Origin of the sequence: Lacinutrix himadriensis, assembly GCF_001418105.1 — a bacterium.
GTDB lineage: Bacteria > Bacteroidota > Bacteroidia > Flavobacteriales > Flavobacteriaceae > Oceanihabitans > Oceanihabitans himadriense.
This window is the reverse complement of the sequence record NZ_LIQI01000022.1, coordinates 519043-576713: the sequence shown is the minus strand read 5'-3', so window position 1 is coordinate 576713 and position 57671 is coordinate 519043. Positions and strand designations below refer to the sequence as shown.

48 protein-coding genes and 1 tRNA gene (2 of these 49 only partly in view) are annotated in these 57671 nt (G+C 32.5%); 24 read left to right on the top strand and 25 right to left on the bottom strand.

All coding sequences use genetic code 11. The annotated features are described in order from the left end of the window. Positions 1 to 17, bottom strand: partial view of a BrxA/BrxB family bacilliredoxin gene (locus AMD28_RS10205; RefSeq protein ID WP_055444018.1) — the beginning only. It extends 394 nt beyond the left edge of the window; only the first 17 of its 411 coding nucleotides appear in the window; it begins with the start codon at positions 15 to 17; its stop codon lies beyond the left edge, outside the window. Positions 18 to 416: 399 nt separating this feature from the next. On the opposite strand from AMD28_RS10205, the gene AMD28_RS10200 reads away from it, so the two are divergent. Next, complete coding sequence (locus tag AMD28_RS10200; protein WP_055444017.1) at positions 417 to 1205, top strand: TerB family tellurite resistance protein; 789 nt, start codon at positions 417 to 419, stop codon at positions 1203 to 1205. 82 nt (positions 1206 to 1287) lie between these two features. Here AMD28_RS10200 and AMD28_RS18625 read toward each other — a convergent pair whose 3' ends face one another. The 6 genes from AMD28_RS18625 to AMD28_RS10175 all read right to left on the bottom strand — a co-directional run bounded on the left by AMD28_RS18625 (position 1288) and on the right by AMD28_RS10175 (position 8345). Further along, positions 1288 to 1434: a hypothetical protein gene (locus AMD28_RS18625; protein WP_161804633.1), complete on the bottom strand. Its 147-nt coding sequence runs from the start codon at positions 1432 to 1434 to the stop codon at positions 1288 to 1290. A gap of 91 nt (positions 1435 to 1525) precedes the next feature. Next, on the bottom strand, positions 1526 to 2686 hold the full coding sequence (locus AMD28_RS10195) for a metal ABC transporter permease (protein ID WP_055444016.1): 1161 nt from the start codon (positions 2684 to 2686) through the stop codon (positions 1526 to 1528). Then, positions 2679 to 3806, bottom strand: a complete 1128-nt coding sequence (locus AMD28_RS10190; RefSeq protein WP_055444015.1) for a metal ABC transporter permease — start codon at positions 3804 to 3806, stop codon at positions 2679 to 2681. Before AMD28_RS10190 ends, AMD28_RS10195 begins: the two co-directional genes overlap by 8 nt. Before the next feature lie 485 nt (positions 3807 to 4291). After that, on the bottom strand, positions 4292 to 5089 hold the full coding sequence (locus AMD28_RS10185; protein ID WP_275077405.1) for a metal ABC transporter ATP-binding protein: 798 nt from the start codon (positions 5087 to 5089) through the stop codon (positions 4292 to 4294). Between the two features lie 51 nt (positions 5090 to 5140). Further along, positions 5141 to 6052 (bottom strand): metal ABC transporter solute-binding protein, Zn/Mn family, encoded by a 912-nt coding sequence (locus AMD28_RS10180; protein ID WP_055444014.1) that lies wholly within the window; start codon positions 6050 to 6052, stop codon positions 5141 to 5143. A 40-nt stretch (positions 6053 to 6092) separates the two neighbouring features. After that, positions 6093 to 8345 carry a TonB-dependent receptor gene (locus AMD28_RS10175; protein ID WP_055444013.1) on the bottom strand — a complete coding sequence of 751 codons (2253 nt, stop codon included), beginning with the start codon at positions 8343 to 8345 and terminating at the stop codon, positions 6093 to 6095. Positions 8346 to 8444: 99 nt separating this feature from the next. Here AMD28_RS10175 and AMD28_RS10170 point away from each other — a divergent pair, with 99 nt between their 5' ends. After that, positions 8445 to 9101, top strand: a complete 657-nt coding sequence (locus AMD28_RS10170) for a metal-dependent transcriptional regulator (RefSeq protein ID WP_055444012.1) — start codon at positions 8445 to 8447, stop codon at positions 9099 to 9101. Positions 9102 to 9172: 71 nt separating this feature from the next. Next, positions 9173 to 9598 (top strand): hypothetical protein, encoded by a 426-nt coding sequence (locus AMD28_RS10165; protein WP_055444011.1) that lies wholly within the window; start codon positions 9173 to 9175, stop codon positions 9596 to 9598. Positions 9599 to 9815: 217 nt separating this feature from the next. Here AMD28_RS10165 and feoB read toward each other — a convergent pair whose 3' ends face one another. The 3 genes from feoB to AMD28_RS10150 form a co-directional block, all read right to left on the bottom strand. Beyond that, positions 9816 to 11915, bottom strand: coding sequence for a ferrous iron transport protein B (gene feoB, locus AMD28_RS10160; protein WP_055444010.1), 2100 nt, complete (start codon positions 11913 to 11915; stop codon positions 9816 to 9818). After that, entirely contained in the window at positions 11908 to 12144 is a 237-nt protein-coding gene (locus AMD28_RS10155) for a FeoA family protein (protein ID WP_055444009.1), read from the bottom strand. The genes feoB and AMD28_RS10155 overlap by 8 nt, the downstream gene beginning before the upstream one ends. 73 nt (positions 12145 to 12217) lie before the next feature. Further along, the gene (locus AMD28_RS10150) at positions 12218 to 12889 is read right to left on the bottom strand and encodes an SCO family protein (RefSeq protein ID WP_055444008.1); all 672 of its coding nucleotides are present in this window, start codon (positions 12887 to 12889) and stop codon (positions 12218 to 12220) included. A 111-nt stretch (positions 12890 to 13000) separates the two neighbouring features. Here AMD28_RS10150 and AMD28_RS10145 point away from each other — a divergent pair, with 111 nt between their 5' ends. The 3 genes from AMD28_RS10145 to AMD28_RS10135 all read left to right on the top strand — a co-directional run bounded on the left by AMD28_RS10145 (position 13001) and on the right by AMD28_RS10135 (position 16505). Further along, complete coding sequence (locus AMD28_RS10145) at positions 13001 to 14941, top strand: M1 family metallopeptidase (RefSeq protein ID WP_055444007.1); 1941 nt, start codon at positions 13001 to 13003, stop codon at positions 14939 to 14941. 73 nt (positions 14942 to 15014) lie between these two features. Then, the gene (gene rseP, locus AMD28_RS10140; protein WP_055444006.1) at positions 15015 to 16355 is read left to right on the top strand and encodes an RIP metalloprotease RseP; all 1341 of its coding nucleotides are present in this window, start codon (positions 15015 to 15017) and stop codon (positions 16353 to 16355) included. 76 nt (positions 16356 to 16431) lie between these two features. Continuing rightward, a tRNA-Asn gene (locus tag AMD28_RS10135) sits at positions 16432 to 16505 on the top strand. A 162-nt stretch (positions 16506 to 16667) separates the two neighbouring features. Here AMD28_RS10135 and AMD28_RS10130 read toward each other — a convergent pair. After that, complete coding sequence (locus tag AMD28_RS10130) at positions 16668 to 17069, bottom strand: response regulator (RefSeq protein ID WP_055444005.1); 402 nt, start codon at positions 17067 to 17069, stop codon at positions 16668 to 16670. After that, positions 17056 to 18570 (bottom strand): PAS domain-containing sensor histidine kinase, encoded by a 1515-nt coding sequence (locus AMD28_RS10125; RefSeq protein WP_055444004.1) that lies wholly within the window; start codon positions 18568 to 18570, stop codon positions 17056 to 17058. The genes AMD28_RS10130 and AMD28_RS10125 overlap by 14 nt, the downstream gene beginning before the upstream one ends. A gap of 500 nt (positions 18571 to 19070) precedes the next feature. Between AMD28_RS10125 and AMD28_RS10120 the strand changes: the two genes are divergently transcribed. The 12 genes from AMD28_RS10120 (at position 19071) to AMD28_RS10070 (ending at position 30396) form a co-directional block, all read left to right on the top strand. Beyond that, on the top strand, positions 19071 to 19388 hold the full coding sequence (locus AMD28_RS10120) for a hypothetical protein (protein WP_055444003.1): 318 nt from the start codon (positions 19071 to 19073) through the stop codon (positions 19386 to 19388). 132 nt (positions 19389 to 19520) lie between these two features. Further along, positions 19521 to 19934, top strand: coding sequence for a response regulator (locus AMD28_RS10115; RefSeq protein WP_055444002.1), 414 nt, complete (start codon positions 19521 to 19523; stop codon positions 19932 to 19934). Between the two features lies 1 nt (position 19935). Beyond that, entirely contained in the window at positions 19936 to 20475 is a 540-nt protein-coding gene (locus AMD28_RS10110; RefSeq protein WP_055444001.1) for a heme NO-binding domain-containing protein, read from the top strand. Then, positions 20475 to 22433, top strand: coding sequence for a PAS domain S-box protein (locus tag AMD28_RS10105; RefSeq protein ID WP_055444000.1), 1959 nt, complete (start codon positions 20475 to 20477; stop codon positions 22431 to 22433). The genes AMD28_RS10110 and AMD28_RS10105 overlap by 1 nt, the downstream gene beginning before the upstream one ends. Before the next feature lie 2 nt (positions 22434 to 22435). Continuing rightward, positions 22436 to 23569 (top strand): FIST signal transduction protein, encoded by a 1134-nt coding sequence (locus AMD28_RS10100; RefSeq protein WP_055443999.1) that lies wholly within the window; start codon positions 22436 to 22438, stop codon positions 23567 to 23569. Continuing rightward, positions 23569 to 24633, top strand: coding sequence for a sensor histidine kinase (locus AMD28_RS10095; protein WP_055443998.1), 1065 nt, complete (start codon positions 23569 to 23571; stop codon positions 24631 to 24633). Before AMD28_RS10100 ends, AMD28_RS10095 begins: the two co-directional genes overlap by 1 nt. Continuing rightward, positions 24620 to 24937 (top strand): Hpt domain-containing protein, encoded by a 318-nt coding sequence (locus AMD28_RS10090; RefSeq protein WP_055443997.1) that lies wholly within the window; start codon positions 24620 to 24622, stop codon positions 24935 to 24937. The genes AMD28_RS10095 and AMD28_RS10090 overlap by 14 nt, the downstream gene beginning before the upstream one ends. Before the next feature lie 9 nt (positions 24938 to 24946). Then, on the top strand, positions 24947 to 25660 hold the full coding sequence (locus AMD28_RS10085) for a LytR/AlgR family response regulator transcription factor (protein WP_055443996.1): 714 nt from the start codon (positions 24947 to 24949) through the stop codon (positions 25658 to 25660). Between the two features lie 308 nt (positions 25661 to 25968). Further along, on the top strand, positions 25969 to 26463 hold the full coding sequence (locus tag AMD28_RS10080; RefSeq protein ID WP_055443995.1) for a CAP domain-containing protein: 495 nt from the start codon (positions 25969 to 25971) through the stop codon (positions 26461 to 26463). A gap of 123 nt (positions 26464 to 26586) precedes the next feature. Continuing rightward, positions 26587 to 28530, top strand: coding sequence for a DUF6923 family protein (locus AMD28_RS10075; RefSeq protein ID WP_338035235.1), 1944 nt, complete (start codon positions 26587 to 26589; stop codon positions 28528 to 28530). Between the two features lie 278 nt (positions 28531 to 28808). Beyond that, positions 28809 to 29192, top strand: a complete 384-nt coding sequence (locus AMD28_RS19085; protein ID WP_338035234.1) for a T9SS type A sorting domain-containing protein — start codon at positions 28809 to 28811, stop codon at positions 29190 to 29192. Between the two features lie 544 nt (positions 29193 to 29736). Beyond that, positions 29737 to 30396, top strand: a complete 660-nt coding sequence (locus tag AMD28_RS10070) for a TIR domain-containing protein (RefSeq protein ID WP_055443994.1) — start codon at positions 29737 to 29739, stop codon at positions 30394 to 30396. On the opposite strand, the gene AMD28_RS10065 is transcribed toward AMD28_RS10070, so the two are convergent. Beyond that, entirely contained in the window at positions 30386 to 32446 is a 2061-nt protein-coding gene (locus tag AMD28_RS10065; protein ID WP_055443993.1) for a tetratricopeptide repeat protein, read from the bottom strand. The two genes, AMD28_RS10070 and AMD28_RS10065, sit on opposite strands and share 11 nt — an antisense overlap. A gap of 152 nt (positions 32447 to 32598) precedes the next feature. Here AMD28_RS10065 and AMD28_RS10060 point away from each other — a divergent pair, with 152 nt between their 5' ends. The 3 genes from AMD28_RS10060 (at position 32599) to AMD28_RS10050 (ending at position 35689) form a co-directional block, all read left to right on the top strand. Next, positions 32599 to 32877, top strand: a complete 279-nt coding sequence (locus AMD28_RS10060; protein ID WP_161804632.1) for an STAS domain-containing protein — start codon at positions 32599 to 32601, stop codon at positions 32875 to 32877. A 28-nt stretch (positions 32878 to 32905) separates the two neighbouring features. Continuing rightward, complete coding sequence (locus tag AMD28_RS10055) at positions 32906 to 34147, top strand: oligosaccharide flippase family protein (RefSeq protein ID WP_055443991.1); 1242 nt, start codon at positions 32906 to 32908, stop codon at positions 34145 to 34147. Positions 34148 to 34468: 321 nt separating this feature from the next. Further along, positions 34469 to 35689 (top strand): glycosyltransferase, encoded by a 1221-nt coding sequence (locus AMD28_RS10050; RefSeq protein WP_055443990.1) that lies wholly within the window; start codon positions 34469 to 34471, stop codon positions 35687 to 35689. A 148-nt stretch (positions 35690 to 35837) separates the two neighbouring features. Here AMD28_RS10050 and AMD28_RS10045 read toward each other — a convergent pair whose 3' ends face one another. Genes AMD28_RS10045 through AMD28_RS10035 form a run of 3 tightly spaced genes read right to left on the bottom strand, consistent with a single transcriptional unit; the run spans position 35838 to position 41652 of the window. Further along, on the bottom strand, positions 35838 to 37352 hold the full coding sequence (locus tag AMD28_RS10045; protein WP_055443989.1) for a cellulase family glycosylhydrolase: 1515 nt from the start codon (positions 37350 to 37352) through the stop codon (positions 35838 to 35840). After that, a complete protein-coding gene (locus AMD28_RS10040) occupies positions 37346 to 38563 on the bottom strand; it encodes a hypothetical protein (RefSeq protein ID WP_055443988.1) in 1218 nt (405 codons plus the stop codon). Before AMD28_RS10040 ends, AMD28_RS10045 begins: the two co-directional genes overlap by 7 nt. Then, a complete protein-coding gene (locus AMD28_RS10035) occupies positions 38563 to 41652 on the bottom strand; it encodes a hypothetical protein (RefSeq protein WP_055443987.1) in 3090 nt (1029 codons plus the stop codon). Before AMD28_RS10035 ends, AMD28_RS10040 begins: the two co-directional genes overlap by 1 nt. Positions 41653 to 41833: 181 nt before the next feature. On the opposite strand from AMD28_RS10035, the gene AMD28_RS10030 reads away from it, so the two are divergent. The 3 genes from AMD28_RS10030 to AMD28_RS10020 are packed head-to-tail and all read left to right on the top strand — an operon-like array spanning position 41834 to position 44545. Further along, positions 41834 to 43018 (top strand): glycosyltransferase, encoded by a 1185-nt coding sequence (locus tag AMD28_RS10030; protein ID WP_055443986.1) that lies wholly within the window; start codon positions 41834 to 41836, stop codon positions 43016 to 43018. A 27-nt stretch (positions 43019 to 43045) separates the two neighbouring features. Beyond that, a complete protein-coding gene (locus tag AMD28_RS10025; protein ID WP_055443985.1) occupies positions 43046 to 43531 on the top strand; it encodes a glycosyltransferase family protein in 486 nt (161 codons plus the stop codon). Between the two features lie 12 nt (positions 43532 to 43543). Beyond that, entirely contained in the window at positions 43544 to 44545 is a 1002-nt protein-coding gene (locus tag AMD28_RS10020) for a type I phosphomannose isomerase catalytic subunit (RefSeq protein WP_055443984.1), read from the top strand. Positions 44546 to 44557: 12 nt separating this feature from the next. Here the strand turns inward: AMD28_RS10020 and flxY are convergent, their stop codons facing one another. The 9 genes in view from flxY to AMD28_RS09975 are tightly spaced (at most 48 nt apart) and all read right to left on the bottom strand, a layout consistent with a single transcriptional unit that may run on beyond the window. Next, positions 44558 to 45847 carry a flexirubin biosynthesis putative acyl-CoA ligase FlxY gene (gene flxY / locus AMD28_RS10015; RefSeq protein WP_055443983.1) on the bottom strand — a complete coding sequence of 430 codons (1290 nt, stop codon included), beginning with the start codon at positions 45845 to 45847 and terminating at the stop codon, positions 44558 to 44560. Continuing rightward, positions 45844 to 47523 (bottom strand): C45 family peptidase, encoded by a 1680-nt coding sequence (locus tag AMD28_RS10010; protein WP_055443982.1) that lies wholly within the window; start codon positions 47521 to 47523, stop codon positions 45844 to 45846. Before AMD28_RS10010 ends, flxY begins: the two co-directional genes overlap by 4 nt. Beyond that, entirely contained in the window at positions 47513 to 49051 is a 1539-nt protein-coding gene (locus AMD28_RS10005) for a phytoene desaturase family protein (RefSeq protein ID WP_055443981.1), read from the bottom strand. Before AMD28_RS10005 ends, AMD28_RS10010 begins: the two co-directional genes overlap by 11 nt. Before the next feature lie 4 nt (positions 49052 to 49055). Next, a complete protein-coding gene (locus tag AMD28_RS10000) occupies positions 49056 to 52733 on the bottom strand; it encodes an MMPL family transporter (protein ID WP_055443980.1) in 3678 nt (1225 codons plus the stop codon). Continuing rightward, entirely contained in the window at positions 52726 to 53922 is a 1197-nt protein-coding gene (locus AMD28_RS09995; protein ID WP_055443979.1) for a DUF2062 domain-containing protein, read from the bottom strand. Before AMD28_RS09995 ends, AMD28_RS10000 begins: the two co-directional genes overlap by 8 nt. A 19-nt stretch (positions 53923 to 53941) precedes the next feature. Then, positions 53942 to 54439, bottom strand: coding sequence for a hypothetical protein (locus AMD28_RS09990; RefSeq protein WP_055443978.1), 498 nt, complete (start codon positions 54437 to 54439; stop codon positions 53942 to 53944). 43 nt (positions 54440 to 54482) lie between these two features. Beyond that, on the bottom strand, positions 54483 to 54848 hold the full coding sequence (locus tag AMD28_RS09985; RefSeq protein ID WP_055444360.1) for an ApeI family dehydratase: 366 nt from the start codon (positions 54846 to 54848) through the stop codon (positions 54483 to 54485). Positions 54849 to 54852: 4 nt separating this feature from the next. Further along, positions 54853 to 55479, bottom strand: a complete 627-nt coding sequence (locus tag AMD28_RS09980; RefSeq protein ID WP_055443977.1) for a porin family protein — start codon at positions 55477 to 55479, stop codon at positions 54853 to 54855. 48 nt (positions 55480 to 55527) lie between these two features. Next, positions 55528 to 57671, bottom strand: the 3' portion of a protein-coding gene (locus AMD28_RS09975) for a DUF3857 domain-containing protein (protein ID WP_055443976.1). It continues 31 nt past the right edge of the window; 2144 of the gene's 2175 nt are visible here — the last part of the coding sequence; its start codon lies off the right edge, out of view; its stop codon occupies positions 55528 to 55530.

Genomic DNA, 57671 nt, shown 5'->3' with positions numbered 1-57671 from the left:
AATTCTGCTGGATACATATCTTGTAATTTTATGTTTAATAATTTAATTATATGCAAAGATAATCAAAAACCGTGCAATTTATTGAGATAGCCATTTTTAAAGACAGAATGACGTAGAAAATGGCGTAATCGAATTAATTCCGTTGTAAAACGGAATCTTATTAAGTAAAAATTAATTAATATGGCGTTACACTTCTTCGCTTAAAGCTACAAAGTGTCAGGCTATACACTATATCTTTTTTACAAAAAAGTAAAAAAGGATGTCGTTTCTATCCTTAACGCGTGCAACTTGATTTGCAATACTAGTTTTTCTTTCTTTTAAAGAAATAGGTCACAAAGTAACAAAAGCCTTATGTAACAAAACCATACATATTATAACTAACAAGTAGTATCTTTGAACTTTAAAAAATAAAAAACATGAGTTTCGGAAAATGGATTGGAGCATCTTTAGGATGGTCTTTTGGAGGGCCAATTGGTGCTATTATAGGTTTGGCGCTTGGTAGTTTTGTAGATTCATTATCTTCAGGTAAAGGATTTACTATTGGTGAAGGAGGTTCTGAAAGAGGAAGCACGCAACAAAGACAAAGGCCAAATTATAGAAGCCAACAACAACGAAGAGCACAAACTACTTCTGGTGATTTTGAAGTCAGTTTACTTATTTTGGCTTCAGTAGTTATAAAAGCAGATGGTGTACAAGACCAACGCGAATTAGATTTTGTACGTAGTCAATTTGTGAGTATGTATGGAAAAGACAGAGCGAACAAAGCATTTAAATTATTTAAAGGTATAAGTAGTCAAACCGTGCCATTACGCCAAGTTTGTAAACAAATACAGCAAATGATGGATCATGCATCGCGTTTGCAATTGATGCATTTTCTATTTGGTATTGCAAAAGCAGATGGTATGGTTACCGAAGATGAAGAACAAACCATCTTTACTATTGCTGGATATTTAGGGATAAGCTCTCGGGATTATAATAGTATTAAAGCGATGTTTTATAACAGTAGCGATAACGCGTATCAGATTTTAGAAATCACAAAATCTGTAACTGTTGTCGAAATTAAAAAGGCATATCGTACCATGGCTAAAAAGTACCATCCAGATAAAGTAGCACATTTAGGTGAGGAGCATAGAAAAGGAGCAGAAGAAAAGTTTAAGCAAATACAAAAAGCTTACGAGCAGCTGCAAAAGGAGAGAGGTTTCTAATCGAAAAAAAAATATCAACGCTCTGCGTTAGGTTTCTGTTGAAATTGTCATTGCCATGAAAAGGGGAATCTAAAACAGAATTTTATTTTTCCTTTTTATTATTTACTCGTTTCTCAATACTCTTGAAATAGCGTTTTTCTTTCCATTTTCTAACAAAATAGATAACTATAACAACGAATCCAAGAATCAACATTCCTTCTTTTCCGGTGAGGTATTCTAATATTTTCATGATTATTATTTAAAGATGTAAAAGTCGTTATTAGATAAAGAAGCTTACCGTGTCTAACTAGTTTTTTTTGAATTCTGATTACATAGATCTATTAACCTCTAAACAAAAAGAAGTCGTCTTTCATATCTTCAATTTGTGCATCTTCATTAGTAATAATATAATCAATGGCTTTAGAGGTAAAAGTGTCTCCTTTTTTAGTTAGAGAAACAATGTTTTTATTTAAAACAATCATGTTGTTTTTAAGCGCTAAATCTAGAACCGTTTTAGCTCTTACTTTTTGCCAATTAATATGTTCTTGTAGGTGATTTACATGACGTTCACGTTCTTCGGTATGATTTTTTAAATGCAATAAAAAGGTTAGTAAAGAGACTTCGGTACGTTGTTGTTTTTCTCTGTACATTACGGCAATTATTCCTTTACTTGGCGCAAATAAGAATACCATTAAGAAAATGAAGCCCAACATGGTAGTGATAGATCCTGCGATGGATGCATCTAACCAATGCGCAAACCAATAACCAGAAATAGCACTTAAAACTCCGAAACCAATAGCTAACCAAAGCATTTTCTTTAAGTCTGTAGTTAATAAATAAGCAGTTGCAGCAGGAGCAATCATTAATGCAACCACTAAAATAGCGCCAACAGCATCAAAAGCACCAACCGTTGTTACCGATGCGACAGACATTAAACCGTAATGAATAATTGCTGGTGAAAAACCTAAGGAAGCTGCAAGGCCTTTATCGAAAGTACTTAATTTTAGCTCTTTAAAAAAAGCGAGTAGTAAACCAATAGTTATCACTAAAATAGAACCAATAATCCACAGGGATTTCGGACCAACATCGGTTCCTCCAATAAATAATCTATCAAAAGGAGCAAAGGCTAATTCACCAAGTAAAACAGCGTCGACATCCAAATGCACGTCATTCGCATTTTTAGCAATTAATATAACACCAATACTAAACAGCGCAGGAAAAACTAAACCAATTGCTGTGTCTTCTTTTACCAATCCTGTTTTTTGAATATACTCTACCAAAACCACGGTAATAATTCCGGTGAAAGCTGCTAGTAATATGAGTAACGGAGAGTTTAAATCTTGCGTTATAAAGAATCCAATTACAATTCCTGGTAAGATAGAATGGCTAATAGCATCACTAATCATCGCCATTTTTCTTAACACAAGAAAGGTTCCAGGAATCGCGCAAGCAATAGCTACTAAGCTTGCAATAAGTTGTATTTCTATTTGCGCACTATTCATCTTCTGTCGATTGTTTGGTGTATAAGTTGGCAGCGGTTTCAAAACCTAAATCGGTTAAGCTCCACATCGAACCATCAATAGTTGCATAATTTTTCTCTACTAGTTTCTGAAGCGTTTTTTTAGTGAAACCTTGAAAATTATTTAATAATTTAATCGTGTGCGGATGCGAAATGTTCTCATGCGTTTCTGCTATATGATACATAAAGGCTAGAGTTTTATGGAGCTCTAAATCGCGTCTGTTTTTTATAAAACGAATTTGTTTAAAAAGCAATCCTCTACTGGGAGAAAATATAAAAGAGAATGCTACAAATACAGCAGCAACTAATACAATTACTGGTCCTGTAGAAAGGTTGTTCTGACTAGCGCTTATTGCGGTTCCAAATACACCAGAAAAAGCACCAAAAATTGCAGCTAAAAAAACCATGGTTGCAAGACTGTTTGTCCATTGTCGTGCAGCAGCAGCAGGAGCGAGTAGCATAGCACTCATTAAAACTACACCAACGGTTTGTAAACCTAAAACAATAGCTAAAACAATAAAAGTAGTTATAAGAATATCTATGAACTTGGTGTTAAAACCAAGTGTTTTCGTGTAGTCGGCATCAAAAAGTAAGAGTTTAAATTCTTTCCAGAAAAGTAAAAGAACACACAAACAAATACCTGTTACAATTGCCATTAACCAAACATCACTTTCTACTAATGTTGCCGCTTGACCAAATAAATATTTATCTAAACCAGCTTGATTGGCATTGGGTTGTTTTTGAATAAATGTAAGTAGCAACATACCAAAACCAAAAAATAGAGAAAGGATTAAGCCTAAAGCAGTATCACTTTTTAAATGGGTTTTTGTGATTATTCCTCGAATCCAAAAGGTGCCAACAAGTCCGCTAACTAAAGCTCCCAAAAGAAGTGTGTTGCTGTCTTTTGCTCCAGTTATTAAAAAAGCGATTGCAATTCCGGGTAGTGCTGCATGCGAAATAGCATCTCCTAAAAGACTTTGTTTTCGTAGTACAGCAAAGCTACCAAGCATCCCTGTAACTGCTCCTAAAATAGCGGTTCCAAGGGTGATGGTTCTAAGTGTGTAGTCTGTAAAGACTAATGAAAAATATTCTGTTATGTCCATAATTTCTGCGAAGGCAGGAATCTCTTCCTACTACACAATCTGTTTTTTATTGTCATTGCGAGACTTTTTGAAGTCGTGGCAATCTATTGGTTTCTTGTTTTGTTTCTGTTCATTTTGTCTTGATACAAAACGAACCAAAAAATCACAATCAAAATTAGGAAATTGCTAAAGCATCTTTCGCTTTCGAGATTTCGTGCTTGAAGCTGCGCTTCGCATCTTCATCTCTTCGCTCAATATTTCTGAATTTTGATGTTTTCCGACTTTGTCGGAATTTCAAGTTTAATTTATATTTTGACTTTCATTATTTAAATCAAATAACTTTCCCCTTTTTTTTAAGGGAAGGAATTTTTCTAATTATATTTATTTTTTTGTCACTTCGATTTTTTCTTCGGAACCACTCGAAGTGACATCCTTTTATTTATTCGAGTAAGCACTGCATACTGCGACTGTTCACTGAGAACTATTTGTTAACTGCCTACTTTTTTCTACTCTTGAATACTTACTTTATAATTAATTCCGTAGGTTTTGGTTAAATTATCATCATTAAAAATATCTTTGACTGGTCCTGTTGCTATTTTCTTCACATTTAAAAAAGTTACCCAATCAAAATATTCCGGAACGGTTTGTAAATCGTGATGTACTACAATTACTGTTTTTCCTGCTTTTCGTAATTCTTTTAAAATATTAATGATTGCAATTTCTGTAGTAGCATCTACACCTTGAAAAGGTTCGTCCATAAAATAAATGGATGCGTTTTGCACTAAGGCTCTTGCTAAGAATATACGTTGTTGTTGTCCGCCAGAAAGCTGACTAATTTGTCTTCCTTTAAACGAAAGCATTCCTACTTTTTCTAAGGCTTCTAAAGCTGCTTTCTTTTCTTTTTGTCTCGGACGCTTAATCCAGCCTAAGCTACCATAGGTTCCCATCATCACAACATCTAAAGCTGTCGTTGGGAAATCCCAATCTACACTTCCTTTTTGCGGAACATAAGCTACCAGTTTTCGTTGTTTGTCATAAGGCTTTCCGTAAATAGTTACACTTCCTGCAATGGGTTTTAAGATGCCTAAAATAGATTTTATAAGTGTAGATTTTCCTGCGCCATTTGGACCAACAATAGCCATAAGTACGCCTTCTGGGATTTCTAAATCAATATCCCAAAGTACAGGTTTGTAGTTGTAGGCAACGGTTAAATCGTCTACTTTTACAGCTAACACTCCGGAATAGGTAGGAGTCTCTTTATTAGGTTTACTGTCGTTTATATTTTCTTCTGTTTTGTTTTTCATTTCATAATTATCTATAAGATCATGAGATTCCTGCTTTCGCAAGAATGTGACTTACTTCAAAGCATTCACAATAGTATTCACATTATATTCAAACATACCAATATAGGTTCCTTCTACGGTTCCTGCATTTCCTAATGCGTCGGAATATAGAGTGCCACCAATAGTTACGTCATGATTCTTTGAATTCACCGCAGCTTGTAAAGCTTCTATAGTACGTTTAGGTACAGAGCTTTCTACAAAAATAGCTTTTACTTTTTTATCTATTATAAATTTAGAAATATTTTGTACGTCTTGCACTCCAGCTTCTGTTGCTGTAGATAAACCTTGTAAGCCAACCACTTCAAATCCGTAATTTTTTCCAAAATAATTGAAGGCATCATGTGCAGTGACTAGAATTCTTTTTTCTATTGGAAGTGTTTCTATTATGGTTTTTACTTTACCTTCTAATGCGGTTAGTTTTTCTAGGTATCCTTTTTCGTTTTCTGTGTAAATTGCTGCGTTTGTCGGGTCTTTTTCAGATAAGACCTTAGTTATTTTTTTTGCAAACAGTTTAAAGTATGCAATATTAAACCAAACATGCGGATCGTAATTGGATGCAAAATAATCGGAACCAATTAGCGTCGTTTTGTCTATCTCTTCCGCTAAAGCAATTGGTGTTTTTGTTTTGCTTCCCATTTTCTCAAAAACCTCTACTAGTTTTCCTTCTAAATGTAAACCGTTATAAAAAATGATATCTGCATTTACCAACTTCGAAACATCGCCTTCACTTGCTTTGTATAAGTGTGGATCGACACCAGAACCCATTAACCCTTGAATATTTATGTGTTCTCCTCCAATGTTTGTTACCAAATCTGTAATCATCGATGTGGTGGTAACGATGTTTAGCTTTCCGTTGTCTTTAACCTCTTTTTTACAAGCTATTAAAGTTGAGGTAATTGCTAAAAGGAAAATTAATTTTTTCATATATCTAAATATTTATTACGAAGGTACTAAAAATGCCTGACTAATTTAATTTATATCTTACACCAAAGAATAAACGAATACCTTGATTTGGTCCATACACATACGAAGGGTCAAAGGTTAGCGCATACGGATTGTCTGTTGTTGCAATTACATCCCCGTTTCCATCGAACTGGACGTTTTCATCAAAAGGATCGTCTGATCTTGCAATTATAAAAGGATTTCCTTTGTTTGGAGTCCAATTTAATAGGTTTTTAACACCTCCATAAATTTCTAAATTATCTATTCCGTCATGGGTTATTTGAATATTTTGAATGCTCCATGTTGGAGAATATTCTTGCCTTGGGTCTAAGTCACCAAGTAGCGGTAATCGCATGGGGCCATAAATATTTCCAGTATAATCTAAGGTAAGATTTGTAGGGTGATTTTTGTAGCTAAAAGACCAAACTCCAGAGAATTTTTCAGTAAGTATTTGTTCTTTTTTTTCATCATTTTCAGTTTGTGAAACATCTTGATAAGTAGCGCCAAGAGATGCTTTTATACCACTACCTAAAACGGCATCCACATTAAAACTAAGTCCTTTTGTTGTAGAATAACCGTCTAGATTGTCATAAATAATCTGATTTGGGTTGGTGTCATAATCTGGAATAATAGCATTGGTAAAATAGGTGTACCAAGCGGAAGTATCAAAAGTGAAATACATCCCATTTTTTAAGTACATTTTTTTTAAATAATTAAGGGTTACGTTATATGATTTTTCAGGCTCTAAGGCTTCTTCAATAATAACTTCTCTTGCTCCAGTAAGCGCTGCATGTTCTTCGGTAAATAGATTTACAACTCTAAAACCAGTACCTGCGTTTATTCGAATAATATCCGCGTCTGTTGGCTTGTATTTGTGGGCAATTCGCGGTGTGAAAATATTGCCATGCCTGCTGTCATAATCATAGCGCGTTCCTAATAACAGACTTTGTTTTTTACTGAATATGATTTCATCTTGTACAAAAAAGGATGGAATAGTAACTTGATCTGCGGTTGCAGTTGCTGTCGTATTATCGTTATAATAGTTGTAGCGAAGAGAAGAGCCAAAAAGTAAATCGTGTTTGTTTATTTTTTTATCCCAAATAAACTGTCCAAAGCCAATGCGTTGTTTTGCTAAATAGGGTGTGTTTCCATATACGGAGTTTTGATCGTGATCGGAATAGGAGAATTGAAAATTTACTTTTTCTTTAATAGGCAGTTCGTAGTTTCCTAATATTTCAAAACGCGAAGTGTATATGCTTTCTCCGTAAACCTCATTTTCTCCTCTATCTGCTTTGGTCCATTGTAGTTCTCCTCCCCAACGATCTTCGTAGAAATAGCGCCCGGCAAGAGATAATTTTTTATTACTAGCTCTTTTAAAATCCCATTTCTGAAAAATAGAAATGCGGTCTTGTAGTGTTAAATCTGTAAAATTATCCTTGTTGTTGTCTATAATATTATCGTATTTAAAATAATTGGCACCAAATAAAACGGTTGTTTTTTTACCAACATTTGCTTTAAACCCGGCGTCTACGTTTACTTCTCCCCAGCCGGTAACAAATGCATCTGCAAAGAATCTTGGAGCATTTTCAGGAAGTTTGGTGATGATATTAATTAAACCTCCAACTGCTTCACTACCATATGAGGAGGAAGCAGGTCCTTTTACTATTTCAATTTGTTCTATTAAAGAATTAGGTATTCCTGACAAACCATAAACGGTAGACAAACCGCTAACAATTGGCATACCATCAATTAGAACAAGTGTGTAAGGCCCTTCTAAACCGTTAATATGAATGTCGCCAGTATTGCATACATTACAGTTTAATTGCGGACGAACGCCATTCACATTTTGGAGCGCTTCAAAAATATTAGGCGTTGGGTTTCTCTTTAAAAAAGTGGGTGAGTATACTTCTACAGGAATAGGGCTTTCTAACCTAGAAACCGCTTTTAAGGTTCCTGTAATGATCACTTCCTCTAAATCTTCATTTTCATTTAAATTAAAGGTTGTAAAAACCGTTTTGTCTTTTATTGTAATTATTTTTTTCTGAAGGATATACCCTGTAAAAGAAGCTATTATACTCTGTTTTCCAGGTTCTATGTTCTTAATAATAAAAACACCATTCTCATTTGTTGTCGTTCCTTTTGTTGTGTTCTCCAAGTAAACATTAGCGTAAGCAAGTGGTTCTCCATTAGATAATACTTTTCCTTCTATATTAAAGGTTGTTTGCGCTGTAGCGGAAGAAAATGTTAATACTATTAAGAATTTAATTAGTTTCATCTTATTTTATTTTTAATCAAATATAAAAATATTTTTAGGTTAGTCTAAAAATATTTTAAGAAATATATCTTTTCTATATTTGTAAGACATAATTATACTATGATCACATTAACGGAAGAAAATTACATAAAGGCTATTTATCATCTTGGGAACAATGGTGAAGAAACGGTAAATACAAACGCAATAGCAGAGGTTATGCAAACCAAAGCATCTTCGGTTACAGATATGATTAAAAAGCTGTCTGAAAAAAAATATGCGAATTATAAAAAATACCAAGGAGTTACGTTAACTAAAGATGGTAGGTTTGTAGCCGTAAATATTATTAGGAAACATAGGCTTTGGGAGGTTTTTTTGGTTGAGAAATTAAACTTTTCTTGGGATGAGGTTCATGAGGTGGCAGAGCACTTAGAGCATATAAAATCAGAAAAACTTATTAATCAATTGGATGCTTTTTTAGAGTTTCCAAAACACGATCCGCATGGAGATCCAATTCCAGATAAGGAAGGGAATTTTCAACATATTGAAAAAATAGTTTTAGCGAAAGCAGAAATAGGTGCTGTGTATAAATGTGTTGGAGTAGATGATACTTCTTCTAGTTTTTTAAAATATTTAGATAGTAACAATATTGGTTTAGGCACTATTATTAAAATCAAACATAAAGAGCCTTATGATAATTCTATAAAAATAGAATTAAAAGATTCTGAAATTGTTGTTTCTCAAAATGTAGCCAAAAATCTGTATTTAAAGAAAGTTTAGTAGTGTAAGCAATCTTTTTGTAATTTATAATTTGGCATGATTTAGGATTATAGACTACTAACATTCACACTATGAAATATACAATATTTATCCTCACATTTTTAGTAGCAAGTATTGGTTTTTCGCAAGATTCTACAGTTGTAACGAAAGTAACACCGCCAAAAATTGTAACAAAACTTCATTTTGGTGCAAGTGTACAGTTTGAAGATGTCCGATTAAAATTTGTGGAAGTAGTACAAGATTCTCGCTGCCCGAAAGCGGTGCAATGTATTTGGGCTGGAGAAGTAATTGTTTTAGTAGACGTTTTTAAAAACGGAAATAAAGTAGAACAAAAAAAGTTAACGATTAATCCCACTTTTTCTTTGCAGGAGCAACTTGGTAATTTGTTTTCTTCGGAAGCATTAAGTATTTCAGGAATTAGCGTGATGCCTTATCCTGTTGCTAATAATAAAATTCCGATGGAAGATTATTACATTCAGTTAGATGTGAGGAAGTAGAAGGTTCTCGATTTTAAAATCAGAGCCCTTTCTAATGACAACCGCAGTCGTCTGTTCCACATGCTTTTTTTGATTTCTTCTTATAAAAATATTTTTTCAAAATAAAAGCTACTGCTAGTAAAACGGTAGAAAAAACGAGTATGTCTTGAATGATTGTATTCATAATTAATTGGTCGTTTGTTGTTCTATAAATTTACAAAATTTCTATATAATTAGGTCACTTTAAAAACTGATAGGCTATTAATGCTGCTATATAAGCAATAGCGGTCATGATTATTAATTGTAACGTTGGCCATTTCCAAGAATTGGTTTCTCTTTTAACAATCGCTAATGTACTCATACATTGCATGGCAAAGGCATAGAAAAGTAATAGTGAAATACCAGAAGCTAATGTAAATAATGGTCCGCCAGTAATTGGGTTTATTTCTTTAGCCATTTTGTTTTTAATGGTCTCTTCTTCGTCATTACCAACACTATAAATAGTTGCAAGTGTACCAACAAATACTTCACGAGCAGCAAAAGAACTAACAATGGCAATACCAATTTTCCAATCGTAACCTAAAGGTCTTATCACAGGTTCTATAGCTCTTCCTGTGATACCAATATAAGAATGCTCTAATTTCTGAGAAGCTACTTTTTGATTGATTTCGTCTTCCGATAAGTTTTGAGAAGCGTATTCTGTTTTTACAATTTCTTCCGCATTATTAAAGTTTTCTCCTGGTCCGTAAGAAGCCAAAAACCAAAGTACAATAGAGATAGCAAGGATTATTTTACCAGCTCCAAATACAAAAGATTTTGTTTTTTCTAAAACGGTTAAGGCAACATTTTTTATAAGTGGTAATTTGTAGTTTGGCATTTCTACCACAAAGAAGCTTTTGTTTTTAATTTTTAATACTTTATTTAAAAGGTATGCTGAAAAAATTGCGGTTCCAAATCCTATTAAATATAATAGCATTAGCGTTAATGCTTGGTAGCTTAATCCTAAGATTCGTCCTTCTGGAATTACCAAAGCAATGATAATTAAGTAAACTGGTAATCTTGCGGCACAAGTAGTAAATGGTGTTACTAAAATGGTGATTAATCGTTCTTTCCAGCTTTCAATATTTCTGGTTGCCATAATTGCGGGAATAGCACAAGCAGTACCAGAAATTAGCGGTACGACACTTTTTCCGCTTAAACCAAAACGACGCATGATTCTGTCCATTAAAAAGACCACACGACTCATATAGCCACTTTCCTCTAAAACAGCAATAAATAGAAATAAGAATGCAATTTGTGGAATAAAAATAACAATTCCACCAAGGCCAGGAATAATACCTTCGGCAATTAAATTAGTGAAAGCACCTGCTGGCAATGCGTTTTTGGTCCATTCACTTAAGGATGCAAATGTAGAATCTATAAAATCCATTGGTACGCTAGACCAATCGTAAATTGCTTGAAAAATGGTTAGTAAAATGAAAGCAAAAATAACGTAACCCCAAACTTTATGGGTTAGTACTCTATCTAAATTTGCACGTAAACCTTTGGCTTGACTAGCATCAATAGTTTGCCCTTTTTTAAGTGTGTTATTTATAAACTGGTAGCGTTTTATTGTTTCTTTTTGCTGTAGTCTTTTAAGGTCTTCTTTCGATTTTGTTTTAAAACTCGCTATAGCTTCAATTTCTTGTCTGTTTGTTTTACCAAAATTTACATCTTGTGTAATTACGAGCCAAAGCTTGTATAAAAGTTGATTCGGAAATGCTTGGCGTAATCGATCAAAATAATCTTTATCAATTTCTGAAGCATGCAAACAAGGAGTAATAGATAATTCTTTATAGTTGGTAATAAGCTGTTTTAACGTGTCAATACCTTCGTTTTTACGTGTGCTTATTAAAGCTATTTTGGTTTCTAGTTGCTTTTCTAAATAGTCTATATCTAACGAAATACCTTTGTATCGCATTCTGTCCGACATATTAATAACCAGAATACAAGGGATTTCTAAATCTTTAATTTGCGTAAAAAGAAGTAAGTTTCTTTTTAAGTTTTCTACATCACTTACTACTATGGCAACGTCTGGATAGTCTTTATCCGTTTTATTTAAAAGTAATTCTATAACTACATTTTCATCTAAAGACGAAGCATTTAAACTATAGGTTCCTGGTAAATCGATAATGTGTGCTTTTACACCACGAGGTAGTTTACAGATACCTTCTTTTTTCTCGACCGTAATTCCTGGATAGTTCCCCACTTTTTGGTGTAAACCAGTAAGTGCGTTAAATACAGATGTTTTTCCTGTATTCGGATTTCCAATAAGCGCAACATTTATTTGTTTACTCATGGATTATTTTTTCTATTAATATATGACTTGCAGTTTCTTTTCGAATTGCTAGATGTGTACCATTAATGTTTAAATACATGGGGTCTTGAAAAGGAGCAACCTGTAAAAGCTCTACAGTATTCCCAGGAAGGCAACCCATTTCTAACAATTTTAATGGTATATGTGCAGAAGAAACATCAGTGATAATGCCTTGTTCTCCACGTTTAAGATGTGCTATAGTTACTTGCAAGCTTATTTAGATTGATTTTAAAGAAGCAAATGTAATATAAAAGTAGTAGCTAAAAAAATTGTGGCTTAATAAACTATTTATATTCTTTTTTTAAGATTTTAATATCTTCAATAAGTTGTTCTATTTCTTCAAGGTTAGTACCATCATAGAAACCTCTGATTTGTCGTTTTTTATCTACAAGAATAAAGTTTTCTGTGTGTATCATATCATAAGCATCCCCATTTCCAAAGGTTTTTACCGCCAAGTAACTTTTTCTGGCAAGGGCATAGATTTGTTTTTTGTCTCCAGTTACTAAATTCCATTTTGCATCATTAACTCCTTTTTTTAGTGCGTAACGTTTTAATTGTGCTACACTATCTATTTTAGGGGTTACAGAATGTGAGAGTAGCATTACGTCTTCATCATTTAAAATCGACTTTTGAACTTGATACATATTATCTGTCATTATCGGACAAATGGTTTGGCAAGTAGTAAAAAAGAAATCGGCTACATAAATTTTATCTTTATAATCTTCTTGTGTAATTGTTTTTCCGTTTTGATTGGTAAGGCTAAAGTCGGCTATTTTGTGATATTTTTTCACATATTGCATCGTGCTATCCACCAATTCTGGATTCACCAAAGCAGGTTGGTAAATAGGAAGCACTTTCTCTACTTTTAGAATATTATAGAAAATAGTAATGATGATAATGGATAAAGTTGCTAAAACAATAGCAAAATATTTGTAGTCCTTAAAAAACGAAAGCATAAATAATGATTTGATATACAAAATTACAAATTATTTCAGGCAGTACTAGTACTATTGGTTACATAAGTTAAAACTTAATATTGTAACTTTAATGTTTAAAAAACTATTGAAATGAAATATTATTTTTTGCTAATCACCTTATGCTCTATAAGTTTTTCTTTTTCGCAAACCTTTGACGAAGATTTACATGCACTGGTAGAGGCTGAAGCTAAATCTGCTTCTAATAGAATTTACAACCACCGAGTAAACCTAAACACGGGAAATTATGATGTTATTTATCATAAATTAGAGTTTACTATAGATCCAAGTGTTGCAAGTATTTCTGGAGTTGTAACCACGCATTTTGTTGCCAAGGAAAATATGACCGAAGTAACTTTTGACTTAGCCGATAATATGGCTGTTTCTCAAGTTTTACAAAACGGAAACGCTTTAACTTATGTACAAAATACAGATGACGAATTAGTAATTGCTTTACAAACAGCTGTAAATGTTGGGCAAACGGGAATTGTGGAAATTACCTATTCTGGTAACCCAATAAGTTCTGGTTTTGGTTCCTTTGCACAAACGACACATAATAGTGATCCTATTATTTGGACATTATCAGAACCTTATGGAGCAAAAGGTTGGTGGCCTTGTAAACAAGATTTAAATGATAAAATTGAAAATATAGATGTATATATAACGACGCCACAATTCAATGCGCAAGGCGAAGAATACATTGCCGTTAGTAATGGTGTAGAGCAAAGTCAAACCGTAAATGGGACTAATAAAACAACACATTATAAACACGAGTTTCCTATTCCAGCATATTTAATAGCAATTGCTGCAACAAATTACGAGGTGTATTCACATACCGTTCCTAATAACGGAAACCCTTTTGAAATTGTAAACTATGTATATCCCGAAGACTTCGCTTCTGTACAAGAAAGTACCGCAGTTACTGTGGATATTATGGAATTGTTTTCTACCAAATTTGAAGAATATCCGTATGCTTCCGAAAAATACGGACATGCCCAATTTGGTTGGGGAGGAGGGATGGAGCACACCACGGTTTCTTTTATGGGAAGCTTTGGAAGAAGTTTAATAGCACACGAATTAGCACACCAATGGTTTGGCGATAAAATTACTTGTGGCAGTTGGAAAGATATTTGGTTAAACGAAGGTTTTGCTACTTATTTAGCGGGATTAGTAATCGAGGATTTTGATGGTGATGAAAGTTTTAAAAGCTGGAAACAAGGACGAGTAAATTCTATTACATCGCAAACAGACGGAGCTGTGTATTTGGCAGATACAGACACCACAAGTGTTGGTCGAATTTTTAGCAGTAGATTAAGTTATAATAAAGGCGCAATGGTATTGCACATGCTTAGAAAAAAAGTGGGTGATGCTGATTTTTACCAAGGCATGCAAGATTATTTAAGTGATTCGGATTTGGCTTATAATTATGCGAAAACACCAGATTATATTGAAAAAATGGAAGCCGCTAGTGGTCAGGATTTAACCGAGTTTTTTAATGACTGGATTTACAATGAAGGATATCCAAGTTATACTATAAATGCGAATTGGATTAATACAAACCTATTGCAGTTTCAGGTAAACCAAACACAAAGTGATGCTTCGGTTAGTTATTTTGAAGTACCAATTCCAATGCGAATTATTGGGACTAACGGAGAAGTGTTAGATGTTGTTTTAGATAATACCTTTTCAGGAGAAACTTTTGTAGAAACCGTTAACTTTACTGTTAGTGAAATACTCTTTGATCCAGAGGTAGATTTAATTTCTAAAAATAACAACTTAACCTTAAGTACGAATACCTTTCAAATCGAAAATACTTTGTTAATGTATCCTAATCCAACTACAAGCTATATTCAGTTAGAAAAACCAGAAGCGTTAGTAATTGACACCATTCAAGTATTCGATGTTTTAGGTAAGTTAGTTTTAGAAATGGATTATAAAGAAACTATCAATATCGAAAGCTTGTCTTCTGGGATTCACTTTGTGAAATTTTCTACAAATCAAGGAGTTTTTCATAAAAGGCTGTTAAAGGAATAAGCAATACTTAATACTTGTTTTTTTTAGTAAGCATAAAAGCTTACTTTTGCACGTTACAAATAAAACCCAATACATGACTGTATTTATAATAAAAGCAGCTCAATTATTCTTGAGCCTTTCTATATTAGTTGTTTTGCATGAACTAGGACATTTTATTCCTGCAAAATTGTTTAAAACAAAAGTGGAAAAATTCTACTTATTCTTCGATATTAAATTCTCTATTTTCAAGAAAAAAATTGGCGAAACCGTATATGGTATTGGTTGGTTACCACTTGGAGGTTATGTAAAAATAGCAGGAATGATCGATGAGAGTATGGACAAAGAACAAATGGCTAAACCACCACAACCTTGGGAGTTTCGTTCTAAACCAACTTGGCAACGTTTAATCATTATGCTAGGTGGTGTTTTTATGAATTTTGTATTGGCATTTTTTCTTTACATGGTCATATTATTTGTTTGGGGAACTGTTTATATTCAAAAAGACGATGTAAAATATGGTTACGGCGTTAGTAAAACCATGGAGAATTATGGTTTTCAACAAGGAGATAAAATTGTTTCTGTAGATGGCGAGCCTATTGAAAATCTATCGGAAGATGTTAGTAAATACCTAATGTTTAGAAATATTGAAACCATTCAAGTAGAACACACCAATGGAGCTATTGAAGATCTTGCTATTCCTGAAGATATAGGGAAGCAACTTTTTGCAGCAGGAGATTTACCAGCTTTTGAACCACGTTCTCCTTTTCAAGTAGAAGAAGTAGAACCAGGATTACCTGCAGAAAAAGCAGGGCTTATAGCTCAAGATAAAATTGTAGCTGTAAATGGAAATCCGATTACTTATTTTTCAGACTTTACCTATCAATTAAAAAATAGTGCCACTACAGATATTGTTTTAGAAGTAGAGCGTAATAACGAAACAAAGAAATTCACTTTAACACCAACCGAAGATAATAAAGTTGGTATTGCGGTTAAAAGAACAGATTTAGATTTTATTAAAGTAAACCAAAGAGAATATTCTTTAGCTGAAAGTGTTTCAGGAGGGATTAGCAAGGGGTATTGGGAGATCAAAGATTATTTAGCACAGTTTCAATATATATTCACTAAAAAGGGTGCTTCACAAATTGGAGGCTTTGCTGCTATCGGACAAATGTTTCCATCACAATGGAATTGGCAAGTGTTCTGGAAAATGACTGCATTCTTATCAATTATGCTTGGTGTTTTAAATTTATTACCAATTCCTGCACTTGATGGAGGTCATGTAATGTTTTTATTATATGAAATTATTTCTGGTAGAAAACCAGGAGATAAATTCATGGAATATGCGCAATTGGTTGGTTTTGTTTTACTTATAGGTTTGGTTTTGTTTGCAAATGGTAACGATGCATTTAAGGCAATACAGGACTGGTTAAAATAATTTAAAATTTTTTCAAAAAAGATTTGTGGTAATTAAAAAGTATACATATATTTGCGCTCGCAAAAGCGAATAACACTCCTCTTTAGCTCAGTTGGTTAGAGCATCTGACTGTTAATCAGAGGGTCCTAAGTTCGAGTCTTAGAAGAGGAGCAAGTTAGAATAAGCCACTAGAAATAGTGGCTTTTTTTATGGCGTAAAGTCAAGGTTTGTTTTGTGATTAATAAGAAGTAAACCAGCGTATTATGATGGTTTAAATTCATTAATAGAAATTAGAATAGTGAGAAATACTGTTTTAGAAAGGAAGGTGTTTGCTTAATTAGAGTTTAAATCTTCAGCAATTTTTATTAGTGTATCACTTGTTAGGGGCTTTACTATAAAATCTTTTATAAGCTCATATTCTTTAGCTTTCATGAAATCAACGGGGTCTACAGAAGAACTTACCATATACAATGTGATTTTTTTAGAAATTGTCATTTTAGCAAATTCATCAAGAAATTGCCATCCATCCATTATTGGCATATTTATATCTAGTAAAATAAGCTCAGGGATATCTTTACCAGACGCTAGGGTTTGCGATAATCCATCAATAGCATCTTCCCCATTATTATATACTGTAAAATTTTTACAAACCTTAGAAGCCTTAAAAATCATTTTAATTGCAAAAATTAAAATAGGATCATCATCAATTAAACAGACAGAGTTAATTTGCTTCATGCTTTAAATATATTGTAAAAGTTGTACCAATATTTACTTTACTGGTAACTTCAACTTTACCGTTCATAGCGTCAATTTGATTTTTTGTAATGTAAAGACCTAAACCTCTAGCATCTTTGTGATTGTGAAATGTTTTGTATAAACCAAAAATTTTATCTTTATGTAAATCAAGATTGATACCGCGACCATTGTCTTCAATCTTTATTTTAACGTAATTGTTTTCTTTCTCTGCATGAATATTAATTACAGGATCGATGTCTTCTTTTTTATATTTAATAGCGTTAGATATAAAGTTTAATAAAACACTCTCTAAATAAGCAGGTATGGCTAATACCTCTATGTTGTTATGGATTTCTATATTTATTTTAGCCTTTGTTTCTATTATTTCTGCTCTAAAAGTACTTAATGCATTATTTGTAAAGTCTAATAAATTATTACTTTCTAAATCTTGATTTTTTTTCGTGTTTATATTCGCTACTTCATTTAAATTCAGAATTGTTTCACTTAATCTATTTACTGCTTCGTTTATTAAAGGAAAGAATTCATTTTGGGTAGATTCAGGTATCTCATCACTCATTAATTCTAATAACATTTCTAAATTACCAGAATGTGATCTCAAATTATGAGATACTATATGTGCAAAATTTTGAAGTCTTGTATTTTGACTTTTTGTAGTTTGTAAAAGGGATTCAATTTTTTTATTTGCCTCTTTACTTTTAGTTATATCAATAATGTTAGATATAAAATGCAAAGGTTGGTTTGCTTCATCTCTAATTATGGAAACAGATAGTAAGCAGTATATGATGGACCCATCCTTTTTTTGATATCTTTTTTCACATTCAAAATGATCCTTTTCCCCATTAATCATTTCATTAATGTGTATTGGTATGATATTAATATCATCTGGATGTGAGAGACGGTTTACATTTGTAAGCATCAACTCTGTTTTAGAATAGCCCAAATAATCACAAAACTTTTTATTTAGTTGTAGAATTTCCCCTTTTAGTCCTACTAATGCCATTCCGTTAGGTGCATGTTCTAAGGTTGTGCTTATTAATTTTTCTTGGTATTCCAGTTCCTTATAGGTGTTCGTTTTTTCGGTAACATCTTGAAAAACACCAAGTATTTTAACTGTTTTATTGTTTTCTATTACGGGGTAACCAATAGATCTTACCCATTTTAAATTATTTTTAGCGGTTCGGAATAAAAATTCTTCATCAAATTCTTCCCCATTATTTACAGCCTTATCAAATAATACAGAGATTAAATCTCTATGATATCCTTCTTCATAAAAATTTAGGGCTTCTTCAACATTAGGTGTAAAGTCTTCTGCTACTTCATGAATGAATTTAGTCATAGGACTCCAGCTAATTTCCATAGTTTGAAGATCTATCTCCCATGAACCGATTGCAATAGATTTTTGTATGGAATCTAAAAAAGGATTAGATACAGATGTTTGTTTATTCGAAATACGAAGTAATTTATTATAAACATCTTTCATGGTTGGTGTAGGTTTAGGATTTATAAGTTATCGCTTTCTGCTTATAAAATAGTTTTGGAATTGCAAATATAATGGAGAAAAGACGATAAAGAGCGATTATTTACGTTAAAAAGTAGCTTTTTCGTTGCTTATTTTTAGGTTGTGAGAATAACCTTATAGGATTTTAAGTGACATATACGGAATATTGAGTGGTGAAAACAATGGTTTATTGCTATTATGAATGTGTATTATTAGTAGTAATTATAGGAAAAACATTCACTTAAGCATATACCATAGATTCTTTGAAAATGAAGCTGTTTATTAATTTTCATATTGCTTTGTTTACTACAGGTATAGTCGTGAGAATAGAATACTAGCTTTATTAACAGGGTTTTATGTCTTTAAAATACCATTCGTCTACACTTCTTTTCTTTTTAACTATAGACATGGTTTGTTAAAAGAATATTTTAAAAATCAGGAGAGTCTTCGGTTAGTTTTGTGATAGTTAATCCAACAAAACCATGTTAAAAATAAAAATTTTCCCTCGATTATTTTTGAATAGAATAAATAAGAATAAACAGAGATCTTTCCGTAATGCTGCGGTTTATGAAGATCAAGTAAAAGAAGAGGATAAAGAATTTAGTTTAAAAACTATAGAAAGTTATTCTTTAAATAAAAACATAAGAAACTTAGAGTTTATCAATTATCTGGAAATGAACTTGCAAGACAAGCAATTAAATAATTTTCCTTTAGAGTTTTTTACAGATTTAAAAACACTAAAACACCATTCTCAAAATAATCTTCTAACAACGCTGCATTCAATTAGTCTTTTTGAATAAATGTATTTTATGGAAAACCATTCGTCGACACTAAAACGTTATCCGTCGACATCAAAATCACTCTAATCGAATTAAAAAGCGAAAAACCAGCAATAAAGGTAGTTTTGTAAAGATTAAATAAATACCCTCGTAATGGTGAAAAAACTTAAAATACTTCTTATTGAAGATGATATGATTGAAGTAATGAAATTGAACAGAACAATTTCAACATTAAAATTAGATCATAAAATTATAGAAGCAAATAATGGTGAAGAAGCTCTAGAAATCTTAGAGCAAAAAGATAACTTACCTGACATTATTTTGTTAGATTTAAATATGCCTAAAATCAATGGAATTGAGTTCTTAAGTATTTTGAAAAGTGACGATGTTTTAAAATACATCCCTACTATTATTTTAACCACCTCTAATAATCAAAAAGATTTATTAGAATGTTACAAAATTGGAGTTGCAGGATATGTTTTAAAACCATTAAAGTATGAGGATTATGTTAGTAAAATTGAAAAATTATTAGCATATTGGAGTATAAATGAATTAATAGTAGTATAAAATGAAAGGGATAGTTTTTACAGAGTTTTTGGAGTTAGTGGAAGATAAATTTGGATTAGAAATGGTAGATAATATTATCTCTAATTCTAAATTAGAATCTGAAGGTATTTATACAGCAGTAGGAACATATAGTTTTTCTGAAATGCTTCAACTACTACAACACTTAAGTGAAAACACAGGTATATCTATTGATAATTTACTTTTAGTATATGCAGAACACTTTTTTAGTGTGATTGAAAAAAGTTATCCAGGCCTTTTGGCAACCTATAAAGACCCAATAGAAATGATCTCTTCTATAGAGAACCATATTCATGTTGAGGTAAGAAAAATATATCCAGATGCAGAATTGCCAACTTTTGAAGTTGTAGAAAAAACAGAGAATTCCTTAATTATGATCTACACATCCAGTAGAGCAATGCATCATTTTGGTTTAGGCTTAATGAACAAAACGTTTGAGCATTTTAATGCAACAGCGAAAATAGAATTAGAAAAAATTAAAGAAGACGGAACAGAAGTTAGATTTATTATTCATAAAAATTAATGAGTCAAAATCAAGCAGAAATACTACAACGTGCTTTAAAAAGAGAAAAGGCGGCAAGAAAAGCTGCCGAAAAAATTCTTGAAGAAAAATCAAGAGAATTATATTTAACATCCCAAAAACTAGAACAACTTCTAGACGAAAAATCTTCACAACTTGAAGGGGTATTCGAAAATATTGTAGATGCATACGTGGTTATGGATATACAAGGGGATTTTATAAAATTTAATGAAGCGGCAACCAAGTTATTTGGTTATGATATTAGTAGAGATGAGGTAAATGTTGTAGATCTTGTTTATAAAGAAGACTATGTATACGCCGTGTCTTCCTTTATGGAACTACAAACAAAAGGATATTTTAAAAACTACGAAGCAAGAGTGTACACCAAATCTAAAGAGGTTAAATGGGTACACATAAATGCAAGTATGATTTTTGATAAAGATAAAAAACCAGTTGCAGCACAAGGTATTGTTAGAGATATAACCCACCAAAAAGCATCCGAAGAAAAATTAATAGAATCTGAAAACAGATTAGCATCGCTTGTTGTAAATCTAGATAGTGGTATTGTATTAGAAGACGAAAACAGAAATATCGTACTTACCAATAATAAGTTTTGTGAGCTTTTTAATATTAATGCCAAGCCTAAAGATTTAGTTGGTTTAGATTGTAAAGCTGCATCCGAACAAAACAAAGTCCTATTTAAAAATCCAGATGCTTTTTTAGAAAGGATGCGTGCTATTGATACCGAGAAAAAAGTTGTGCTTGGTGATGAGCTAGAGATGGTAGATGGCAAAATATTAGAACGTAATTATACACCAATAAAAATAGGAGAAAAGTCTAAAGGGTATTTATGGACCTTTACAGATGTTACCCTAAAAAGAACGTATAGAAAAAGCCTAGAAGCACAAAAGCAAAAGTATTACAATATTATTGCAAATATGAATTTAGGAATGATGGAGTTGGATAACAACGACCAAATCCTAATGGTAAATCATAGTTTTGAAAAAATGTCTGGTTATACCGAAGCAGAAGTTATAGGAAAGAATGCAAGAGCGCTTTTTGCTTCAGAAGAAGACTCAGAAATACTTAAAGTAGAACGACAAAAACGAAAGGAAGGCGCTTCAAGTTCGTATGAGTTTAAAGCAATTTGTAAAAAAGGGAAAACAAGGCATTGGTTAGTTAGTGGCGCGCCAAATTATAATATAGATGGAGAAATTATTGGATCTATTGGAATTCATTTAGATGTTACCGAAACGAAGAACTTAGAGCTTCAAAAAGAAAAACTATTAGAAAAACTAGAAAAAAGTAATGACGAGTTGCAAGAATATGCACACATTGTATCACATGATTTAAAATCTCCTTTACGAAGTATACACGCATTAGTAAGTTGGTTAAAAGAAGATAATCAAGGTAAATTAGATGCTGTGAGTTTACAAAATTTCGGACTTATAGAAACTACCTTAGAGAAAATGGAACAACTGATTACAGATGTTTTAAATTATTCTAGCGTAGGAGCAGATACTTCCTCAAAAACAGAAGTAGATCTAAATAGCTTGGTAAATGAACTCGTATCTATTTTATATATTCCAGATCATATAGAAATTAAAAGTCTTCATGTCTTACCAAATATACATGGGGATAGAACGAAATTACAGCAGGTGTTTCAAAACCTAATTAGTAATTCTGTGAAGTTTATAGATAAAAAATGTGGTAGCATTATCATTGATGTAGAAGATTTAAAAAGTCATTATAAATTTTCTATTAAGGATAATGGAATTGGTATTGAGAAAAAGTATCACGATAAAATATTTAAAATATTTCATTCTTTAAAGAAAAGTAAAGATTCCTCAGGAATAGGTTTATCTATCGTTAAAAAAATTATCAATTTACATGAAGGAGAAATCTGGTTAGATAGCGAACCTAACGTAGGAACCACTTTTTATTTCACATTAAAAAAATAACAATGAAAACAGTTCAACTAGTAAAACATAAAAATAAAGACTGGGAATATATTAATGAAAAACAAAACTTAAAAGAACCTTTAGTCTTGGTTTTTGGTAACAGATATATGTTAGAAGATGAAGCTGTTTACAGTGATATTAGACAGTTGTTTCCAGATGGACATATTGTTTTTGCGTCTTCTTGTGCAGAAATTTCATCGAATACAGTAAATCAAGATAGCATTACAATAACCGCTATCGAGTTTGAAAAAAGTAAGTTTATAATTAAAACAAGTAATGTTTTAAACGCAGATTTAGATAGCTATAAAACAGGAAATGATCTGATTCAGCAATTGCCTCAAGAGGGTTTAAAATATGTATTTGTAGTTTCTGAAGGTAGCTTTATTAATGGTAGTCAACTTACCAAAGGGATGAGCGCTTCTACAGAAGATAATATAATTATAACTGGAGGTTTATGTGGTGATGATGCACGTTTCGAAAAAACATTAGCATCGTATAATGAAAGTCCGAAAGAAGGAGAATTAGTTGCTGTTGGTTTTTATGGCGATACCCTAGAAATATCTTTTTCCATTCATGGAGGATGGACACCTTTTGGTCCAGAACGTATTGTAACTAAATCTAAAGACAATATTTTATATGAATTAGACGGGTTACCAGCTTTAGATTTGTACAAAAAATATTTAGGCGATAAAGCTAAAGACTTACCTGGAGCAGCTTTATTGTACCCTTTAAACGTTACCTCTACAGACGAAAAACAATCTATTGTAAGGTCTATTTTAAATATAAATGAAGAGGATAACGCTGTAATCTTAGCAGGAGATATTAAAGAAAATTCTAAAGTGCAGTTAATGATGACCAATGTGGATAACATTGCAAACGCATCAGAACGCGCAGCAAAACAAGCATTAGAACACAGAAAAAACAAACCAGAACTAGCAATATTAGTTAGTTGTATTGGTAGAAAGTTGGTATTAGATCAGCGTGTGGAAGAAGAAATTGAAGAGGTTATTGAAGTTATAGGTAAAGACACCATAACTAGTGGTTTTTATTCTTACGGAGAAATTGCTCCTTTTCATGGTGAAATGGCTTGCCAATTACACAATCAAACCATGACCATAACGCTAATTAGTGAATAATGAATTCATTATTAAAAAGACAAATTCGTAAATTTTTAAGTGACGACTTAAAAAACAATGAGGATATAACTGCGTTTATTAATGCGGTTGATTTGTCTTATAATAATTTTGATGAACAGTCTGTCATGATTCAAAGAGCAATGGCTATTAGCTCTGATGAGTTATATGTTGCTAATAGAAAATTACAAAAGGAAGCAGACGAGCAAAAGGAAGTTATTGATAAACTTAAAAGTGTTATTGATACACTAAAGTTTTATAATTTAAAAGAAGACGAAAAAGAAGAAGAGGTAGAATTAACAGGTTCTAATTTGGTAGATTTTATTGATAATCAAACCAAAGAAATTGTAAAGATGAACAAGCAAAAGCAATCCATGCTAAACGAACTTGCACATCAAAATCAAGAACTTAGCGATTATGCGCACATGGTATCTCACGATTTAAAATCACCGTTGCGTAGTATCGATACGTTGACCGCTTGGCTTGCCCAAGATTATGAGGAAACACTAGATGACAACGGAAAAAACACATTAAAACTGATACGAACTAATGTGGAAAAAATGGATACCTTAATTAGTGGTATTTTAGAATATTCCACCATTGGGAAAAATCGGATTAAAGTTTATGATGTAGATGTAAATAACCTCATTGAAGATATAATAAATAGTATTTATACTCCAGATCATATTCGTATTACAAAAGCCAATTTACCCATAATTAAAGGCGATAAATACAGACTGCAACAACTGTTTCAAAACCTAATTGGTAATGCTATAAAGTATAATGATAAAGCCCAGGGAACTATAGATATTGGCGTAGAAGATCAAGATAAATATTGGCAATTTTATATAAAAGATAACGGAAAAGGTATTGAAGAAACCTACTTTAATAAAATTTTTAAAACCTTTGAAAAGTTAGAAAACAATCCGGAATCCTCAGGAATAGGATTGTCTATAGTAAAGAAAATTGTCGAATTGTATGGTGGCAAAATATGGCTAGAATCTAAAGTCAATTTAGGAACCACTTTTTATTTCACCTTAAAAAAATCCCCAAATGGAACAACCTAATCAATCCTACATTAACAGCCTGTCTAGAGGTGATGAAGCCTTTAAACAAAAACTAATAGATGTTATTAAAAAAGAGTTTCCAGAAGAGAAACAAGTGTATCTTAATAACTACAATGCTAAAAATTATAAGTTAGCTGCAGATAATGTGCATAAACTTAAACATAAAATTAGTATTTTAGGGCTCGAAAAAGGATATGAAGTTGCAGTAGCGTTCGAAAATAATTTACTGGAAGGTACTACAAACCAGAAAGAAGCATTTGAAGCTATCTTAAACAGCATAACAGAATATCTAGAAGAAATTTAAATATACCATATGAATTGTATTGTAATTGACGACGAAGCTACAGCAAGAATGATTATTTCTCAATTATGCTCCAATGTACCAAGTCTTAATGTTTTAGAAGAGTTTCCTAATGCAATGCAAGCTATTAAATACTTAAATCAAAACGAAGTTGATTTAATTTTCTTAGATATACACATGCCAGATTTTACAGGTTTCGATTTTATTGAAACACTAAAAAATCCACCAAAAATAGTACTTACCACATCCGATCCTAACTTTGCAATCCAAGCTTTTGAGTACGATTGTATTGTCGATTATTTGGTAAAACCAATAACACAAGAACGTTTTAATAAAGCTATAGATAAAGCCGAAGCCAAACAAAGCAAGCCTGTTGCCATACAATCTCAAACAGAAAAAGTAGAAGCTACTTCTGGTAATGATTTGTATGTAAATATAGACAGACGCTTAATTAAAATAGATATACCAAGTATTTATTTAGTAGAAGCAAAAGGAGATTATATTCAAGTGAAAACCGAAGATAAAAACTATACCGTACATTCTACTTTAAAGAAAATAGAAGACAAGCTTCCGGACGATTTGTTCTTAAAAGTGCACCGATCTTATATTATAAATATTCAAAAAATTATAGATATTGAAGATAACAGTGTACTTATTAAAAAGGATGTTATTCCTGTAAGTAGATCGAATAGACCAGAGTTAATGAAGCGTTTAAATCTTTTGTAGGTATTACAACGATTTTATTAACACTTTTGTCTTAAACTTTTTTTCAAGCATTTTTAAAAACAACAAATACTTTTAATCCTTCTACTTTCGAAGTGTAATCTTTTAAGGGATTGAATGATTAATTAGGGTAAAAAAGGCAAAAGGAAACTTTTGTCTTTTTTTTTGCTCCTAATTATCGATAAATGAATGTTCTAATCCTTTATCTAAAAAAAAACACCACTCGTCTACACTTTAAATTGCGCTAATCGAAAAACATAAAATGGAACTCGCTTTCCTCATAGTTTTGTCATCAAATTAAACCAATCACGATGAAAAAATTAGTAATTATTACAGCTGTCTTATTTAATATGTTTTTAATGTCTTGCTCTGTTGAAGAGGAAGTTAGTACTTCAGGAAATTCTACAACAGAAGTTGTAAACGTAACATACACAACATTAGATTATGAAATTGCAGAGCTTATTAATGCGCATAGAATTTCACAAGGACTTAATGCATTAAACATTCTTAATGCAGCATCTAAAGAAGCAATTGTACACAATCAATATATGGCTAGTCAAGGTACTATTAGTCATGATTATTTTAGTGAGCGTTCTCAAAATTTAAAAAATGCCGTAAATGCCAAAAAGGTTTCAGAAAATGTAGGCTACGGGTATAGTAGCGCGGCATCTATAGTAAACGCTTGGTTAAATAGTGACGGACATAGACAAGCTATAGAAAACCCAAGCTATACCGACTTTGGTATTTCTTCAAAAGAAGATGAAACAGGTAGTAATTACGTAACAAACATCTTTGTAAAGCTATAATTTAAAATAGCTTATCTACACAAAATTACCATTCGTCTACACTAAAGCTACACGAAACGAAAAACATATTTTAAAGCAGGTTATACCAGTAAATTTGTACTGTAAATAAGAAATAAAGAAACCATGATAACAAAATTACACATCTTAAAAAATCAAATAGTAATCTTAGCAGTAGTGTTGTTTAGCATAACAATACAAGCACAGAATACACCTTTTAATTGCGATTTTAGTGCTTACTTATTTCAACGTAATGATGTGTACGCGATAGACTTAGCTTCTGGTAATTCTTACTTAGCAGCAACAGATATTACAGAAGGAAATATTAATGCTACAGCTTATAATCCTGCAGATGGTTTTATTTGGGGATATTTAAGTACACCTTCTAAAACAATTGTTAGAATTGGTAAAGATTTTCAAACCACTTCTTTTACAATACCAGAATTAACAACAGGAAATAAATATGTTGGAGATATTAGTCCAGAAGGGATTTATTATTTTAAAGCTGGCGGAAGAAGCTATTTTAAAATTGATTTAAATCCAGACTCAGCAACCTATACACAATACCTATCTACAGAAAATTTAACGCAAAATATTAGCATTCATGATTGGGCTTTTAATGCAGTAGATGGTAATATATATGCCGTAGAAAAAACTACAAATATTTTATATAGAATAGACCCAACAACAAGTGTGGTACAAGCTTTAGGTGAAGTGCCAATTTTATCCGGATTAAGTTATACTTACGGAGCCGTTTATTTTGATGCAGATGGTCGTTTTTATGTTTCTGCTAATGAAACAGGAACTGTTTATGTGATACAAAGTGTTCAAGATTTAAATACGACATCTACTATGGACTCTAACTTATTTGCATTTGGACCATCAAGTTCTAGTAACGATGGCGCACGTTGTCCTACAGCTCCTGTAGCACAAGAGATTTGCGATAACGGTATTGATGATGATGGCGATGGTTTAATAGATTGTGAAGATCCTTCTTGTTCTGGTTTTGGTAGCTGCGAAGTGATTGCGCCTCCAACAACTGCTAACGATGGTGGTTTAGAAAGTAACGGAAGATTATCGGAAGCAATCAGCAAACGTAATTTTAATCGTGCTAAAAAGAGCTATACGTTTGACCAAATGTCGGCAAAACGTGTCACTCCAAACCCGGTAAATTATACGAGTAGAACAACCAATGATTTTCAATTACAAGATTTTGTACCATTAGCAACTATCCACGAAGATTATGCAGTAGAATCAACACCAACAGACTTATTAAACATTACCAATGCAACAGAAGTATACTCTGTAGATTATATGCAAAACGATGCATCAATAGCTTCCATTTTAGCTTTAAAAACAGAAAACGGAGTTTACGAACACACCAAATATATTTGCGATAGATTATTAGGAGCAGAATTAATTTCAGTTTCAACTATAGATATCAACGAACAAGCATTTATTAAATCCATTATAAAAAATGCAGATGGTTCTTTTGAATATGTTTTAAGTTTATCGGCTAAAGTAGCTAACAACGATGCGAACTTTGCAGTAGAAAGCCACTGGAATTTAGATGTATATGAAGAAGATGTAACCTTTTACAACTTTCAAATTTGGTCAAATTCTATAGACGATTTATATAGCTTATCTCAAGAAGTATTAAACTTATTAGAAGTAGTAAAACCAATTTCTGGTTACGAGTTATCTACGCCTCCAACCGTTTTTGTAAGAAAAGGAAAGTATAACAATGGCGCTTTAGATCTTCAAATAATAAATACCAATGCAACCGAAAATGTAACTTTCGATTCTGGTTTTAGAGAAACAGAAACTAGCGAATTTAACTACACATCTTCAAACCTGAATTTAAACGAAAATTACATTACAGAAATTCAAGTACCAACAGGGAATTTATTTGATGTCGGATTTAGAATTGGAGATGGCATAAACACACCAGACGATTTATTTATGTCGGATGGCCCTTGGGGAATTGACGATTCGCAAACCAGTACAGAAGTACTAACTACGCTATTTCGCCAAATACAAATAATTTTGATGCAGCAGATTTTCCAATAGAAAGAAACCTAACATTAAGCGCATATACAAGTACTTATTTTGCAGCTTACAGAGCATTAACACCACGTTTTAAAGCAGTAGATGTAACTAATTACGATAACTTTAAACTTAAAGCAAAAGGAACAGGGAACTTAGAGATTACTTTAGTAAAACAAAGCATCAGCAACTGGGAAGAGCAATACAAAACAACCATTGCTTTAACAGCGAATTACCAAAGTTTTGCTATACCATTTTCAGCATTTACATCTGCTTTAAATACCCAATTACAAGCAAACGATGTGGTTACCATAGTATTTACCATGGTAAGCGAAGACGGAACAAGAACAGCAAAAGAAATGCATGTACAAGATGTACGTTTCTCTACAGGAAATACCTTATCTGTAAACGATTTTGAAAAAGAAACGACAACCACTTCCGTAAAAGCGTATCCAAACCCAATGCGAAATGCATCTAGCATTCACTTTAGTAGCAATCAAAAGGAAACAGTACAACTAGTTATTTATAACCAATTAGGTAAAGTAGTATTTCATAATACAGTAAATGCACAAGCAGGAAAAAACCAAATAGCAATAGAAAGAAATAATCTAAGTTCTGGTTTATACATCTGTAAAATAATAAGTTCAAAAACTCAATATAGTCCCTTGAAGTTACTTGTAAAGTAACACTAATTATTTATTGATAGTGTAGGAACCTAAAAACTAATAATAGCTTATAAGTTGGTTTCTACTAAAGGCAAGAGCGAGGGTTCTTGCCTTTTTTTTGGTTTTATTTTAAGGGAAAAATGTACTAGTTTGAATTGTCATTCAGAAGGAGTTTCGATGGTGATTGAATAACAGAAGCATCTCAATTAATGAAAATTTCCATTACATGAGATGCTTTGCTGTACTCTATATGTCAGAATTTGAGTTGTCATTCAGAAGGATGCTAGATGAGTTGTTAGAGTTGTCATTCAGAAGGAGGTACGACTGAAGAATCTCTTTTTTATGAAATTTAAATACCGTAATTACGGGAAACCTTATTATGAGGTTTTTTTTAAGTGGTATATTTATTCTTTAAATTCTGGTAGACTAGTCTTTTTTTTTCTTAATCAGAATAATATAAAAACTGGAAACAAATGACAAATTAAAAGAGAAGCAAAATGAATTAAGAATATCATTACTTAAGCTAGAAATTAATTCAGATAATCTAGAATCTGAAATTGATAAGTTGTCTAAAGAAATTGAATCTTCTTTTAGTGATACAGAAAACTTAAATGAGATATTACTAAATCTTGAAAGTCTTAAGAAAGCACCTAGTGACTATGAATTTAAAATTTTAAGATCTAAAGTAGAGACGAATATTATAATTCTAGTTTTTAATAAAAGGGTGGAACAAGACATGAGTTTTGTTAAAAATATAGATTCAATAAAATTAAAAAACAAAAATTTTAATGAAGTATTTATTGTTCATGGTCATGATGATGAGATGAAGAAAATTGTAGAAGAGTTTATCTTTAGTTTAGGTCTTAAGCCTATTATTTTCCGCAAAGAACCAAATCATAGTCGTACAATAATTCAAAAATTGAAAGATTTATCTCATGTGAATTTTGCGATTATTTTATTATCTGGAGATGATTATGGGTTTTCGAAAAGCTCTAATCACGAAAAAGCAAGATTAAGAGCTAGACAAAACGTTATTTTCGAAATGGGATATTTTCTTGGTAAAATAGGTGCAGATCACACGTTTACCTTGTTTAAATCAGGTGAAAACTTTGAATTCCCTTCTGATTTATCAGGGGTATTATATGAGCCATTAGATAACGAAGGAGACTGGAAAATAAAATTAATTGATGAATTAAAATTAATAGGATACAATCCTACTCCCTAAAAACAGGCTTTTCAAACAACAACCATTTAAAACGCAATCCAACCTCATTAAAAGTAAAACCAGCAGCAGTTGCAGAGGCAATATTACTTCGAGTACCAAATAGGTTTGCCATACAACGATCGGAGAATTTATAACCTAGCTTCCCTTGTATTCTATAGGTGCTTTGGCTTTTATCGTCTTCAATATATTGTAATCCTGTTGCAGCAGTCAATTCGTAAAACCATTCTTTAGGTTTCGCTATGTTTTCGTCTTTAATAATATTAGCAAATACTTCTACAGCATTAAAAGTTTCTGGTGAGAAATACACCGTTGGCACTTGGTTTTTAAACGTAATGTATTGGTAGTTTACACCTGCTTTAAGCGATGGTTTTGGTAAAATGTTATAGTATAAAGAAGTAAACAATAGGTTTCTTGCATTGCTATCGCTTTGGCTGGTATAAAAGTATTGTGTAAACCAACCTAAGTTAAAATTTGTGTTTAAACTATAGTTTGCATAATAGTTGTTTTGCACGATTTCACGATCTAATAATTCGGCATTAAAGCTTTGTAATTCGCGTTTGTAACCAACCGTTAAATCTTGTAATTTAAAAGGTTTAATATTAAACGATACATCGGTTAATAGTTGGGTATAATCATTTGTAGTTGCTTTTGCAGAGGTAAATCCTGCGGTACCCTTAAAGGTTACGTTTGGTAATAATTGATAAGATAACCCTAAACTAAAGTCGTTAGAAGTTGCATCGTTATTAGTAACAGCATTGGTGGTGTTTCTGTAATTATAGCTTGCTAATACTTTAAATTTTGTAGAAAACGGAAATTCTAAATTGTTATTAAACGCAAATGCTTCGTTATCGCCATTATCAAAAGTATAGGATGTTTTTCCTTCGTAAAAAGGGGTAAAGGTAGTGTTGAGGTTTTTAATAAAGTTGGTCGCATCTTTTTGATTGTCGTAAAACTTTAAGGTGTTTTCTGCAGAGGTATAAGCAGCTTCATATTTACCTAAAGCTTTTAATGCATTTGCGTTTCCTAAGTTCCCATCAAAAGAAGTACTGTCATTTACCAAAATTTGGTCGTAATCTTTGACACTCTTTTTAAAATCACTTTTATAAATATTAAGGGTAGCACGTAAAGCTAATAACCAGTTTTCGTTAGGTTTGGTTTCTATTAAACTATTAATAAGTGTATCTGCTGCTTTGTATTTTTTGTTCCAAATTAAAGCCTGTGCATAACGTTCTGTCGTTTGTTGGCTAAGTGTCGGTTCTGTCTTTTTATCTAGACTTTCAAAAGCTTCTGTACTTAGTTGTAATGCCTCTTTTTCTTTTCCGTTTAAATGCGAAACTAATGCTAAACCGTTTAATGCTGTGATTTTATTTTCAGGATTTTCAGCTAAAATGTTATAGGTTGCTTTAGCATCTTCTAAACGATTGGCAATTAAATATAAGTTGGCTAAATTTAATAAGGTGTCTTTATCATTATCAAAAAGAGTTAGGTTTTCTTTTAGTAATAATTCAGCTTCATCGTATTTTTGCGATTGTTGTTTTTGGTAAGCATATCCTAAATACATGTATTTTTTAGAAGTTAATGCATTTGGGTTTCCTGGTAATACTTCTAGAGCTTTATCTACATATTTTAAAGCATCTTCATATTCTTTTAAATTAGAAAGTGTGTTGGCATAACTTAATAATGCAGGAAAGCTTTTCGGATCTTCATCTATCAAACCTTTAAAATAGGTTTTGGCTTTAGGGAAATTGCTATTCCATAATAAAGACTCTCCGTAATTTAGTTTCACCTCAAAATCGGTTGGGTAATCTGCTAATAGATTTGTAAAAAGCGTATTCGCTGCTTCTGGTTTTCCGTTTAATCCAATAGCACGACCATAACATAGTCTTGCCGTTTTATTGTCTGGGTGTTCTTTTAATATATTTTGGAAAAACGTTTCCGCTTTAGCGTACTTACCTGTTTCTAAATAGGTAAAGCCTTCTTGCATGTCTTGTGCATGGCTAAAAAAAGCTGTTAATAATAAGGTAAGTAAGGCAAAAAATTTAAGTTTCATGTTCTGGTTTTTAATCATTTGCAAGTTAGGCATTCATTTCCATTCATTCATCTACAGCAATGGTCCACTCGTCGAAATCCAATGGAATCTCATGGCTTTCCATTGCATCTTTGCATCAGAAATCAGACACAAACAAAACAAAAATAACAATTATGGCACTAACAATTACACAGCAAAACAACATCATTACATTAGAAGGTGTATTAAATACAAATACACTAAGTAGTTTTAAAAATCACTTTAGTGCTATTTTAAATACGAATAAAGAAGTGACTTTAGATATAGATAAGGTTACCGAAATTGATGCATCTGGAATGCACGCATTAAAAGAAATGTACACCAATGCAATCCATAACAACAATATGTTTTTTGTGGTTGGTTATGGTTGTAAAGATGTTTATGAAGATTTTAAATATCCAAACGTAGCCTAATTAGTACTAACAAATATCACAGAATAAGATGCAAGCTTTATCTATATTAAAATCGAAAAAAATAACTCCAGAACAAGTGTTCATGCTAAGTGTATTAGCTGTAAATGGAGGTAATTATTTGTACAATCTTATTTTAGGTCGTGTATTAGGTCCAGCACAATTTGCAGATGCAGCGGTGTTGATCACCTTTTTATTAGTGCTATCTTTTGTAGCGATGACCTTTCAATTAGTAACTGCAAAATTTTCAGTGGTTTTTGAAAACGATACGTTTAAAAATTTCGTCTCCAAGATTTATAAAAATGCAACGATTGTTGGATTGGGATTAGGAGCGTTAATCATTGTATTTGCAAACCAACTACAAGCCCTTTTTAATACATCGTCTTCTAGCATGTTTACCATTTTTGGAATTGGAGTGCCTTTATACTTTTTAATGAGTGTGAATCGCGGTGTGTTTCAAGGAAAAAAAGAATTTAAATCTTTATCGATTACCTATCAAGCCGAAATGTTAAGCAGATTAATAATCACTTTAGCTTTAATCTTCTTGTTCGATATACAATCTTCGGTGGTGATTGCAATTGGTATTTTAATTTCTTTCGGATTTGGATTGGTTCCTTTTAAATTTAAAAATCTAAACCTTAAAAAGACGATTGCTATAGAGGCAAGCCAGTCGAAACAAGTAAGAAGCTTTTTTATCATTACAGCGTTTTACGAGTTTACACAGATTATAATTAACAATAGTGACATCTTATTAGTCAAACATTACTTTGATGCGTACGAGGCAGGATTATATGCTTCATTAGCCTTAATAGGTCGTATTGTTTACTTCGTAGCTTGGATGTTTGTGATGTTGTTATTACCAACAGTCGTTCAGCTTAAAAAAGAAGGAAAAGAAACCGCGCCAATTTTATTTAAATATGTTGGTTACATCGCAGCAATTGCAACAGCAATCGTAATTGGTTGTGCATTGTTTCCAGAAACTGCAATTACCATATTATTTGGAGATAGCTATTTAGCCATGGCGCCATTGTTATGGAAATACGCTTTAGCAACTGGCTTGTTTGCCATATCCAACATCTTTGCGTATTACTATTTATCCTTAGACAAGTTTGTTCCTGTAGTAATTTCTGGAGTCTTCGGAATGCTTCAAATGGGATTAGTTATCTTTTTTCACGATAGTTTAGAACAAGTAGTACACATGCAAATTGTAGCAATGATTTTATTGTTAGTAGTGCAGATCTTCTTCTTCGTTTTGGATACGAAACGTAAGTAATAAAAAAAGAATTTTATATTATTAGTCTATATAAAGGAAAGGGCTGTGGTTTTATACTGCAGCTTTTTCAGTTTATAGCTTTTGTGTTAACTACTTGAAAATAAGCAAATCTACACTTTATTACCATTCGTCTACAGCAACACGCAACCTATCTAAAGTTACCGGATTTAATGTCTTTTAAAACGCAAATTTGTAGTGTAATTAGGAAATAACATATAAACAACAAACTTATGAACCATCCAGAAACGGGTTCTTCTTTAAAAGAAAAAATTAAAACTGGATGCAACATAAGATCTTTAAAAAACAATAAATAACGAACTTATGAAACTAGCAATCGTAACCGCATATCCACCAAGTAAAGTAACCTTAAACGAGTACGCTTACCATTTAGTAAAGCACTTTAGACAAAAAGAAAATGTTACTGAAATTGTTTTACTTACAGATAAAACGGAAGGTGCAAAAGATATTGCTTTTACAGAAAACGGTTGCAAGATTACAGTGAAAGAATGTTGGGCATTTAATAGCTACACAAACATTATAAACGTTACTAAAGCGATTAATAATACACAACCAGATGCCGTGTTATTCAACTTACAATTCATGAAGTTTGGAGACAAAAAAGTAGCAGCGGCTTTAGGCTTAATGTTACCATTAGTTTGTAAGCTGAAAAAGATTCCAAATATTGTGTTATTACATAATATATTAGAAGAAGTAGATTTAGGTTCTGCAGGATTTACAAGCAGTAAAATCATGCAAAAAGTATATGGTTTTATAGGAACTAGCTTAACAAAGTTAATCTTACAAGCAGATACGGTTGCAGTAACGATGCAAAAATATGTGGACGTTTTAGAGAAAAAATACAATGCTACAAATGTGACTTTAATTCCGCATGGAACTTTTGAAATCTCTGAAGAAAAACCAGAATACAGCTTACCACAAGGACCTTTACAAGTGATGACTTTCGGGAAATTTGGTACCTATAAAAAAGTAGAAGGTATGATTGAAGCGGTGGAGAAAGTAAGAGCAACTACAGGATTAGATTTGGAGGTTGTTATTGCAGGAACCGACAACCCAAATGTACCTGGATATTTAGCAGATGTACGCGCAAAATATATGCATGTATCGCAAGTCCGTTTTACAGGTTATGTAGAAGAATACGAAGTGCCAACCTTATTTAAAGAAAGTGCCGTAGTCGTATTTCCATACACATCAACAACTGGAAGCTCAGGTGTTTTACACCAAGCAGGAAGTTATGGTAAAGCAGTAGTGATGCCAGATTTAGGAGATCTTGCTTTATTAGTAAAAGATGAAGGTTATAAAGGGGAATTTTTTGAGCCAACTTCTGTAGAAAGTTTAGCAAATGCAATTGAAGCTATTGTAACCAATGAAGCACACCGAATTGCTTTAGGAAAAGCAAACTATAAAGCTGCAACAGCATATCCAATGGAGAAAATTGCAGATATGTACGTATCCCATTTTGATAGAATTATAGCTAGAAAAGCACCTCCAAGTAAAAAAGCATTAAAACCTACTAATGCATAAGACACAGTAAATCGACACCTTTTTTTGTCCCAAAACAATTAAGAAACCTATTATTATTTAGAAGAAAGTATAACGGAAGAATCTAAGAATTAACCTATTTGATTTGAGATTCTTCGCTTTACTCTTAATGATAAACTAACTAAATGTATTAGTTAGTAATGTATTGAAACGATGCCTTTTTTGCCCCATTTTTATCGATAAACCCAAAATGTTTTTGGGTATTTCGACGCCAAGGTCTGCTACCTACAACAGCAGTTGGCACATCCACAAAATCATATAAAGTCCAAGACATAAATTGCAACGCATTAGCAGCAATAATCTCTTGGATTTTTTTGTGGTAATTGGCTTGGTCTTCTTTGGAAGAACCAAGAGGTTTCCAGAAACCGCTATAAGAAGAGATTCCAAATTCTTGTAATACCAATGGTTTGTTAGGAATGTCTTTACGCATGGTTTTTATAGCAGCATCCAACTCGCTTAAACCTTCATAATAATGAAACGAAACAATATCCACTTTGTCTTTTAAAATGGGAGCACTTTGTGTGTTAGACCAACCAATAGTTACGGGATGTTCTGCATCTACAGATTTTACTAAATCGATCATATTATCCAACCAAGCGATAACCATATCTTTTCCTCTAGATTCAAAATCAAGGTTTGGTTCGTTTTTAATATCCCAAGCAATAATAGCGTTGTGGTCTTTAAAAGTGGAGACTATGGTGGCTGCGTGACGCTGATTTAAGGTCCAACTCATCACCGAATAATCGCCATAGAAATCAAATAAAGTCAACACGACTTTTAGGTTGTTTTCTTCCGCAGCATCTAAAGTTTGTTTTAGTTTTTCTAGCTTTTTCGGATTTACATCTGCTTTTCCAAAATCATCATATTGCACAAAAATTCGAACCGAATTCAAACCGGCATCTTTAATGATTTTAAAGTCGTTAGCAATAATGTCTTTCGCAAAAGCGTCTCCAAACATATTCCAAGGCGTTGCTTTCGGATAATAATTAATGCCTTTAATAATTAAACTATCGGTTTCTATTTTTGCTGTTTTTGCTTCAAAAGGATTACTGCTTTCTTTTACCAAATGTCTAATACGCCAAAAGCCATCTTCTAGCAAAAACACCATTTTATATGTGGATGTTTCGGTAGTTTCTAGTACTAATTTTTCTGCTTTAAAAACCCGTTTATACTCTACAACATCTCTATCTGTAATCACAGCAAGTTGCCCGTCTTCACTAAAAAATTCTAAAGTTGGATTGTGGTTTAACGTGGTCGCTTCAATGGTGGTGTTTTCGGCTTTGTTTAAGTCAATAAAAGCATATAAATTTTCTCTGGCACTATCGGTATAATAATCTTTTATGCCAGCAGTTTTATTCGTTTTATAAGCGATTTGTTTTACATACCAAGCATCTAAATAATCGTTTTGTAAGGCATTTAAATTTTCGGTATCCATTAGTCTACCTTCATTAGTTAAAGGTTCCCAAATTAATTTCGGAGCGTATTGTTCTACTTTTTGTATTTCGGTATGCAGCATGGTGCTTCTATCTGCTCCAGTATTTAGGTAGCTAAAAAGCGCGCTAATACCAGAAATAATCAAGGCTACAATCATAATATATGAGATTATTAATATGGTACGTAGTATGTTTTTATTAAGACCTACCATAGTTTTTTGTTATTAAATGTTTTGTCTATTCCTGCAGTTTCTACACGGAAATTATACGTGTCATTTTCGTAAACAGCTGGTTTCAAATAAAAGGTAACATAGCCATTAAAAGATGTTTTTGTAATGGTATCTATAAGCATATCATCTTTGTAAATTAAAAGTTTGACGTGTAAACCATCCGGAATCATTTGCTCCATAAAACTTTGTAAAGGACCAACTAATATTTCGCGGTTTTTGTTAGTAAAGGCAACGTCAAAATCGTCGATAACACTTTGATAATCTAAGGTAATCGTATTGCTTTCTGCCATACCATCCACATAGGCTTTAATGCTCCAACTATCTTTAAAATCGGGATGAATAATTTTAGAATGTGCAACACCTTCAATAGTAGTTCCTGTAGTTTTTAAAATATTTCCACTTGCATTCGTAATAAAAAAGGTGACAAATGTACCATCACTAACCACATTATCTTGCTTGTCTTTTAGTACAGAAGTATTAAAAGTAGTTACCTGATTGCCGTCGGCATAATTATGTGGTCGTTTGGCTGCAATAGTAAAATCTGTAGGAATTGCAGCCCATACATTAATAGTGAATTCTTTCGAATTGATACCTAAACTTTCTGAAGACACTAACATACGTCCGCTTTCTCTTTTCGAATTAATGTTTCGATAAGAAATGAAGTTCTTGGTGAAAACAGCATCATTTTCTTCGGAAGCTAAAAACTGAAACTTCGCATTTACCTTCGTATTTGTTGGTACAGGATTATCTAAAGAATCGGTTGGAATAACAACCAACATGGTATAATCTGATCCTCCAGCTTCTATACTTGGCGGACCAATATAGGTTTCCATGGTTGCTACTTCCGCTTTTGGATGCATATAGAATTGACTAGAAATAGATGTGTTTTCATCTAATAACTTCCAGTGCACTACACCAATTTTTCTGGTGATGTTTTGCGGAATAATATATTGAAGTGCATTGTCTTTTAAGGTTGCAGAAACTAGAGTAGAACCATAACTATTCGAACAATAGAGTAGTGGTTTTTCGCCTTCGGAAGCCGTAAATTTTAAAACCACAGCATTTCCAACTGCATAATCTGTTTGTGTAGTTAATAATTGGATAGGATTTGTCGCTTCGTTGTTTTGCACAACAGCAAACGATGATAATAAAATCAAGCCTAAAAGAAATATGTATGTACGTTTAAGTTGCATTAATTCGGACTTCCTATATATGTGTTAATTTCTATTTTAATATAACTAAAATCGGGATGGTCAATTTTTTGTAATTGTGCATCGCTATGATTTTCAATTCTGTTTGGCACTATTTTTCCAGCAATAGCATCGTTTGGTAAACCATTTACAAAAATGTTTTGCATGTCTGTATTTATGATTTTTACGGCACCATCTTTCAGTATTTCGTATTCAAAATCTTGCTTGCGTTGTTGTCGCACACCTTCTTTTACAAATAGATGATCTACCCAAAGCATCTCTTTATTTTGGTCATAATAAGTCACTAAAAGCTGCGGTATGGTAATTTCTTGGATGCCGCTATTAAATAAGTTTCCGTTGATGGAGCCTTCTTGAATAGTAATGGCGCTTAACACGACGTTTTTATACAAGTCAGATCCAGATACATTTCCTGCAATTTGTAAGTTGAATTTGGTGGGTTGTTCTTCAAATTCAATAGGCGTAAATTCGTCTGGATTAAACGTATCTGGAATAGAATCTTGCGTTCTAGACCAAGCAATCCCTTCAAAATTAATACGGAAACTACTCGATTCTTTCGGCATTAATTTATGCTTCACATGATACTTTGCATTATATGTTGCTAGTTGTTTATTAGCATCGTTGTATAAGGTTCCTTTTAAAATAACATCTGCAGGCACATTGTCTATATTTTGAATTTCTCCAATGATAGCATAACTGCCATCATACTGCACCAGTTTAGCAGAGACCACTTCTAGAACAGGTTGTTTTAAAATGTCTTCATGATGGGTTTGTTGTGTGGTAATACGTCTTCTACCTTGGTTGAAATACTTGGTTGCATTAGCAGAATAGAGTTGGTCTGGTGGTAAATCGTTGTTTAAATCGTCTGGTTGTAAATACCATTTTCCTTTTCGTTTGGATAGCGATTTATAATCTACTTTTTCAATTTTCTCTAAAGGCGTAATCCATTGGCTAGTCACTTTCGCCGAAACGGTACTGTCGTTATGTTTGGTGATTTCGGTTGCAATAGCATCCATTTTTGCATAGCTACTTAGTAAACCATCGGTTACCGAAATCTCTAACATGTATTGTGCAATTGGTAACTGATTTTCAGGATCGATTAAACTATGCGCTTTTTCAAATTCTTTAAAATCTAAAGCATCATAATAGGCAATAATGGCATTTTCCGGACTGCGTTGCGAATCGTTTTTGAGGTAGAATAAATAAATACCATAAAACACGGCAACCGCTAATATTAAAGACCAGATGTGCGTAACACGTAAAACATTTCTATTAAACTTATTATAAGTCGTTGGAAACTTTAAAAAGTCAGGAATGGGTTTGATTCGCGTTTTTAAAGCATTAACCCAAAGCATTTGTATGTTTAAAACAAAGGCAATTAAAACGGTTAAAAATGGAATAATTCCCCACATTATTTTTAACCATTTGGCAACATCTTCTTTTGGTAAAATAGATGAAACTGGCGGAATGTTTAGTCGTTCCCAAACCATAATGCCGTTTTCTAATTGTCGTAAACGTTGCCAGCCGCAGAAATAGAGAATGGGATCGTAAAATTTATCGTTAGAAAAAATGTATTTGAGATTGTATTTTTCTGGAGTAGTTAAAAACTGCTGAAGCGAACCAATTCCGGCTACCCCTTTAAATTTCGAGTTTTCTAAACGCTCGATAGGCCTAGTGGTTAACTCTGGTAATCGTCTTGCAGAATGGTAGTTTCCATCCACTGTCATCGCATTCGTTTGTGCACTTAACCAAGCCATTTGATCGCCAAAACCAAGAGTTAAAAATCGCCATTTATCGTGATCATCTTGATTTAAGAAATTCACGATAGGTAACATCTTTATTTTCTGTGGTTGCGATGGTCTAAAATAGTTTAAACTCATAGTAAACACGACCATAAACACCATTAGTCCGGCTAGTATGCCGCCAATAATACGATGGTAAATAGCGCCAAATTTGTTCTGAATTAATTCCTTTAAATCGCCTTCGACAAAACGATAGGTAAATTCGCCTAACATAGGTATAGACAAAATAGAAGCCCAAAGTGTAAATCGATCTAATGTTAATATATTAAATGCCGTTTCCCCTAACATTTTTAAAGGTACAGACGTGGTTCCTCCAGTTCCTAAAATGGTACAAATGGTTATGGATAAACCAAAAAACAAGTATCGTTTGCTGTAATATCTGTAGAATATATATGGTAATAATACGAGTATTATTCCCCAGGGAATTAAAAAGAATACCAATCCGGAAGAGGTGATTTCCAAAAAATTATCTCGAGAACCATGCGGAATAGGAACTTGGGTAATTGGGTTGGCTTTCGAGTTTAGCCAATACGGAAAAATGCATCCTATTATTAATACTAAGGATAACATTCCGAAGCTTACAATACGTTTAAACAATTTGAAAAAGCTATTCAAAAATATTTTGAAGGTGACTTCTTTCATCGAGTTTACTTGCTCTCTAGAAACATCCATAATAACCATTCCTATTAAAGGAAAGATAAAAAAGATCATCCCGAAAATGGGAGTCACATGATGAGAAGTCACTGTTACGGCAATTAAAGATAAGGAGGTTGCTAAGTACCATTTCTTACCCGTTTTTAGCCACAAATAGATTTCTGGTAAGGCATGCATTAAAACTGATACACCTATTATACTTGGTAATTGTCCGAAAATATGAAGTGTTTCTACAAAGGAAGAACTAAAGACTGCTAAAATAGCAGCATAACCAGCAACTGTTTTGTTGGCTGTCATCATTAAAGAAAAACGATAGGCTCCTGTGATAAATAATACAATAGCAATTAAGGCAACACTAAACATCCCAAACTTTAAACCACCAATCATAGACAACAGTCCAATAGATTGATGTACTAACGGCGGATAACTCTGTACCGTAAAACCTGTATACCATTCATAATTCCAAGGTTCAAACCAGCTATTTGCATAATGATCTGCGAAAAACAGGTGTATTAGCGCATCATAAGTAGTTTCCAAAGTGAAAAATATGGCACTACCATGAAAAGCCAGTCCTAAAAGGATGGCAACGATTAAGTATTTATTTGAGGTTTCTTTCATTTAAAGCCTAAGCTATAACAATATGGTAAAGATAAATAAATATTATAGTGCTTCCATTTTTAATTATCTACAGCAATCTACCATTCGTCGACACTTAGTTCTAGGTTAAACTAAATAACAATTTTAGGGCTGTCTTCTCCTGTACATTTGTACCATCAACAACAAATAAAAACAACTTATTATGAAAGTTTTAGCCATAGATGACCAACAATTAGTATTACTTCCTTTACAAAAGAGATTAGTAGAATTAGGTTATGAAGTGAAAATAGAAACGGACGCAACTAAAGGATTAGAATTATATGAATCTTTTAATCCAGATTTAGTTATAGTAGATATTAATATGCCGTTTGTTTCTGGGTTAGATGTTGTAAAACATATAAGAATTACTAAAGATTCGCAAACACCAATTATGGTTTTATCTGGAGATACAAAAGATGAAACGATTACAGAAGGTTTCGATTTAGGGATCAACGATTACATGAAAAAGCCATTAAGCTTAAACGAGATTAGTGCTCGTGTAAAAAGATTAATTGGAGCTCCTGAAGTACAAAACGTAGTGACTAAAAGTGATGTAATGATTCAAGAGCGTTGTGTTGGTGTTGTTATTCCTTGTTATAATGAAGAAGAACGTTTGTTAAGTGATGCGTTTATTAACTATATCGATAAAAACTCTGGTTACCATTTATGTTTTGTAAACGATGGTAGTAAGGATAAAACATTAGAAGTTTTAAAAAATTTACAAAAAGGAAGAGAAGATTTTATTACGGTTTACGACTGTGAGAAAAACGGAGGAAAAGCAGAAGCTGTTCGTTTGGGAATGTTACACATGGCTAAAAAAGAAGATTTAGATTATATCGGGTTTTTAGATGCCGATTTATCTACAGACTTAGCAGATTTTGACGATTTAGTAAAGACGATTGAAACTTCCGATTTTAAAATTGTAAGTGGTTCTAGAATCTCAAGAATGGGAGCGAATATTACTAAAGAATCTGCAAGAAAAATAATCAGTTTAACCATCAATTTTATTATTAGAAAGATCTTAAAAATGGATTTTAAAGACACACAATGTGGTGCTAAAATCTTTCGTAAAGATGTAATACAAATCGCTTTTGGTGAAAAGTTTGTTACCCAATGGATTTTTGATGTAGAAATCTTTAAAAGAATGCGTATCCATTTCGGATTAAAAGAAGCGAAAGCAATGCTTTGTGAGCAACCATTAAAAAGATGGATTCATGCGGATGGTTCTAAATTATCGATGAAAGATTCTATAAAAATTGTCGGACAATTAGGACAAATAGCGTGGGTGTATAGAAACAAAAAACAAGTTATGAAAACAGCAGTTTCTACCAATCTACACGTAGCCTAATTACTAATCGTTAAAATGCCCCAAATCATGAAAACAGGAATTATCATCATCTTTCATAATAATGAGAATACAATGGACCCTTCTTTTTTTATTGAACAAATAAATCAAACGTCCAATTTAGAATTGTGTTTAGTAAACAATGATAGTAAAGATAGTACGAACGATTTGTTACATGAAATAAAAGACTCCTGTGATAATGTATCTGTATTGAATATTCGAAAGTTTAAATCGGATGTTGCAGCAGTAAAAGCGGGAGCAAGATTCATGCATAGTGCATTTCAACTTAAAAATGTAGGTTACGTTTCTATCAATATGTTAAACACTAAATACTATGGGGTAAATAGTTTAATTAAAATGATCGCCGAAAATCAAGAGGCTATTATTAATTATAGTGGCAATCCTTTAAAAAAGAAACAAACCTTATTTCAGAGTTTATTCTCTGTTATGGATTACTTAAAAAATCTAAAAATAGAGAATCCTTTTATCCAACTTCAATATCAAAGAAACCTTTAAAAAGCAGCAGTTATGAAAGTATATCCAATAAAATTCAATCCAATATTAAAAGAGAAAATCTGGGGCGGAAACAAACTAGGAAACCTTTTAGGAAAAGATACAGATAAAGATAATGTAGGTGAAAGCTGGGAGATTTCGGATGTAAACGGAAACATTTCAGAAGTTAGTAATGGCGCATATCAAGGAACAAATTTAAAAGAGCTTATTGAAGCACATGAAGCAACGCTGTTAGGAGCAGAGAACTTTGCCAACTTTGGTTATAACTTTCCGTTATTAATTAAATTTTTAGATGCAAAAACAGATTTATCGGTACAGGTGCATCCAGATAATGTAATGGCTAAAAAACACCATGATTCTTTCGGGAAAACAGAAATGTGGTACATTATGGATAGTGATGCTAATGCAGATATTGTTTTAGGTTTAAAGGATAAAACAACAAATCCAGAATTATTAAATCACATTAATGCAAATAATGTAGATGCTGTTTTTAATAGAGAAGAAGTAAAGAAAGGTGATAGTTTTTTTATTCCAGCAGGAAAAATTCATGCTATTGGAGCAGGAGTTTTAGCTGCCGAAATTCAACAAACAAGTGATATTACGTATCGTGTTTACGATTGGGATAGAACCGATGATTCTGGACAAAAAAGAGAATTACATACCCAATTAGCAGAACAAGCAACGAAGCAGTTTGATTCTAACGGAAAGGCAGTATATGATTTACAACCAAACGCTAGTGCAAGCTTAGTAGATTGTGAATATTTTACAACTAACATTTTAGATGTAACCAATCATCAAGTGAAAGATTATAGCAACTTAGATTCGTTTGTGATCTTTATGTGTGTGGAAGGGGAAGCAGAAATAACTGCAGGTTTACATACCGAAACTGTAAAAATGGGAGAAACTATTTTAATTCCTGCCAATACAGATGAGGTTGTGTTTAGCGCTACTAATGCAAAATTATTAGAAGTTTATGTCGATAAAGGATTGGTGCAAAATATGCAACAAGCTTCTTAATAAGCAAAATATTTACTCCCGCTTATCTATCACCAAAATAGGCTTTCTACTCATTGCAGGAAACTGTAATTTAATAATTTCCTTTTTATCATGAAAGGCAATCCTTGGCGCAACACGAAGTTTGGCTCTAAAGTGATCTTTTATATGTTGTAATAATTTTTCGGAAGGATTTGTTGCAGCGATCTTAATTAAGATTTCATCGGTACCAATATCATTATGCGAAAGCTCAATAACATAGGCTTCAACTTCATTAAAATCGTTTAAAATATTATCCATTGCTGGCGGATACAAAGTGGTTCCTTTGTATTTTATCATTTGTTTTCTTCTTCCAACAACTGGTCCTAAACGCATGGTGTTTCTGCCACAAGCACAAGCTTCTTTATTTGCTTTTACCATGTCGCCTGTTTTAAAACGTAACAAAGGCATGCCTTCTATACCAAGTGTTGTAATTGTGAGTTCCCCAACTTCTCCTTCGGCTACTATATTATCGTTATCGTCTAGAATCTCCACAATGATTAATTCCGGGTGTTGATGTCCACCTTGTTGGTGTTCACACTCCGTAAATGCAGTATTCATTTCGGTAGAAGCGTAGGTAGAAAACAATTCAATATCCCACTTTTCTGTAATTTTTTGCGATAAGGTATTTAAACTAAAATCTTGATTTCGTAACGGTTCGCCAATACAGATAGCACCTTTTACTCCAGATGCATTTACATCGATATTATGTTGCTCTGCGTATTCGATTAGTTTTAATAAAAAAGAAGGAACTGCAATTAGATACGTTGGATGAAACTTTAAAATAGAATCCCATTGTAATTCCGGGATTCCAGCGCCAACACGAATGATTCCTGCGCCAAGTTTACGTACACCAAGAAAGTATGCCAATCCAGCCATAAAACGTCTGTCTATGGTAGTCATCAATTGTACAACATCTTCCTTGCCAACTCCTGCACAAGCAAAAGAAATCGCTTCGTTGTATGCTAAACGCTCTAGGTCATTATCGGTTAAAGCAAAAGTTACAGGATCTCCTAAAGTCCCAGAAGTAGTGACGTAATCAATGATCTTACTTTTAGGTACACATAAAAAATCATCATTATGTTGTTGTAGTTGATCTTTTGTTGTCACCGGAATTTTAGATAAATCTTCAATAGATTGTATCGCATCTAGATCGATATTGTTTTCTGAAAACACACGTTTGTAATACGCGGAGTTTTCATTTAAATACATCAATAATTCGGCTAACTTTTCTTCTTGAAAAGCTTTTATTTCTTGTGTAGATGCTTGTTCTATTTTAGGAATCATAAATCTAATTTCCTTTTAATTTTCTTAATATATTTTTCTAATTCCTCTTGATCTGGAACCGTTGTAATCTCTTTAGTTTGTGCAGTTTCAAAAGCGTGCAATGCTGCTGTGTAAAACCCTTTTTCGTAATAGTATGTACCGACAAGATAATATACTTCCCAATATTCTGGGTTTAGTTGTATGGTTTCGGTAAGTTTTTCTAAAGGAATATGTGCATCGTCACCAATAGCATGTTGTAATTCTTTACTAGAAATACGATATGCTTCATAATTTCTATATGCTTCGGTAAACTGAAAAGCATCTGCTTCAATTGTTAATTCGGGTTTTGAAAGATTTAACTTGGCTGCAGAATCCGTACTGAAAACTTCATCTAAATCGTAAGCCACAAAAGCTCCCAATTGATACGGATTGGAAGAAACCCAAACTTGACGTTCTTCGGGTTTAAAAACAATCCCATGATGTGCTAATAACTGATTTAAGGCTTTTTCATTACCATAACCAATAGCTTTGTCGTGCAAACCTTCTTTGTTTCTTAAAATGTCTACAGCATCTTGTACACTTAGTTTTTCCGTTGCACCTATAAGTTCTTCCAAACGCTCGTAACGATATTGCGAATGGCTTTCTGCAATTGCTTTTAAGTTATTCTTGTCTTCCGCGTACGCGTCACTTTGAAAATGATTGGTACAAATAAGTTGGTTGGTATTTGCTACTTCGTAAACCCCAAAATTCTTAGGGGAAACTTCTATAGTAACGGCTTTTTTGTCTTTTGCACTACCTACAAAAATAGATTCCGAAACAAAAACTTGGCGCTTTTTAGCAATCGCAATCGCTTCTTCAATATTGGTTGCGTATTGTAAAATTTCACGATTTAAAATAGAAATCGGTGTTTTGGCAATCCACGGAATTTTAGATTTCCCAGCATTTATAGTGACTGTTAGTCCGTGTTCATTCATTCCAGAAACCACACCAATCATCCCTGGCCAAGTAACCGACATAAATTTATAACCTTCTGTAGGATTTACAAAGGCTACGATTTTGTTTTTTGCGAAATCATCGCCAGCGTAGAAATCGAGATTTCTTCCAATTAATAATTGTCCGTCTTCGGTTTTATTTCCCCAAGCTGCAAAAGAAGAACAGCCAACCAGCATTAAGTCTTGCATGGCGTGACCAATATCATGTGCACCATGCAGATACATGACTCTTAAATAGTTTTCTGCAATATGATTGTACTCATTGGATGCGTATTTGGAGAGTCCGAGAATCTCCGACTTATATGCTTCTGGAATATGTAAATACATTTTACGGTTGTAGAATGCTAAAACCTTACGCAAAAGATATTGCTTGAATTTAGAAGGTACTAAATCGTCAATCTTACTTAAAAAAGCATCCTCTTGTATTTTGAATAAATCTTCGGTTAGCAAACCTGTATTTAAACCAATTTGATAGGCATTTCCTTCTACAAAAAGTTCATAAGAACCATATTCATTTTTTGCAAAACTGTTGTTTCCAGAAGTAAATGTAGAATCGTTAATCGTTATTTTTTCAGAAATTGTAGCATCATAACCACTAACATCTGGTACATCATGAATGGACTTGGAGATACCACAAGAAGTGAGTACAGCAAAAAGTACGACAACTAAAAACGAAGGATAACTATTAAAATTTTTAATCTTCATGGCTGTTAGATTCTAGAATCTTATCTAATAAATAATCTTTACCAAGAATTTCGGAACAGGTAATAATAGCACTTATAGTTACTCCTAAAATACCATGCATGTTTAAACTTTGTCCTGTGAAAAATAGATTTTTTATTTTCGTTTTTGGCGATAAATGCGAGTGTAAAGGCTTGTTTACATCTTTTACATAGGCATACATGGAACCACGATTACTACCAATATAATCTCTATAGGATAATGGTGTTGAGGTGTAATATTCTTCAATACAATCTCTTAAATCAGGGAATTTCTTCACCAACTCATCAATCAATGTTTCTGCTTTTTGGGTTTTAAACTGCTCGTAGGTTTGTCCTCTTTCGTTTTTATTAGCAACCGTATTATGCGTGTCTTCCCAAGGTTTTACTTCGTCGTAATTCATGTAGGTCATCACGGCAATACTATCACCAAATCCGTTAGAATTTTTCTTAATCCCCATCGACATCATATAACCTTCTGGCCAGCTTTCTTGGGTGTAGTTGTGGGAATCCCAAACCTTACTAGAATCCTTAAAATGATAGAAATTCTTATTTTGGTATTTAAAAGTATCTGGTTTTAGAACCAGGTATAAAGTGAAAGCAGCAATGGTACTTTCAATTTTTTCAATTCTGTTGGTATACGATTTTCTAAACTTATCTTCACCTACCATTTTTACGGTAAGTTTCGGTTCTATATTCGAGATAAATAAATCGCCTTTAATTTCAATTCCTTTGGTGGTCATTGCTGAAGTAATTAAACCATCTTCAAAGCCAAATGTAGAAACTTCATGGTGTTTGTATACTTCTCCGCCTTCCGCTTTTAAGCGTTTAATAAGCACTTTGGTAATTTGACTTCCGCCATTTACACAACGATACGAACTCTGTATGTACGAGTTTGTAGATAAAGCATGCACGAAAAAAGGTGTTTTATTTTGATCTCCAGCATATAAATAGTTAGAGCCAGCTAAAACCGCTTGAAGCTTTTTATTGGTGGTAAAGGAATTAATATATTCTTTTGCTGGAAGCTGAAAAATCTCTGCATCATCATAATAAGGTTTTCCTTTTTCAAGAGAATATAAAGGGAATTTTTTACAAGTTGTTTGCAGTTTATCGCAGTACATTCGGATGCCTTCTTCCTCTTCAGGGAAATCTTCTAATAAGTTTTTTATGAAGTTATCATAACCTTGCGCATGTTTGTATTCTTTTGGGTCGCCATCAAAAGAGATAATATCAAAACCGTCTTCATCCATTTTATGAAGCTGTATGCCGTCTAAAATATCAATATATTTAAAGTACTGATGCAGGTTTTGCCCTTCGCTTAATCCGCCAATATAATGTACGCCAGTATCAAAAATGGTTTTGTTACGTACAAAGGTTTGTAGGTTTCCACCGTATTGATTGTTCTTTTCTAAAACACAAACACTCTTTCCTTCTTTAGCAAGAATGATTGCAGAAACCATTCCTGCAAGACCACTTCCAACTATTACAACATCATAATGTTCTTTGTACTTCAATATTTTATTTTTTTAAGATACTAAGCGTATCGTTTTCTATTTCTACTTTAAAACCTAAGGATTTTAAAGTTTCAAGATATAAATTTCGGCTGTCTTTTAATAATACAAAAAGATTTACAGTATTTGCTATGTTTTTAATTTCATTTTCTGAAATACCTTCTAGGTTAAGTATAGCAACATTAGCCTTGTTTTGTGCTGTTTCTTCTATAGAATTACAAACCGAAATTTTATAATGTGTATTTGGTATATAGCTGTTTTTAACGATTGCTCTTTCGTTTTCATCTTGGATAAAAGTGAAAATTTTCCTATCCGGATGATCTAAAGCCAATAAGAAATCTAGTTGTCCGGAATCTTTAGAGAAATGAATAATACTAGCTTTTTCGTCTAAAGTATTTAAAAGCGCTCTGTAATTTTTTGCGTTGGTATTTAAGTCGGCTTTTACTTTATGGTAAAGCGCATCTCCTTTATACCTAAAGTCTTCTAAAACGATACGATGAAAGTAAGTTTCGTTTTCTAACTCTTCACGAAGCAGATTAAATTCCTTCTTAAAATACGCACTAATGCTTTTCGTTTTTTCTCTAGAGGTTGTTCCGAAACTTACGTCTTCCGCAGGAATTCTATCTAATATTTTTATAGTAAGATGCTCTCTTTTTATGATGAAACTTCCTTTTGGTAGGACTTCTGAATTCCCATGAATAAGGATAGGAAGAATATCTAGATTTAATTCTTCGGCTAAGAAAAAAGCACCTTTATGAAAGCGTTTTATCTTGTTGGTATACGATCGTGTTCCTTCTGGAAAAGCCATTAAAGAATAGCCTTGATCTAGTTTGGTTTTTAAATGGGAAACACCGCCATCAATACCGTTAGAAACCGGATAAAAACCAGCCATTTTTACAGTTCTACCAAAAACCGGTGAGTTGTATACCCAATCGTTTACCAAGAAAATAATTTTTGGAGACTGCATACCAATTGCTAGAATATCTAGAAAAGAAGTATGGTTAGCGATGATTATTGCCTGCTTTTTAAAGGTTTCGTTATTTAGATTTAGCGTTTTTACTTTAACAAATGGATTGGTGAAAAATACAGATCGCATGAACTTAGAAAGCACTTGATGAAACCATGGCATTTTTATTTTTTTGGAAAGTGGAATAAGTGGAAATACTATTGCAGCTATTATTCCTAAAACAAATCCACCAATACCATAATACCCAAAAGAAAAAAGTGCATGTAATAATAAATGAAAGGTAATTGGTCTTTTGGTTTTGCTACCAATAAATAATTTAAAAAGTAATGGTTGTACACTAAACGAAATAAGCAACGCAGACAAAATACCAATGATAGAAACCAAAGAGATAGAATGTAAGGCTGGATGCTTTGCGAAAATTAAAACACCGACTCCTAAAATAGTAGTTATAACCGAAAGGATAATAGAGGTTTTATGTGTTGGTAAAGCTGCTTCTCCAGTCTTATATTCGTGCAATAAACCGTTGGTGATAAAGATGCAATAGTCGATGCCTAAACCAAAAATAAAGGTAGAAATAATGATATTGAAAATATTAAATTGAATACCAAATAATCCCATCACACCAAGCGTTGCCAACCAAGTAAGTGCAATTGGTATTGCTGTCACTAAGGTTAAGGAAATGCTTCTGTAAAAGAGTAACAACAACAGTAAAACTACAATAGAAGAATATAAAACCAAACGATTAAAGTCGGTTTTAAGATTCCCTAAAAAGGTTTCATTCATGTGTTTTCTATCTACAACAATGGTTTGTTTGAAATCTTTAAAAGTATCTACTAGGTTTTGCGTGTTTTCATCTTGTACTTTTACTAAAGTGGTAACGGTAGAGAAATCGTCCTTAGTAGTTATATAGTCTTCGGTAGAAATGGTTTTTAAAGCTTTAAAGTCTGCGACAGAAAGTGGTGTAAACCTGTTTTCTAAATGTGCATAAAAAGCTTTAAAAGTAGTTGGCTTAAACCCTAGAGTTTTTCCGCTTTCAATTAAGTTTTCCTTGGTGTTTTGTATGTTTTGGGTAGTCCAAAAACGATTCCAAGTATTGATTTTTTCATTTTGGATGACTTCCGATTGCACTAAAGAACCAATAGAGCTAAATTGGATAATGTTATTCTTTTGTTGGAGGTCTTTTAGTAATGGAAAAATAGCATCGTTCACTTGTAATGCTTCTTGTTCTGTTTTTCCGTAGGCAGCCAAATACACCGATTTGGAAGAGATATTAGTCAGCGCATCCAATCTTTTTTGCGCATCAATTAACGCTTGAGGCTCAAAATTAAGTGTATTTAAATCTTTATTAAAAGTCACTTTATTATAGGTGAAAGCACTAATACCGATAAGAATTGCCAAAGCAATTAATACCCATTTGTTTTTATGCAAAGGATACGATGCAACCCGATCTATAATGTTTTTTTTGTCCGTTGTTTCAGCTTTTGTACGATACACTTGCGGAATAAAAAGTAACGCAAAAACCGAAGCTCCTAAAACGCTAATTGCAGCAAAAATTCCTAAATCCTGTAATGCTTGCGATTCAATAAAAAGCAGACATAAAAAAGCAAGAGCAGTCGTTAAACTACTCATTAAAATAGGTTTTGTGATTTCGGTATACAACTGTTTTACATTGTTATTACTGCGAATGTGCGTAAGAATATGCAATGCGTAATCTAAAGTAACACCAAGAAGTACAGAACCAATTCCTAAGGAAATAGCAGAGATTTTACCACGAATTAGATACAGTAAACTAACCGCCAAAAGTGCACCTAAAACAGTTGGCGTAAATAGTATTATTGGTACACTAAGTTTTTTATAAAACAGAATTAGAATCAGCAATAATACCGTAATTGCAATACCAACGGTAAGCTGAATATCTTTTTTTATTTGCTTGGCATTTGCGACAGCAATTAGTGCTCCACCAAAATATTCTCCGGTTACCTTGTCTTGAAAAGTAGTGTTAAGCTGTTCTTGTAAATTGTATAAATTATCTGCAAAAGTGGCGTTTTCTGCAGTTTCACTAGAGGCGAAAGTTGGCGTAATAAAAAGCAGTACATTGTTTTTGTCTTTGCTAATTATAAACCCGTTGTGTAAGGTAAAGTCATCCCCAAAACTGAGTTCTTGTAATTTCTTTAAAGCGATAAAAGATAAACCTAAAGGATCTTTTAGTATGGTTTCTTTTGCTACAAACCCAGAAGGTGAAATCAGGGTTTTATAATTGGCATTTGTAGTATTTTGGATGCTATCTTTATCTAGCTTTTTCTGAATGGTTTGGTAATCGGTTTTATCTAAAAATAAAGGCAGATTATTGTAGACAAAGTCTAAGGTGTTCATCACATCTTCATCTGCAACTTGTCCTTGAATCTCTTTTATATATGCTTCGGAAGTATTAGAAATGCTATCTATAAATGCCGTTGCATATTTTGTTAAATCATCTACGTTTCCGTTTTCTTTACGCTGAATGTTAACAATTATCTTATCGGCAAAATTAACCTGTTTTAATACTTTTTGTGCTTCGGAAGATTTTTCGCTTTGCGGAATAAGTTTCGTTATATCTTCTTCAAATTCAATATTAGAAGCAAGAAAGAATAAACCAATAATTAACGACAACAAAATACCGATACTCAAAGGTTTTTGCGACGCTATACGTTGGTATATGTTGTAAAACAGCTTATCCATTTTGTAGTGTTGTGTTCTTTTTTTTGAAAAAGGTAAAGAATATAAAACTTATTATACCAAATACAATAGCCGAAATTGTTGCTAGTGTAAAACTACCTACAAGATATGTTTTTAGATGTTCTGTAATATCAAAACCATTTTTAAACATATCTAAAGTATAGTTAAAATCTAAACCTAAAAGACGTTGTCCAATAACCGAACTTCCATATAATATAAACGGAATAAAAGGAGGTAAGCTCACGTTAGAAAAGCCAAAAGCAATCGCTTTATTTAGTTTAAATAGTATGGCTAATGATATTACGAGTAATGTTTGAAATCCCCAAAAAGGAGATATCCCAATAAATACACCAAGTGCAACAGATAATGCTTTTTTAGTTGGCGAATCTTGATGCCCTAAAAAGTCTTCGACAAAGAATCGTTTAATTCCTTTTTTTTTTAATTTCCTAAATAAGTTTCTAGGCTTTATATAAAACGCTAAGATTAAAATTAAGCAAGTATTTAAAATGCTAATTCTAGTAAAATCTTTAAAAGGTCTGAAGTGTGAAACGCGTTCACTTTCATCATACAATACTTTTATAGGAATGTTTTTTACTTCGACATCATTCCAAGCAGATTTTACGATGACTTCTATTTCAAATTCGAATTTCTTCGTATAAAACTTTAATTTTTCTAAAGCTTTTAAAGGATACATTCGAAACCCAGATTGGGTATCTGTGAGTTTAATTCCGGTTTCAAACCAAAACCAGAAGTTAGAAAATTTATTACCAAAGCTACTTTTTCCAGGAACACCTTCTTGTTCCATGTTTCTTGCTCCAATAAGTAATAGGTTTTTATTTTCGGCTTGTTCTAAAGCTGCAACAAATACTTGTATGTCTTCCGGGAAATGTTGTCCGTCAGAATCAATAGTTATTGCATAATCATAACCTAAAGCAGTTGCTTTAATAAAACCTTGGCGTAACGCATTTCCTTTACCTTGGTTTTTTGGAACCAAAATATGTTGGACTTGGGTATAGTTTTCTAGAATTTGAGAAGTGCTATCTGTAGAACCATCATTAATAATAATAATGTTTTTTGTGTATTGCAAAACACCATCGATTACACGTTTTAAGGTGCGCTCATTGTTGTATGTTGGGATTAACACACAGATTTTCAGACTGTTTATTTTATTAATTAATAGCTCGTTAGTCACTTAGAAAAGTGTTTTCTTTTTAGGAGTCTAAAATTAATGTTTTTTCTTCATCTGTAAAGGCTTTAGACTGTAAAATATAGTCTTTTATGTGTTTTTTTAATGCGGAAGATTGTATGCCACTAAATTGTTTTAAGAGAAAGAGTTTGTCTTCTTCTATATTGCCTTTGTATTTTAAAAGCTTTGGTGTGTTTTCTTGAATACCAATACGAATAAAACGTAACTCTATATTGTTAGGTGCTTTGGTAATTGCATATTCTACTAAAGTAACACCTTCTACAAAACCTTCCTTTTTGGCTTTTAAGGTTTTTGCATGTTTAGCGACCAATGCCATTGCAGCTCCTTTGTATGCTACAAGTTCTACTTTATCTTTTTTGGTAACTGTAGCTAAAGAAGTATTAAAAGCTTCGGTTTTAGTTTTGTCTTGTGCTGCTAATTTGTAGGCATCTCTTACCACGTCTAAATTTAAAGACTGCAGATTTAAGCTTACTACCGTTATTAATAAAATTATTAGTTTCATTTTTAGTTTTTATAAACCTACAAGGTCTTTAAAACCTTGTTCGTTATTTTTCTATAAAGTTACTAGTCAATTTTAATGCCACAGTTTGATCAAACTTGGTAACGTTTTTTACTTTATAGCCTTCTTCGGTTTCACTAATGTCTAAAGTAAGTACTAAATCTGGTGTTTGCTCCGGATTAATAATGGCCATAAACTTAATGTTACTAGAAGATTGCATCATTAATTTTTTACCAACAACACCTTCTGTTAACTCTTTAATAATTTGCATCATGCAAACTCCTGGAGTTACTGGGTTTCCTGGAAAATGTCCTTTAAAGATCTCGTGATCTTTGTTTATTGTAATGTTTGCAGTTGCCAAATTATCGGCAACTGCTACATTATTTACAGTATAAAAGTCTTTTAATTGCATAGTTTTATTTACTAAAATCAAACTTATAAGATACACCTATTTGAAAAACACCATTTAAGTTGTTTTTGTCATAATCGTCATCATAATAAGGATCACTACTGTCTCCAAATTCTGAAAAACCATCATCATAATCAATAATACCTTGTTTGTAGCGTGCTTCAACAGATAAACCAAAAGGGAAATCATAACCAATTCCACCAATAAAGGTAATGTCTATTGGAGCGGTATCATCACTGTAGCTGTAATAATATCCATAAGATTCATTCTCTATATTATCGCCAACTTTTACATCTATTCCAGGTCCGACTAGAAAATGTAAACCAACATCTGGAATTGGAGAAAATTTATTTATTACAGATAAGCCTACATATTGTAACTCTAAATCTCTTCCCTCGGAGGTTTTACTTTGTGCACCTTGTCTAGAATATGTAATTTCTGGTTGTAGTGCATAAATTTCAGCTAGTTGCATTTCTAAAAAACCACCAAAGTAGAAGTCTGTTTTCGTTTCAGAATCTAAGTTACTTACATTTGCAAAATTAACACCAGTTCTAACTCCTGGTTTAAAGGTTGCTTGCGAAAAAGCGGTTGTACCAGCAATAAGTAATGCTAAGCTTAAAATAATTTTTTTCATTGGTTTGTTGTTTTAATTAATAGATTTAAGGTTTGTAAAGTATAACTTTTAGTTCTTTTTAAGAAGTATTTTATCGTCATAGAATAAATACGCTTCATCTAAAAAGGCAACCATGTCTGGCCAGTTGGCAGCTGGTTCAAAATAGTTTTTATAATATTTATTGGTTTTAATAGTTAAAACGTTATTGTTTACTATCGCTTCACTGCTAAATCCACCAGTTTGATTTTCCACGTTTTTATTCAATTTTTCTAGTCCTTGCACCGAATATCCTTCCGGAATGGCTAAAGATATATTATTTGTATATGATCTTGGATAGCTCATATAAATATTGTTATCACGTTGTTTGTGTTCTTCGTCTATATGTGCTTGTCCGCCAATAAGTTTTCCAATTAATAAGATATAATTATTACCAGCTTTTCTAATTAGATCCTCTTTTAAAGAGAATGCTTCTTCAAATTCTAAAGGGTCTTCTACACCAAAACGACCATTATTTAGTACGTTAAACGTGTAGTCATCCATTTCTAGCTCGTATTCGCTAGCTGTTTGTTTTTCTAAGGCTTCTAATTGTTTTTCCTTTTGTTTGTCTATTAAACTCTTGTATTCTTTTTTGTAACGCAGCCTGTCTTTTTCTTTTTTAACTTTATCTAAAACAGATTTGGTTCCGTATTTTTCATGATCTTTATAGATGTAATCATAAAAGTTTAATCGATCCTTTTGCGCCTCTATTTTATTGTGTCCTGTTGTAGCAGACACTCTTTTTATTTGCATTCCTGAAAAATCTTCCAGAAGTGTAATAGCAATAGATTCAGTAGTGTTATTTATTATGTGATCGGAAGCTGGTAAACTCGTTAATTGAATATCTTCAATATGTTTTCTGTCTACTACTTTAAGCGCATATGCTTGCGAATTTTCTAGCAAAGGATTTATTTGATTTACTGTTGAAAACTGATTGAAATGCTCTATATATAAAGGTTTTTCAGTTAGAATCTTTAGTACAAAATCTACATTGTCTTCTATAAGTAAATCTTTAATTGGTCCGTTGTATCTTTTGGTACCAATTAATATTTCGTAATCTATTTTATTGTCTTTTAAAAAGGCTGCAAAGAACTTGATGAACTGCTCGTCGGAATTAAAAATAATCGGATTTTTGTAATATCCATACGGATACATAATCTTGCTTTCGTCTACCACAAATGCTTCGACATAATTGGTGAAGTATTTATGACGAATAAAATAAAAGGCTTCTTTTACCTTTTCTTCTTCGCTTGTAAATTCTTTACCTTTTAAGAATCTTTCTACGTCTCCAAGGTTTCCAAACGGACTGAATTTATCTTCGTATAGATTAAAAATTTCTTCTTTATTAATATCCTTTTTTATGGTAGTTACTTCTTTTGGCATAAATGCATCTGCCTTTTTCTCATGCTTTCTTGTTCTAGCAAATAAGACTTGAAATTTATAAGCAGGAAGTTCTACTAATGGATAAAACCATCTAGGGAAATCATTAGATGCTACATTTTGCATGGTAAAACCATAAAGTCTGGTTTTGTTTTCCTTGGAAAGTGCTGCGTAGGTTTCTAATTCTGGTGCATTATTATACGTATTTAAACTCACAAAGAAATCTTTTTCGGTTTCTAAAGAAAATTTAAAATCTAAAATAGGATAGTGCTCTCCCACAATATCTTCTACATCATCAAATTGATATAAATCGTTTTCACTTACAATGATGTTGGAGTAGAAGTAATAATCTAAAATATCCCCTTTTTCTAGGTTAGGAATGGCTAGTTTGTTTTCGTCTTCTTCTTTTATAGCTTCGTTGTCTACATCAATTTCTATTTCTTCACCACTTGGTTTAATAATTTTTACACCAAGTATAAAAGTGTTTAATAAACCTTGAATGTGCTCTGTCTTTTGATATTTAAATTCAGAAAAATCCTTAACAGCAACTTGATCTAACAACTTAATTTGCTCGTGCTCTATTTTTGTGTATTCGATGCTATTATGCGGTCTGTTGTAAATGTATTTTACTTCTCTATATAATATAACTGCAGATTGGTCTTCTAAATCACTTGGTATAGTAATGCTATTGAAATCTGTTTTTTCACTCCAAATGTATGCTTTTACACTAGCTTCTTTTTTTAAATGCTCTTTCGATTTTTTTTGTGCGAAAGTAGGTACGCTCATTAAAAATACTA

Excerpts from the sequence above, each read along its gene's own strand:
- AMD28_RS10105 (WP_055444000.1), top strand. The coding sequence starts at position 20,475 with ATGAGTCAAAATCAAGCAGAAATACTACAACGTGCTTTAAAAAGAGAA.
- AMD28_RS10060 (WP_161804632.1), top strand. The coding sequence starts at position 32,599 with ATGGCACTAACAATTACACAGCAAAACAACATCATTACATTAGAAGGT.
- AMD28_RS10200 (WP_055444017.1), top strand. The coding sequence starts at position 417 with ATGAGTTTCGGAAAATGGATTGGAGCATCTTTAGGATGGTCTTTTGGA.
- AMD28_RS10000 (WP_055443980.1), bottom strand. The coding sequence starts at position 52,733 with ATGGATAAGCTGTTTTACAACATATACCAACGTATAGCGTCGCAAAAA.
- AMD28_RS10075 (WP_338035235.1), top strand. The coding sequence starts at position 26,587 with ATGATAACAAAATTACACATCTTAAAAAATCAAATAGTAATCTTAGCA.
- AMD28_RS10145 (WP_055444007.1), top strand. The coding sequence starts at position 13,001 with ATGAAATATTATTTTTTGCTAATCACCTTATGCTCTATAAGTTTTTCT.
- AMD28_RS10085 (WP_055443996.1), top strand. The coding sequence starts at position 24,947 with ATGAATTGTATTGTAATTGACGACGAAGCTACAGCAAGAATGATTATT.
- AMD28_RS10020 (WP_055443984.1), top strand. The coding sequence starts at position 43,544 with ATGAAAGTATATCCAATAAAATTCAATCCAATATTAAAAGAGAAAATC.
- rseP (WP_055444006.1), top strand. The coding sequence starts at position 15,015 with ATGACTGTATTTATAATAAAAGCAGCTCAATTATTCTTGAGCCTTTCT.
- AMD28_RS10065 (WP_055443993.1), bottom strand. The coding sequence starts at position 32,446 with ATGAAACTTAAATTTTTTGCCTTACTTACCTTATTATTAACAGCTTTT.
- AMD28_RS10130 (WP_055444005.1), bottom strand. The coding sequence starts at position 17,069 with ATGAAGCAAATTAACTCTGTCTGTTTAATTGATGATGATCCTATTTTA.
- AMD28_RS10150 (WP_055444008.1), bottom strand. The coding sequence starts at position 12,889 with ATGCTTTCGTTTTTTAAGGACTACAAATATTTTGCTATTGTTTTAGCA.
- AMD28_RS10010 (WP_055443982.1), bottom strand. The coding sequence starts at position 47,523 with ATGAAGATTAAAAATTTTAATAGTTATCCTTCGTTTTTAGTTGTCGTA.
- AMD28_RS10095 (WP_055443998.1), top strand. The coding sequence starts at position 23,569 with ATGAATTCATTATTAAAAAGACAAATTCGTAAATTTTTAAGTGACGAC.
- AMD28_RS10055 (WP_055443991.1), top strand. The coding sequence starts at position 32,906 with ATGCAAGCTTTATCTATATTAAAATCGAAAAAAATAACTCCAGAACAA.
- feoB (WP_055444010.1), bottom strand. The coding sequence starts at position 11,915 with ATGAGTAAACAAATAAATGTTGCGCTTATTGGAAATCCGAATACAGGA.
- AMD28_RS10190 (WP_055444015.1), bottom strand. The coding sequence starts at position 3,806 with ATGGACATAACAGAATATTTTTCATTAGTCTTTACAGACTACACACTT.
- AMD28_RS10170 (WP_055444012.1), top strand. The coding sequence starts at position 8,445 with ATGATCACATTAACGGAAGAAAATTACATAAAGGCTATTTATCATCTT.
- AMD28_RS10090 (WP_055443997.1), top strand. The coding sequence starts at position 24,620 with ATGGAACAACCTAATCAATCCTACATTAACAGCCTGTCTAGAGGTGAT.
- AMD28_RS09990 (WP_055443978.1), bottom strand. The coding sequence starts at position 54,439 with ATGAAACTAATAATTTTATTAATAACGGTAGTAAGCTTAAATCTGCAG.
- AMD28_RS10040 (WP_055443988.1), bottom strand. The coding sequence starts at position 38,563 with ATGCAACTTAAACGTACATACATATTTCTTTTAGGCTTGATTTTATTA.
- AMD28_RS09980 (WP_055443977.1), bottom strand. The coding sequence starts at position 55,479 with ATGAAAAAAATTATTTTAAGCTTAGCATTACTTATTGCTGGTACAACC.
- AMD28_RS10110 (WP_055444001.1), top strand. The coding sequence starts at position 19,936 with ATGAAAGGGATAGTTTTTACAGAGTTTTTGGAGTTAGTGGAAGATAAA.
- AMD28_RS10035 (WP_055443987.1), bottom strand. The coding sequence starts at position 41,652 with ATGAAAGAAACCTCAAATAAATACTTAATCGTTGCCATCCTTTTAGGA.
- AMD28_RS10100 (WP_055443999.1), top strand. The coding sequence starts at position 22,436 with ATGAAAACAGTTCAACTAGTAAAACATAAAAATAAAGACTGGGAATAT.
- AMD28_RS10195 (WP_055444016.1), bottom strand. The coding sequence starts at position 2,686 with ATGAATAGTGCGCAAATAGAAATACAACTTATTGCAAGCTTAGTAGCT.
- AMD28_RS10165 (WP_055444011.1), top strand. The coding sequence starts at position 9,173 with ATGAAATATACAATATTTATCCTCACATTTTTAGTAGCAAGTATTGGT.
- AMD28_RS10115 (WP_055444002.1), top strand. The coding sequence starts at position 19,521 with ATGGTGAAAAAACTTAAAATACTTCTTATTGAAGATGATATGATTGAA.
- AMD28_RS10045 (WP_055443989.1), bottom strand. The coding sequence starts at position 37,352 with ATGGTAGGTCTTAATAAAAACATACTACGTACCATATTAATAATCTCA.
- AMD28_RS10175 (WP_055444013.1), bottom strand. The coding sequence starts at position 8,345 with ATGAAACTAATTAAATTCTTAATAGTATTAACATTTTCTTCCGCTACA.
- AMD28_RS10025 (WP_055443985.1), top strand. The coding sequence starts at position 43,046 with ATGAAAACAGGAATTATCATCATCTTTCATAATAATGAGAATACAATG.
- AMD28_RS10180 (WP_055444014.1), bottom strand. The coding sequence starts at position 6,052 with ATGAAAAAATTAATTTTCCTTTTAGCAATTACCTCAACTTTAATAGCT.
- AMD28_RS18625 (WP_161804633.1), bottom strand. The coding sequence starts at position 1,434 with ATGAAAATATTAGAATACCTCACCGGAAAAGAAGGAATGTTGATTCTT.
- AMD28_RS09985 (WP_055444360.1), bottom strand. The coding sequence starts at position 54,848 with ATGCAATTAAAAGACTTTTATACTGTAAATAATGTAGCAGTTGCCGAT.
- AMD28_RS10185 (WP_275077405.1), bottom strand. The coding sequence starts at position 5,089 with ATGAAAAACAAAACAGAAGAAAATATAAACGACAGTAAACCTAATAAA.
- AMD28_RS10120 (WP_055444003.1), top strand. The coding sequence starts at position 19,071 with ATGTTAAAAATAAAAATTTTCCCTCGATTATTTTTGAATAGAATAAAT.
- flxY (WP_055443983.1), bottom strand. The coding sequence starts at position 45,847 with ATGATTCCTAAAATAGAACAAGCATCTACACAAGAAATAAAAGCTTTT.
- AMD28_RS10080 (WP_055443995.1), top strand. The coding sequence starts at position 25,969 with ATGAAAAAATTAGTAATTATTACAGCTGTCTTATTTAATATGTTTTTA.
- AMD28_RS10125 (WP_055444004.1), bottom strand. The coding sequence starts at position 18,570 with ATGAAAGATGTTTATAATAAATTACTTCGTATTTCGAATAAACAAACA.
- AMD28_RS10030 (WP_055443986.1), top strand. The coding sequence starts at position 41,834 with ATGAAAGTTTTAGCCATAGATGACCAACAATTAGTATTACTTCCTTTA.
- AMD28_RS10050 (WP_055443990.1), top strand. The coding sequence starts at position 34,469 with ATGAAACTAGCAATCGTAACCGCATATCCACCAAGTAAAGTAACCTTA.